This is a genomic window from Phaeacidiphilus oryzae TH49, from assembly GCF_000744815.1.
In the GTDB taxonomy this organism is placed as follows: Bacteria; Actinomycetota; Actinomycetes; order Streptomycetales; family Streptomycetaceae; genus Phaeacidiphilus; species Phaeacidiphilus oryzae.
In genome coordinates, this window is the sequence record NZ_JQMQ01000005.1 from 843639 (window position 1) to 899874 (window position 56236).

Annotated in this window: 51 protein-coding genes, 1 pseudogene and 1 riboswitch (1 of these 53 running past the window's edge); of the genes and pseudogenes, 22 read left to right on the plus strand and 30 right to left on the minus strand. The window is 74.2% G+C overall.

Annotated features, from left to right (window positions below; translation table 11 throughout):
* Positions 1-995: the 5' portion of a cytochrome P450 gene (locus tag BS73_RS08130; protein ID WP_084703900.1), read on the minus strand. Its footprint begins 619 nt before the window's first position; the window shows 995 of its 1614 coding nt (coding positions 1-995); its start codon is at positions 993-995; its stop codon lies beyond the left edge, outside the window.
* Between the two features lie 133 nt (positions 996-1128).
* Here BS73_RS08130 and BS73_RS08135 point away from each other — a divergent pair, with 133 nt between their 5' ends.
* Positions 1129-1773 carry a TetR/AcrR family transcriptional regulator gene (locus BS73_RS08135; protein WP_051939690.1) on the plus strand — a complete coding sequence of 215 codons (645 nt, stop codon included), beginning with the start codon at positions 1129-1131 and terminating at the stop codon, positions 1771-1773.
* Positions 1774-1786: 13 nt separating this feature from the next.
* On the opposite strand, the gene BS73_RS08140 is transcribed toward BS73_RS08135, so the two are convergent.
* On the minus strand, positions 1787-2287 hold the full coding sequence (locus BS73_RS08140) for a GNAT family N-acetyltransferase (protein WP_037570667.1): 501 nt from the start codon (positions 2285-2287) through the stop codon (positions 1787-1789).
* Between the two features lie 34 nt (positions 2288-2321).
* Positions 2322-2732 (minus strand): ankyrin repeat domain-containing protein, encoded by a 411-nt coding sequence (locus tag BS73_RS08145; RefSeq protein ID WP_051939691.1) that lies wholly within the window; start codon positions 2730-2732, stop codon positions 2322-2324.
* A 174-nt stretch (positions 2733-2906) separates the two neighbouring features.
* Here BS73_RS08145 and BS73_RS08150 point away from each other — a divergent pair, with 174 nt between their 5' ends.
* The 8 genes from BS73_RS08150 (at position 2907) to BS73_RS08185 (ending at position 10116) form a co-directional block, all read left to right on the plus strand.
* A complete protein-coding gene (locus BS73_RS08150; protein WP_037570671.1) occupies positions 2907-3101 on the plus strand; it encodes a hypothetical protein in 195 nt (64 codons plus the stop codon).
* Between the two features lie 67 nt (positions 3102-3168).
* Positions 3169-4989, plus strand: coding sequence for an FtsK/SpoIIIE domain-containing protein (locus BS73_RS08155; protein ID WP_200886663.1), 1821 nt, complete (start codon positions 3169-3171; stop codon positions 4987-4989).
* 110 nt (positions 4990-5099) lie between these two features.
* Entirely contained in the window at positions 5100-5465 is a 366-nt protein-coding gene (locus BS73_RS08160; RefSeq protein ID WP_037570673.1) for a group I truncated hemoglobin, read from the plus strand.
* A 369-nt stretch (positions 5466-5834) separates the two neighbouring features.
* Complete coding sequence (locus tag BS73_RS34485) at positions 5835-6281, plus strand: STAS domain-containing protein (RefSeq protein ID WP_051939692.1); 447 nt, start codon at positions 5835-5837, stop codon at positions 6279-6281.
* A gap of 145 nt (positions 6282-6426) precedes the next feature.
* Complete coding sequence (locus BS73_RS08170) at positions 6427-6810, plus strand: group I truncated hemoglobin (RefSeq protein ID WP_051939693.1); 384 nt, start codon at positions 6427-6429, stop codon at positions 6808-6810.
* Positions 6811-7142: 332 nt separating this feature from the next.
* Positions 7143-8615, plus strand: coding sequence for an amino acid permease (locus tag BS73_RS08175; RefSeq protein WP_084703902.1), 1473 nt, complete (start codon positions 7143-7145; stop codon positions 8613-8615).
* A 38-nt stretch (positions 8616-8653) separates the two neighbouring features.
* A complete protein-coding gene (locus BS73_RS08180) occupies positions 8654-9517 on the plus strand; it encodes a glycerophosphodiester phosphodiesterase family protein (protein WP_407675133.1) in 864 nt (287 codons plus the stop codon).
* 224 nt (positions 9518-9741) lie between these two features.
* Positions 9742-10116: an RNA polymerase-binding protein RbpA gene (locus tag BS73_RS08185; protein ID WP_037570679.1), complete on the plus strand. Its 375-nt coding sequence runs from the start codon at positions 9742-9744 to the stop codon at positions 10114-10116.
* 98 nt (positions 10117-10214) lie between these two features.
* Here BS73_RS08185 and BS73_RS08190 read toward each other — a convergent pair whose 3' ends face one another.
* From BS73_RS08190 to BS73_RS08210, 5 genes are all read right to left on the minus strand, one after another.
* A complete protein-coding gene (locus tag BS73_RS08190; RefSeq protein ID WP_063836940.1) occupies positions 10215-10811 on the minus strand; it encodes an FxsA family protein in 597 nt (198 codons plus the stop codon).
* A 128-nt stretch (positions 10812-10939) separates the two neighbouring features.
* Positions 10940-11704, minus strand: coding sequence for a polyprenol monophosphomannose synthase (locus tag BS73_RS08195; RefSeq protein ID WP_037570681.1), 765 nt, complete (start codon positions 11702-11704; stop codon positions 10940-10942).
* 78 nt (positions 11705-11782) lie between these two features.
* Positions 11783-13426: an apolipoprotein N-acyltransferase gene (lnt, locus tag BS73_RS08200; protein ID WP_051939697.1), complete on the minus strand. Its 1644-nt coding sequence runs from the start codon at positions 13424-13426 to the stop codon at positions 11783-11785.
* 584 nt (positions 13427-14010) lie between these two features.
* The gene (locus BS73_RS08205; protein ID WP_037570684.1) at positions 14011-15663 is read right to left on the minus strand and encodes an amidohydrolase; all 1653 of its coding nucleotides are present in this window, start codon (positions 15661-15663) and stop codon (positions 14011-14013) included.
* Between the two features lie 30 nt (positions 15664-15693).
* A complete protein-coding gene (locus BS73_RS08210; protein ID WP_037570687.1) occupies positions 15694-16134 on the minus strand; it encodes an Lrp/AsnC family transcriptional regulator in 441 nt (146 codons plus the stop codon).
* A gap of 362 nt (positions 16135-16496) precedes the next feature.
* Between BS73_RS08210 and BS73_RS38145 the strand changes: the two genes are divergently transcribed.
* Complete coding sequence (locus BS73_RS38145) at positions 16497-16874, plus strand: hypothetical protein (RefSeq protein ID WP_051939698.1); 378 nt, start codon at positions 16497-16499, stop codon at positions 16872-16874.
* Positions 16875-16955: 81 nt separating this feature from the next.
* On the opposite strand, the gene BS73_RS08220 is transcribed toward BS73_RS38145, so the two are convergent.
* Together BS73_RS08220 and BS73_RS08225 are read right to left on the minus strand one after the other, a co-directional pair.
* A complete protein-coding gene (locus BS73_RS08220; RefSeq protein ID WP_051939699.1) occupies positions 16956-19625 on the minus strand; it encodes a fibronectin type III domain-containing protein in 2670 nt (889 codons plus the stop codon).
* Positions 19626-19717: 92 nt separating this feature from the next.
* Positions 19718-20908 carry an acyl-CoA dehydrogenase family protein gene (locus BS73_RS08225; RefSeq protein ID WP_037570691.1) on the minus strand — a complete coding sequence of 397 codons (1191 nt, stop codon included), beginning with the start codon at positions 20906-20908 and terminating at the stop codon, positions 19718-19720.
* A gap of 118 nt (positions 20909-21026) precedes the next feature.
* Between BS73_RS08225 and BS73_RS40910 the strand changes: the two are divergent.
* Together BS73_RS40910 and BS73_RS34495 are read left to right on the plus strand one after the other, a co-directional pair.
* A pseudogene (locus BS73_RS40910) lies at positions 21027-21455 on the plus strand (uridine kinase family protein); the annotation flags it as partial.
* 1042 nt (positions 21456-22497) lie between these two features.
* On the plus strand, positions 22498-24705 hold the full coding sequence (locus tag BS73_RS34495; protein ID WP_084703903.1) for an AAA family ATPase: 2208 nt from the start codon (positions 22498-22500) through the stop codon (positions 24703-24705).
* Positions 24706-24836: 131 nt separating this feature from the next.
* Here BS73_RS34495 and BS73_RS08245 read toward each other — a convergent pair whose 3' ends face one another.
* Together BS73_RS08245 and BS73_RS08250 are read right to left on the minus strand one after the other, a co-directional pair.
* Positions 24837-26096, minus strand: a complete 1260-nt coding sequence (locus BS73_RS08245) for an ABC transporter permease (protein WP_200886664.1) — start codon at positions 26094-26096, stop codon at positions 24837-24839.
* Positions 26047-27072, minus strand: coding sequence for an ABC transporter ATP-binding protein (locus BS73_RS08250; RefSeq protein ID WP_084703904.1), 1026 nt, complete (start codon positions 27070-27072; stop codon positions 26047-26049). The genes BS73_RS08245 and BS73_RS08250 overlap by 50 nt, the downstream gene beginning before the upstream one ends.
* A 77-nt stretch (positions 27073-27149) precedes the next feature.
* Between BS73_RS08250 and BS73_RS08255 the strand changes: the two genes are divergently transcribed.
* The 3 genes from BS73_RS08255 to BS73_RS08265 are packed head-to-tail and all read left to right on the plus strand — an operon-like array spanning position 27150 to position 28902.
* Positions 27150-28058 (plus strand): SPFH domain-containing protein, encoded by a 909-nt coding sequence (locus BS73_RS08255; protein ID WP_037570695.1) that lies wholly within the window; start codon positions 27150-27152, stop codon positions 28056-28058.
* Complete coding sequence (locus BS73_RS08260; protein ID WP_200886665.1) at positions 28004-28279, plus strand: hypothetical protein; 276 nt, start codon at positions 28004-28006, stop codon at positions 28277-28279. The genes BS73_RS08255 and BS73_RS08260 overlap by 55 nt, the downstream gene beginning before the upstream one ends.
* Positions 28276-28902 (plus strand): GOLPH3/VPS74 family protein, encoded by a 627-nt coding sequence (locus BS73_RS08265; RefSeq protein WP_037570700.1) that lies wholly within the window; start codon positions 28276-28278, stop codon positions 28900-28902. The genes BS73_RS08260 and BS73_RS08265 overlap by 4 nt, the downstream gene beginning before the upstream one ends.
* Before the next feature lie 81 nt (positions 28903-28983).
* On the opposite strand, the gene BS73_RS08270 is transcribed toward BS73_RS08265, so the two are convergent.
* From BS73_RS08270 to BS73_RS08325, 12 genes are all read right to left on the minus strand, one after another.
* Complete coding sequence (locus BS73_RS08270) at positions 28984-30057, minus strand: hemolysin family protein (protein ID WP_037570703.1); 1074 nt, start codon at positions 30055-30057, stop codon at positions 28984-28986.
* Complete coding sequence (locus tag BS73_RS08275) at positions 30054-31403, minus strand: hemolysin family protein (protein ID WP_037570705.1); 1350 nt, start codon at positions 31401-31403, stop codon at positions 30054-30056. Before BS73_RS08275 ends, BS73_RS08270 begins: the two co-directional genes overlap by 4 nt.
* A 188-nt stretch (positions 31404-31591) precedes the next feature.
* The gene (locus BS73_RS08280; RefSeq protein WP_235215350.1) at positions 31592-32074 is read right to left on the minus strand and encodes a PH domain-containing protein; all 483 of its coding nucleotides are present in this window, start codon (positions 32072-32074) and stop codon (positions 31592-31594) included.
* A gap of 47 nt (positions 32075-32121) precedes the next feature.
* Positions 32122-32967, minus strand: a complete 846-nt coding sequence (hisG, locus tag BS73_RS08285) for an ATP phosphoribosyltransferase (protein ID WP_037570707.1) — start codon at positions 32965-32967, stop codon at positions 32122-32124.
* 62 nt (positions 32968-33029) lie between these two features.
* Entirely contained in the window at positions 33030-33299 is a 270-nt protein-coding gene (locus BS73_RS08290) for a phosphoribosyl-ATP diphosphatase (RefSeq protein WP_037570710.1), read from the minus strand.
* 95 nt (positions 33300-33394) lie between these two features.
* Positions 33395-33877, minus strand: coding sequence for a 6,7-dimethyl-8-ribityllumazine synthase (gene ribH / locus BS73_RS08295; protein ID WP_037570713.1), 483 nt, complete (start codon positions 33875-33877; stop codon positions 33395-33397).
* A 91-nt stretch (positions 33878-33968) separates the two neighbouring features.
* Positions 33969-35279: a bifunctional 3,4-dihydroxy-2-butanone-4-phosphate synthase/GTP cyclohydrolase II gene (locus BS73_RS08300; RefSeq protein ID WP_037570716.1), complete on the minus strand. Its 1311-nt coding sequence runs from the start codon at positions 35277-35279 to the stop codon at positions 33969-33971.
* A complete protein-coding gene (locus BS73_RS08305) occupies positions 35276-35863 on the minus strand; it encodes a nicotinamide mononucleotide transporter family protein (RefSeq protein WP_084704600.1) in 588 nt (195 codons plus the stop codon). Before BS73_RS08305 ends, BS73_RS08300 begins: the two co-directional genes overlap by 4 nt.
* An 80-nt stretch (positions 35864-35943) precedes the next feature.
* Entirely contained in the window at positions 35944-36570 is a 627-nt protein-coding gene (locus tag BS73_RS08310; protein ID WP_037570721.1) for a riboflavin synthase, read from the minus strand.
* On the minus strand, positions 36571-37758 hold the full coding sequence (ribD, locus tag BS73_RS08315; protein ID WP_084704601.1) for a bifunctional diaminohydroxyphosphoribosylaminopyrimidine deaminase/5-amino-6-(5-phosphoribosylamino)uracil reductase RibD: 1188 nt from the start codon (positions 37756-37758) through the stop codon (positions 36571-36573).
* Positions 37759-37967: 209 nt separating this feature from the next.
* Positions 37968-38103: riboswitch (FMN riboswitch) on the minus strand.
* Positions 38104-38231: 128 nt separating this feature from the next.
* Positions 38232-38918: a response regulator gene (locus tag BS73_RS08320; RefSeq protein WP_037570723.1), complete on the minus strand. Its 687-nt coding sequence runs from the start codon at positions 38916-38918 to the stop codon at positions 38232-38234.
* 186 nt (positions 38919-39104) lie between these two features.
* A complete protein-coding gene (locus tag BS73_RS08325; RefSeq protein ID WP_051939702.1) occupies positions 39105-40595 on the minus strand; it encodes a sensor histidine kinase in 1491 nt (496 codons plus the stop codon).
* Positions 40596-40798: 203 nt separating this feature from the next.
* On the opposite strand from BS73_RS08325, the gene BS73_RS08330 reads away from it, so the two are divergent.
* From BS73_RS08330 to BS73_RS08350, 5 genes are all read left to right on the plus strand, one after another.
* Positions 40799-42205 (plus strand): uracil-xanthine permease family protein, encoded by a 1407-nt coding sequence (locus BS73_RS08330; protein ID WP_037570726.1) that lies wholly within the window; start codon positions 40799-40801, stop codon positions 42203-42205.
* Positions 42206-42341: 136 nt separating this feature from the next.
* Positions 42342-44729: a xanthine dehydrogenase family protein molybdopterin-binding subunit gene (locus BS73_RS08335; RefSeq protein WP_051939703.1), complete on the plus strand. Its 2388-nt coding sequence runs from the start codon at positions 42342-42344 to the stop codon at positions 44727-44729.
* Positions 44726-45613 carry an FAD binding domain-containing protein gene (locus BS73_RS08340; RefSeq protein WP_037570728.1) on the plus strand — a complete coding sequence of 296 codons (888 nt, stop codon included), beginning with the start codon at positions 44726-44728 and terminating at the stop codon, positions 45611-45613. Before BS73_RS08335 ends, BS73_RS08340 begins: the two co-directional genes overlap by 4 nt.
* Entirely contained in the window at positions 45606-46097 is a 492-nt protein-coding gene (locus BS73_RS08345) for a (2Fe-2S)-binding protein (RefSeq protein WP_235215351.1), read from the plus strand. Before BS73_RS08340 ends, BS73_RS08345 begins: the two co-directional genes overlap by 8 nt.
* A 50-nt stretch (positions 46098-46147) precedes the next feature.
* Positions 46148-46813 (plus strand): DUF5995 family protein, encoded by a 666-nt coding sequence (locus BS73_RS08350; RefSeq protein WP_037570730.1) that lies wholly within the window; start codon positions 46148-46150, stop codon positions 46811-46813.
* A 152-nt stretch (positions 46814-46965) separates the two neighbouring features.
* On the opposite strand, the gene BS73_RS08355 is transcribed toward BS73_RS08350, so the two are convergent.
* From BS73_RS08355 to def, 5 genes are all read right to left on the minus strand, one after another.
* Complete coding sequence (locus BS73_RS08355; protein ID WP_037570732.1) at positions 46966-48405, minus strand: GuaB1 family IMP dehydrogenase-related protein; 1440 nt, start codon at positions 48403-48405, stop codon at positions 46966-46968.
* A 218-nt stretch (positions 48406-48623) separates the two neighbouring features.
* Positions 48624-49313, minus strand: coding sequence for a ribulose-phosphate 3-epimerase (gene rpe, locus BS73_RS08360; protein ID WP_037570734.1), 690 nt, complete (start codon positions 49311-49313; stop codon positions 48624-48626).
* A 28-nt stretch (positions 49314-49341) separates the two neighbouring features.
* The gene (locus tag BS73_RS08365; RefSeq protein WP_037570737.1) at positions 49342-50850 is read right to left on the minus strand and encodes an RsmB/NOP family class I SAM-dependent RNA methyltransferase; all 1509 of its coding nucleotides are present in this window, start codon (positions 50848-50850) and stop codon (positions 49342-49344) included.
* The gene (fmt, locus tag BS73_RS08370; RefSeq protein WP_051939704.1) at positions 50847-51821 is read right to left on the minus strand and encodes a methionyl-tRNA formyltransferase; all 975 of its coding nucleotides are present in this window, start codon (positions 51819-51821) and stop codon (positions 50847-50849) included. Before fmt ends, BS73_RS08365 begins: the two co-directional genes overlap by 4 nt.
* Positions 51822-51875: 54 nt before the next feature.
* Entirely contained in the window at positions 51876-52421 is a 546-nt protein-coding gene (def, locus tag BS73_RS08375) for a peptide deformylase (protein WP_037570740.1), read from the minus strand.
* Between the two features lie 179 nt (positions 52422-52600).
* Here def and BS73_RS39325 point away from each other — a divergent pair, with 179 nt between their 5' ends.
* Positions 52601-53209, plus strand: a complete 609-nt coding sequence (locus BS73_RS39325) for a hypothetical protein (RefSeq protein WP_235215635.1) — start codon at positions 52601-52603, stop codon at positions 53207-53209.
* A 73-nt stretch (positions 53210-53282) separates the two neighbouring features.
* Here the strand turns inward: BS73_RS39325 and BS73_RS08385 are convergent, their stop codons facing one another.
* Positions 53283-55403 carry a primosomal protein N' gene (locus tag BS73_RS08385; RefSeq protein ID WP_037570741.1) on the minus strand — a complete coding sequence of 707 codons (2121 nt, stop codon included), beginning with the start codon at positions 55401-55403 and terminating at the stop codon, positions 53283-53285.
* A gap of 106 nt (positions 55404-55509) precedes the next feature.
* On the opposite strand from BS73_RS08385, the gene BS73_RS08390 reads away from it, so the two are divergent.
* Entirely contained in the window at positions 55510-56166 is a 657-nt protein-coding gene (locus BS73_RS08390; RefSeq protein WP_037570747.1) for a class II aldolase/adducin family protein, read from the plus strand.
* Positions 56167-56236: the final 70 nt, after the last annotated feature.

The following is a 56236-nucleotide window of genomic DNA, read 5'->3' on the forward strand; positions in this document are numbered from 1 at the left end:
CGGATGTTCCGCGCCGAGAGCCGCTCCCCGGTCTCGGGGTGGGCGACGGCGAGCATCCGGTCCAGCAGATCGCCCGAGCCGTCGGAGCCGCCGGCGGCCCGCCGCGCCTCGACGACCTCGTCCACGGTCTGGTTGAGCAGCTCCAGATCGCGTTCGTTGCGCTGCATCGCCCCGCGCATGGCGGTGCGCAGCACCAGCGGCGGCACCAGGTTCCGCCGCTGCGCGAAGGAGAGGCCGCCGACCATCGCGGTGACGAAGGGGTGTGGCTCGCTCCGCTCGAAGGAGCCGAAGTCGTGGCCGAAGCCGGTGCGGGCGATGGTCTCCAGGGTCAGCTTGGTCATGTCGCCGGAGACGTCCACCTCCTCGCCGTCCCGCTCGGCGGCGTCCCAGCGGTCGATCAGCCGGCCGGCCACGTCCAGCATCACTGGGTGGTAGCCGGCCATCGCGTTCCGGCTGAAGGCGGGGGCCAGGATGTCGTGCGCCAGCTGCCAGTTGGGCTCGTGGTTGTAGGCGGTGAAGAGGCCGTCGCCGGCGACCGGACGGAGGTTGGCCACGCCCAGGCCGACGTGCTTGGCGAACCGGGTCTCATCGCAGATGTCGGCGGTGAGGCCGGCGCCCCAGACGAAGACGATCTCCTTGCCGAATGCCTTGCGGCGGAATATCGGGCCGAGCCCGCGCCCCATCGCCATGGTGTCCTGGAGCGGACGGCTCACCCGCAGCCGGCGCCCGCTGAAGAGATCGCCGAGGAGGGGCAGCCGGTGCGGCGGATGCGGTATCCGGTCCAGCCGCGGCCAGCCGTCCTCGGCGTCCCGGAAACCCTTCGGCAGCGGCGCCTCGGCACCGCCGCCCGTTCCGCCGCCGCTCGCCCCGCCGGCAGACGCATCGCCGGCAGACCCAGCGACCGCCGCGCCCACGACGCCGTCGCCGTCGCCGCCGACGCCGGCCCCCGCGCCCGGCCCCGTCACCCCGGCCGATGAAACCGCCGACTGCGCCATCGCCCTGCCCCGCCTCTCCGCCGCGGCGCCGCCGCACTGCCGCGCCCCCGCGCCGCCGTCCTGTTGCACACGGATTCAATAACGCGAACAGTCTGCTGCCGTAATTGAACCCGCGTCAAGTAGTGTCTTCTCCATGGCAGCAGCACGCCCAGCGCGCGGCGACCGAGCCGCCCGGTCCGCCCCGGCCGGCCAGTCCGCCAGGACCGGCCGGACCAGACTGAGCACCGAGGAACGGCGCGAGCAGCTGCTCTCGGTGGGCGCGCGGCTCTTCGCCCAGAGCCCGTACGACGACGTGTGGATCGAGCAGGTCGCGGAGATCGCGGGCGTCTCGCGCGGACTGCTGTACCACTACTTCCCGAACAAGCGGGACTTCTTCGCCGCCGTGGTGCGCCGGGAGAGCGCGCGGATGCTCCGGCAGACCGCGGCCGTCCCGGGCGTGCCGGTGGACGACCAGCTGCGCTCCGGGATCGACACCTATCTCCGCTACGCCGAGGCGAACGCCCACGGCTTCCGCGCCTTCCACCGCGCGCAGGCGGCCGGCGACCCGGGGGTGCGCGCCGCCTACGAGGCCGGGGTGGCCGCGCAGGAGGAGCAGATCCTCCTCGCCCTGGCGGAGGACGGAAAGCCGCCCTCGGCGACCGACCGGCTGGCCGTCCGGGGCTGGCTCGCCTTCATGACGACGGTCTGCCAGCAGTGGCTGGAATCCCCCGACGAGACCCCCAGGGACGCCGTCCGCGAACTCTGCGCCCGCGCGCTGCTGGGCGCCTTGGCACGCTGAGCCGGGCCCGGTCTCAGACGCACCCCACCCGCGCGTCCAGGAGCTTTCCGAAGCACACGCTGCCCGGCGCCTCCGCGTAGTAGCCGAAGCCCGGTATCCGCTCGTACCCCTCGGACTCGTACAGCGCGATGGCCTCCGGCTGCTCCGTGCCGGTCTCCAGGATCATCCGGCGCAGGCCGGCCTTCGCCGCCTCCTCCTCCAGGAACCGCAGCATCCGCCGGGCCAGCCCGCGGCCCCGCGCCGCCGGCCGGGTGTACATCCGCTTGAGCTCGACATCACCCGGCAGCAGCCCGTCCCCGTCGTGGAGGCGGTCGGCGTGCGCCCGCCAGCCGCCCGAGACCATCGGCTCGCCGTCCAGGTACCCCAGGGCGTACAGCCCCGCCGGGGCGCGGAAGTGCGCCGGGTCGACATGCGACAGGTCGGGGTCCCCGTAGCGGCGGACGTACTCCTGCTGGACCTCGGCGGTCAGCAACTCGGCGTCGGGGTGGTCGTAGCCCAGAATGCGAATCTCCACCCGAACAGGCTAACGAACCGCACCGACAGTCACGTCACCCCCCGAAGCGCTCCACCAGCTCGTCCTTCCCGAACATCCGCGCCGTGTCCAGCGCCGTCGGCGTGCCCGCCCGGGGGTCCGCCCCGCCCGCCAGGAGCGCTTCCACCACCTCGTCGGCGCCCTTGAAGACGGCGCCGGCGAGCGGCGTCTGCCCCCGGTCGTTGGCCTTGTCCGGCGCGGCCCCGCGCCCCAGCAGCGCGCGCACCGCGTCCGCGTGCCCGTGGTAGGCGGCGAGCATCAACAGGCTGTCCCCGCTGCCGTTGCAGAGATCGACCGGCACCCCGGCGTCGACGTAGGCGCCGAGCGCGCCGGCGTCCCCGCTCCGCGCGAGATCGAAGATCCTCCCGGCCAGCTCCACCACCTGCGGGTCGAGCTCTTCCCGCTGCCCCGGCCCCTGCTCCGACATCGCCGAATCCCTCCCCCTGCGGTCCGCGCCCCTCGGGCGCACCGCCCATCCTGCCGTATCTCGCAACCCGGGAGCGCTTGCAAGGAGTTCGACGCACTTTCACCCGATTGCAGCTTTCCACCCAGATTTACGCTTTGTCACCATAGGAGAACGCACTGTGACAGGAGTAGCGCCATGATCCTCTCCATCTCCGGCGTCGTACTGCTCGGGGTGATCGCCTTCCTCTTCTTCCGCAAGGACGGAATGAAGATCTCGCACGCCCTCGTCTGCGCACTGTTCGGGTTCTACCTCGCGGGGACCGCGATCGCGCCGAGCATCCGGGCCGGCGGGGCCAGCCTGGCCAGCCTGGTCAGCGGGATCCACTTCTAGCGGCGCCGCGCCCGCAGGCCGTGCGCCCGCAGAACCGAGAAGGCCAACCGGAACCGGTGGAGACCCGATGACTTTGCAGGACCAGCTAGCCCGCAGCCGCGAGCTCGCCCGTACGGCGGGCGACCACGCGGCGGACATGTTCTCGCCCCTGCTCACCATCGGCCGAGGGCTGCGCAGCCACGCCCGCTGGGCCAGGGAGCGCTGGGGCGCGCTGCCGAAGGAGCGCAGGCTGCCGACCCTGCTGATCGGCGCGGCGATCATCGGCGGGGTGGTGATGCTTCCGTACGGTCCGCTGATCGCGGTGGTGACGCTGATGGGCTCGGCCGCCTGGGCGGGGCGCGACCGCACTCCCCCGGAGGCCCCCGGACCGGACACCTCGGACCTCAAGCTGGGCGCGATCTACACCGCCCTCACCCCTTACCTGAGCCACGAGAACGACCCCGAGCCCCTCTACCGGCACGGGAACGGGCACGAGGACTACAAGGAGGCCTTCACCTCCTGGGAGTTCGACGAGGACGGCCGGCTGGCCAAGCTGGACCTCAAGTACCCGGCGTACTTCACCGACACCGAGCCGCACGCCCGGGCCCGGATCGAGCACGTCATCCACGGCAAGGCCGGCCGCTCGCGGGAGTACCGCTTCCTGTGGGAGCTGGAGACCAACCAGCTCCAGGCGGAGGCGCTGGTCCCGCTGCCCACCGACATCGCCGCGCAGCGCTTCGTCACCTCCCCGGGCGAGATCGTCCTGGGCTTCACCGACCCCGCCTCCGCCTCCCGGACCATCCCGGTCCGGCAGGGCGGCAGCACCGAGCACCAGCCGCCGGTGCTGTGGCGGACCGGGCCGCGCTCCACGGAGCCGCACCTGCTGGCGCTCGGCGCCCCCGGGCACGGCACCTCCACCCTCCTCCGCTCGATCGCCCTCCAGGCGCTGAACGGCGGCGACCTGGTGGTGATCGACGGCGCGGGCACCGGAGAGCACGCCTGCCTGGTCGGCCGGCCGGGCGTCCACACGGTGGAGACCAGCCTCCACGGCGCGCTGGCCGCGCTGGAGTGGGTGAACAACGAGACCCAGCGCCGGCTGGACGTCCTCAACCAGGCGAAGCACACCGGCGGGGTGCCCCCGGCGGACGCCCTGCGCCCGCTGTGGCTGCTCCTCGACCACCCCTCGGAGCTGAGCGAGCTGGCCCACGCCGAGGAGCGCACCGACCCGCAGGACCTGCTGGACACCGCGCTGCGGCACGGCCGAGCGGCCCGGATCACCGTGGTGGTCGCCGACCATCTGGAGGCCCTGGAGCGGATCAAGCCCACCGTCCGCGCCTCCTGCCGGGCCCGGGTGGCCCTGGGCGCCCTGGACCCGGACGCCGCGCCGCAGGTGCTGGGCGCCGCGCTGGACATCACCCCCGCCCTGTACACCCCGCCCGGCCGCGGCTACGCCCGGATCGGCAACCTGGCGGCGGTCCGGCTCCAGGTGCCGGAGACGCCGGACCCGCTGGACGAGGAGACCTCGGCCGAGCTGCGCGAGGCGGTGGTCGGCCTGCTCCCGTTCCGCGACTCGCGCACCGAGGCCTCCGCCGAGGAGCTCTCCTCGGGGGCGGCGGCGGCCGCCGCACCGGTCGCGGGTTCGGCGCCCGCGGCCGGCGCGGGCACGGTGCCGGGCTCCTCCGGCCCGGAATCCGGCTCGGGCCCGGCGGTCCCTGGCGCGGCGGTCCCGGGCACGGCGGTCCCCGGCACGGCCCCGCGTCCGGTGCCGGAGACCGAGAGCGCGACGGCCGAGAAGCCGCCGCCGCGGCTGCCGGACGAACTCGCCAAGGAGTTCGACCGGCTCAGCCTGAAGCAGCTGCCGATCAACGAACCGGAGCCCAGGACGGCCCCCACCAGGCGAATGAGCTGAGTCCTGAGCGACTCCCCGCGGCCCTCCTCCCGGCGAACGCCGGCAGGAGGGCCGCATCATCTGTAAAGAACATGTTGACGGCCTGCACAGAACCCGCTGAACTCGAACACATGAGCATCTACGAAGAGATCGGCGGCGCGCCGGCCCTGTCCGCCGCCGTGGAGGAGTTCTACCGAAGAGTCCTGGGGGATCCCGAGCTGACCGGGTACTTCGAGGGCGTCGAGACCGCCCGGCTGAAGGGGCATCAGCGCGCCTTCCTGACCGCCGCACTGGGAGGGCCCGAGCTGTATGCGGGGCGCCCCCTGGACGAGGCGCACCGGCCCCTGGAGATCCCCCCTGCCCACTTCGACCGCGTGGTCGTCCACCTGGCCGACACCCTCGACGCGCTGTCCGTCCCGCCGGCCACCATCGACCAGATCGCGGGCCGACTCGCCCCGCTGAGATCCGCCATCGCCCCGGACCCCGACCCGGCCTGACCGAGCCTCAGGAGGGCGGGGTCTTTCCTTCGGCGTTCAGTCGCTCCGGCACCCCGGGAGACCCTGCCCTCCGCCCGGTCCCGAAATCCCTCGCATAGTTCGTAGGCATATTCCGCAACCGAAGGGACATCGAAGCTTCAAGGCGGGTAAGCGGACGATTATATTCGTCGACCGGCGTCACGACTGGGATTTGATGGTCATTCACCCGGACAGGTAGTCATCCTCGTCACCGGAACGTTTCTTCGCTTCACACGGCTACCGTGCGCTCTAGCGTGTACGTTCGCACACCGCCGCCCCTGACCCCGGTCGGCCGAGCTGATCCCGGACGCACGCCTGCACTCGTGCGGGTGGCTGACACAGGGGGCTGCGGTGACGCCCAAGGTCGAGAACGACCCCGCTCCGCTCTGCCGCGTACGCCAGTACCGGACACACGGGTTCACCGTGTTGGAACTGCACGGCGAGATCGACCTCACGGGACTGTCCATCCTGCTCCACCACATAGAGGAGGCGACGGCCGGCCGGGAGCCCTGCGTGGTCGTCGACCTCACCCACATCACCTTCCTCGACGCCTCCGGCCTGCGGGTGCTCAGCCGCCTCTACCGCCGGACCCTCCAGCACCGCGGCACCGCCGCCGTGGTCTGCCCCTCCGGCTTCGTCCGCCGCGTCCTGGAGCTCGCCAAGGTGCCGGGCTTCCTCACCACCGTACGGACCCTGGACGAGGCGCTCGTGCCGAACCCCCCGAACTCCCCGAACTCCCCGAACCCCCCGGACCGCACCGCGCCGCGCAGCCCCCAGCCGGACACCCAGGACTTCTAGCCGCCCCGCCGCGCGACGGCGCCGCCCCCTCGCCCGCTTCGTTTCCCACCCCTCACGGGCGCTCCCGAGCCGTATGAGAAGGGCTTCACTGCGAGTTGACGCCCCGTTGACCGCGTGTGCCCACGACCGGCGTGGACTGGATGCCATGAGCATCTACGAAGAGATCGGCGGAGCACCGGCGCTGGCGGCGGCCGTGGACGAGTTCTACCAGAGGGTACTGGGCGACCCGGAGCTCTCCGGGTACTTCGAGGGCGTAGAACTGGCCCGCCTCAAGGGCCACCAACGCGCTTTCCTGGCGGCCGCGTTGGGCGGCTCCGAACTCTACGCGGGCCGTCCCCTCGGCGAGGCCCACCGCCCGCTGGGCGTCCAGCCCGCCCATTTCGACCGCGTGGTGACCCACCTGGCCGACACCCTCACCTCCCTCTCCGTCCCCCAGCCCACCATCGATCTCATCGCCGGCAAACTGGCCCCGCTGAAAGCCGAGATCGCCCCGGACCGCACCCCCACCCAGCCCCAGACCACCGGCTGACCCCTCCCCCGGCCACGGCCGCCCCCGCCACCGATCGGAAGCGCCCCGGTCGGCCGCAGCGGAGGGCGGCCGCGCCGCTTCTGACGCGGTGTCACGTTTCCACGGCGCACAGGCGGTCTGGGCCCGCAGGGCCTTGACAGCGCATGGTCGCTCGGGCTCAATGCTGTGCCAATGGTCTGAATCCATTCCTTTGGCGGCCCGGTGGTCGTCCTCGTGTACCGCACCCGTGGAGGTGCCCGTTGTCCACAGAGGTTCCCCGACAGCGCGACCACAGAGACGCCGACGAGCAGCGGCTTCATGAGCTGGGGTACGTCCAGGAGTTGGCCCGGACGATGTCCGGGTTCTCCAACTTCGCCGTGTCGTTCACCATCATCTCGATCCTGTCCGGCTGCCTGACGCTCTACGGCTACGGCATGAACACCGGCGGCCCGGTGCTGATCACCTGGGGCTGGCCGGTGGTCGGCGGGATGACGCTGCTGGTCGGGCTGGCGATGGCGGAGGTCTGCTCGGCCTATCCGACCGCCGGCGGGCTGTACTACTGGGCGGCGAAGCTGGGCGGGCGGCATGCCCCGTTCGCCGCCTGGACCACCGGGTGGTTCAACATCATCGGGCAGATCGGCGTCACGGCCGGGATCGACTTCGGGGCGGCGTCCTTCATCAACGCGCTGCTGGATCTGCAGGGCTGGTTCTCCGCCACGCCCGGGCACACCGTGCTGATCTTCGGGCTGGTACTGCTGCTGCACTGCGTCCTCAACACCTTCGGGGTGCGGCTGGTGGCGCTGCTCAACAACGTCAGCGTGTGGTGGCACGTCCTCGGCGTGCTGGCGATCGTGCTGCCCCTGGCCATCGTCCCGGCGCACCACCAGTCGGCCGGCTTCGTGTTCGGGCACTTCACCAACACCACCGGGTGGGGGTCCAGCGTCTACGTCGCCCTCCTCGGCCTGCTGCTGGCGCAGTACACCTTCACCGGGTACGACGCCTCCGCCCACATGACCGAGGAGACCAGGGACGCGGCCCGCAGCGGTCCGCGCGGGATCGTGCTGTCCATCGTCATCTCGCTGATCGCGGGCTGGGTGCTGCTGATCGGCATCACCTTCGCGATCCAGAACTACGGCGCGGAGGCCGGCAGTTCGACGGGTGTCCCGCCGGCCCAGATCTTCATCGACGCGGTCGGGACGACCGGCGGCAAGCTGCTGCTGCTGGTCGCGATCGGCGCGCAACTGTTCTGCGGGATGAGCTCGGTGACCGCCAACTCCCGCATGATCTACGCCTTCTCGCGGGACGGTGCGCTGCCCGGCTCGGCCTTCTGGCACCGGATCAACGGCCGGACCCGTACCCCCACCAACGCGGTCTGGCTGGCCGCCGTCGGCGCCTTCGTCCTCGGGCTGCCGTATCTGTGGAACACCACCGCCTACGCCGCCGTGACCTCGATCGCCGTGATCGGCCTCTACATCGCCTACGTCATCCCGGTCTTCCTGCGGGTCCGGCAGGGCGACCGGTTCCAGCGCGGGCCCTGGCACCTCGGCCGCTGGTCGCGGGTGGTGGGCGTCGCCGCGGTGGCCTGGACCTGCGTCATCACCGTGCTGTTCATGCTGCCCACCGGCAATCCGGTGACGGCGACCACCTTCAACTACACGCCGATCGCGGTCGGTGTGGTGATCGGCTTCGCCGGCGTCTGGTGGCTGGTGTCGGCCCGCCGCTGGTTCACCGGCCCGAGGGTGCAGGAAGAGGTGCGCCAGGAGGACGCCGCCGTCGGCGCCGGCGCCCTCACCCCCGAGGCCGGACCGGATTCGGCGGCTCTCTGACCGGTGAACGCTGACCGCCGACCGCCTTCGGTCGCATACTGATCGATGTGCTTCCCGCCAGGCATCCGTTCCTGACCGCCGCGCCGGGCCCGCTGGCCTTCGCCCACCGGGGCGGCAGCCTGGGAGGCCCGGAGAACTCCCTCCCCGCCTTCGCGCGGGCGCTCGGCCTCGGCTACCGCTATCTGGAGACGGACGTCCGCGCCACCTCCGACGGGGTCCTGATCGCCTTCCGGGACTCCCGCCTGGAGCGGGCCACCGACTCCGGCGGGACCGTCGACGAGCTGCCCTGGCGCGCGGTGCGCACCGCCCGGCTGGCCGGCCGGGAGCGGATACCGCGCTTCGAGGAGCTCCTCGACGCCTTCCCCGAGGCGCGGTTCGCGGTGGACCTGGGGACGGATGCCGCGGTCCGCCCGTTCGCCGCCGCGGTCCGCCGCGCCGGGGCCTGGGAGCGGGTCTGCGCCACCTCCTGGTCGGACGCCCGGCTGGCGGCGGCGCGCGAGGCGGCGGGACCCCGGTTGGCACTCGGACTGGGGCGGCGTGCCATGCTGGGACTCCGCCTCCGCGCCCTCCCCGGGGTTCCGGGCGCGGTTCCGGTCGACCGGCTGCTCGGTCGGGCGCTGCGCCGGGGCGCGGTCTGCGTGCAGATTCCCGCGGGGATGGCGGACCCGCGGTTCGTCCGGCTCGCCCACCGGCTCGGCCTCCAGGCCCACGCGCGCTCCGCGGGCGACCGGCGGGAGATCGGCGAGCTGCTGGACCGGGGGGTGGACGGGCTGATCGCGGACCGGATCGACGTCCTGCGGGCGGCCCTCCGCGCCCGGGGCCTGTGGGCGGAGCCCGCCGGCGGCGCGCGGGTCGGGCCGGAGAGGAAGGCAGAAGAAGGGGAAGGCCGCATCTCGGATTGAGCCGAAGGGCTCCGCCGGTGTCCGGCGGGGAGTGACTCAGGTCACCGAATGCCAGCCAGATGTGACAAAAAGGGCGCCTCTGGGTACAAACTTGGGCGGCACTGCGGAGGGCACGCGTCAGGCACCTGGTCTCGGGCGGGAATCTTCGACCGGTGCCGCACGTTGAGCCGAATGACGAAGACAGACATCCAGTCCTGTGGGCTAAAGCCCGGGAGGCACTTTTCATGAGTGAGCGAGCTCTCCGCGGCACGCGACTCGGGGCGACCAGCTACGAGACCGACCGCGGTATCGATCTGGCCCCTCGCCAAACCGTCGAGTACGCATGCCAGAACGGCCACCGCTTCGAGGTGCCGTTCTCCGTGGAAGCCGAGATTCCTGCCGTCTGGGAGTGCCGGTTCTGCGGTTCGGAGGCCCTGCTGCTGGACGGCGAGTCGCCGGAGGAGAAGAAGACCAAGCCGGCGCGTACCCATTGGGACATGCTGATGGAGCGCCGGACCAGGGAGGAGCTGGAGGAGGTGCTGGAGGAGCGGCTCGCGGTGCTGCGCTCCGGCGCCATGAACCTGGCAGTCCACCCCCGGGACAGCCGCAAGTCCGCCTGACGAAGGCGTCCGCGACAGCACGCGACGGCGAGGGCCGCGATCCGGATGGGATCGCGGCCCTCGCCGTCGCGTCGTCGCGGGGTCCCGCGCCCCCCGGCTCAGCGCTCCAGCGGCGGACGCCGGTCCGCGCCGGGGTCCCCGGGCGGCGGCGGGTTGTGGTAGTCGTACGGGCCCTGCTCGGGGTCGACGACCTCGCCCTGGACCACCTTGCCGTCCGGGCGGTGGATCCGGACCTGCTGCACCGTCGGGTTCCGGTTGAGCAGCCGCTGCGGGATCCGGGCCAGCAGGGCACCGGTCGGCGGGAAGAGGCAGAGCAGTCCGAGGACGTCGGTGAGGAAGCCCGGGATCATCAGGAAGACGCCGGCCGCCGCGGTGTTCCCGAGCCGCTGCCCGGAGGGGGCGGCCTCGGCCTCTCCGGAGCCCGCCGACCCGGAGGCCGAGGCGGAGGCGGAGGCCGGCTGCGCCCGGCGCATCGCGTTGCGCAGCGCCGCCGCCCCCGCCCTGCGCAGCAGGGCGCTGCCCACCAGCACCCCGGCGAAGAGCAGGGCGATCACCAGCAGCCCGCTGGTCGCCCGGGCGACCAGCACCATGCAGTAGATCTCGGCGGCCGCCCAGAGGAGCACCAGCAGGGGCAGCCAGCGCCCGATGCGTGCGCGCGAACGGGAGCGTCGTCCAGGGGCAGAGGTAGCGGCCACGCTCTCAGCCTTCCGCAGTTTTCCGGGGTTCTCGCTTCCCCCTGGTCAAACGGGTGGCCGAGGCGCGGTGTTCCGCGCTCCCGCGGTGTTCCGCCCTCCCCCGGCGTTCCGCGCTCCCCCGCCGTCCCTCAGCTGCGGCCGAGACGGGAGCGGACGCCCCACACGGTGACCCGGCCGAGGGCCTCCAGCACGATGGAGCGGCTCATCTTGCTCGCCCCCAGCTCCCGCTCGACGAAGGTGATCGGCACCTCGACCACCCGGTAGCCCTTCCGGACGGCCCGCCAGGCCAGGTCCACCTGGAAGCAGTAGCCCTGGGAGGCCACCTCGTCCATGCCGAGCCCCTCGAGGGTGGCCCGGCGGAAGGCCCGGTAGCCGCCGGTGATGTCGCGGAGTTGGACGCCCAGCGCGAGGCGGGAGTACATGCTGCCGCCGCGGGAGAGGACCTCCCGGCTCTTCGGCCAGTTGACGACCCGTCCGCCGGTCACCCAGCGCGAGCCGAGCACCAGGTCGGCGCCCGTCTCCAGCCCGGTGAGCAGCCGGGGCAGCTCCTCCGGCTGGTGCGAGCCGTCCGCGTCCATCTCGACCAGGACGTCGTAGCCGCGGTCCAGGCCCCAGCGGAAGCCGGCCAGGTAGGCGGCGCCCAGGCCCTCCTTGCCCGCCCGGTGCATCACCTGGAGGTTGGGGTCCTCGGCGGCGAGCTCGTCGGCCAGCCGCCCCGTTCCGTCCGGGCTGTTGTCGTCGGCGATCAGCACGTGCGCCTCGGGCACGGCAGCGCGGACCCGGGCGGTGATCCGGGGCAGGTTCTCGATCTCGTTGTACGTCGGGATGATCACCAGGATCTTGCCCAGGTCGGCGAACGAGCGCTCGCCGACCGGCTCTTCGGACGTGGTCACGTACCGGCCTCTCTCCACTGCCCGCCCCCGGGCCGCTCAACACGACTTATGACGCCGATTCGCACAGACGTCACACAGTCAACTCCTTGCACGACGGCGTGTGCGCAGCATAGCGGCCCCCCACGCCAGCACGCCAAGGCCGGTCAGGAACCACTCCGGTCCCGCGCCCAGCCGGTCCGCGAGGGTGCGCTGGTCACGCAGCGGGACCCGCTCCTCGACGGTGGCCGCGGTGGCCAGCTTCGTCTTGGCGACCACTTTGCCGTCCGGGGCGATGAAGCCGCTGATCCCGCTGGTCGCGGAGATCACCACGGCCCGCCCCGTCTCCATCGCCCGCAGCCTGGAGATGGTGAACTGCTGCTCGGGCTGGTCGGTGCGCTCATAGGTGGCGTTGTTGGTCGGCACCACCAACACCCGGCCGCCCTTGTCCACCGCCGAGCCGATCACGTCGTCGTAGGCGACCTCGAAGCAGATCGCCTCGCCGATCACCGCCGGGCCGACCTTGAGCACCCCGGGGGTGTGCCCGGGGGCGAAGTCCACCGGGATCCGGCGGAGCGCGGTGACGAACCTGGTCAGCACCGAGCGGAACGGCACGTACTCGCCGAGCGGGACCAGGTGCTGCTTGGCGTAGTGGGCGCCGGGCCCGGTGGTCGGGTCCCAGACGATGCTCTCGTTGTAGTACCGCCCGCCGGGCGCGTCGGTGAGCGTACCGATCAGGACCGGGACGCCGATCGCCCTGACCGCGGTGTCCATCGCCGAGTAGACCTCCGGGTAGCTGTACGGGTCCAGGTCGGAGGCGTTCTCCGGCCAGACCACCAGGTCCGGCTTCGCCACCCGGCCGGCCGCCACCTCGGCGGCGAGCTTCTCGGTCTCCCGGACGTGGTTGTCCAGCACCTGCATCGGGCGGCCGAGGAAGTCCATCCCGGCGTGCGGGACGTTGCCCTGGACGATCGCGATCCTGGCGTAGGCGGGCCCGGCGGAGCTGCTCTGGCCGGCCGTGGGCAGCGGCACGAACCGCCCGACGGCCCCGACCGCGACCGCGGCCACCACCAGCACCGCCGCCCAGCCCACCCGGGCCCGGCGGGTGGTGAGGACCGCGGCGGCCAGCAGGGCGCCGCTGAGCGCCACCGCGAAGCCGACCAGCGGCTGCCCGCCGATCGCGGCAAGCGGGGCGAACGGGGAGTCCGCGCTGGTCAGGCTGAGCCGGCCCCAGGGGAAACCACCCAGCGGCCAGCGCCCGCGCAGCGCCTCCTGGCCGACCCACAGGCAGGCCGTCCACAGCGGCCACCAGGGCAGCCGGCCGACCACCGCGAGGGCCGCGCCGAGCAGCGCGAAGTACAGCGCCTCGACCGGCGAGAGCACCAGCCAGGCGTCGGCGCCGATGGAGCCGTTGAGCCAGTAGAGCAGCCAGAGGAAGAACGGCAGCGCGAACGCGAAGCCGGTCCAGGCGCCCTGACGCCAGGTCACGCCCCGGGTGAGGAGGGAGAGCGCGGTCACCGCCAGCACCGAGAGCGGCCACACCCCGTACGGGGGGAAGGCCAGGGTCAGGGCGAGTCCGGCGGCCGCCGCAAGGCCCGTGCGGGCGGCGTTGGCCCGGGCCGCGCCGGCGATCCGGCGCAGGCGGCCCACCCGCGGCGGGTCGGCCTCCGGCCTCGTCGCCGTGGACGCTGAGGGCTCAGCGGACTCAGCGGACTGGTCCGCGCTGGGCTCGACCGGCACCACCACCCGGGCTCCTGGCTTTTCTCGTCTCCGACAGAACGCCACGAAGCTACCGCACTCCGTTCGCCGGAGCGGGCGCGGTCCAGGCGGCGGCCGACGACGGGTCGGCGCGCACGGCGGCGCCGAGGACCCGAAAGTCAACGAGCGCACCCGGACACCCTTCGGTCCGACCTGGGGCCCGCCGGCTGCGGGTCGACCGAGAGCCGTTGTCTACTGAGCGTCCGGGCTGCGCCCGTGTCACACCCGATCCGACCGGACCCGGTTGGCCTTGCCGGCGCCCGCGCTCCCCGCGCCGCCGACACTGGACCTGGCTGCCTTTCGGCGGCGCCCCGCGGGGGTGTCGCCGGTGGCCCAGCTGCGGACTCGGGTTTTGCGTGGAGGTTTCCGGTCGGTTTGGTCCCACAGGACTCGTCTGGTGGACGTCGCCGAAACTACTCGCCGTCGCCCGCCGCCTGTCAACCACCCCCTGAACTGTGCAAACGTCAGGAACGTGCAGGTCAGACGGGTGCTACCGGGGCGGCCGCGACAGGCCGTACGCACGTCGTTCGGCGGTACGCGCGGCCAGCCTCACCCGCCCGGCCCGCACTCGATCAGTCCTGCCCGCCGGGGCCGTCGGCGGCCTGGTGGATCAGCACGCCGGCCACCGCGGTGGCCAGACAGCGGGGCAGTTCCCGGCCCGGCGTCAGGTCCGGCAGGCCGGGGGTGCCGGAGCGCGGGTCGGTGGACCAGTTGGCCACCCGCTCGTCCGGGGCCTGCACCACCAGCTCGGTGGACTCCCACACGGCGTAGTCCGCCGGCGCGCCGGGGACCAGCACGCCCGCGTCGTCCCGGCCGATCGCCCGCCAGCCGCCGCGGGTGTGGGCGGTGAAGGCGCCGCGCACCGAGATCCGGTGCTCCGGGGTGCGGTGGAAGGCGGCGGCCCGGACGGCGCCCCACGGGTCGAGGGGGGTGACCGGCGCGTCGGAGCCCAGCGCCAGCGGGACGCCGGAGCGGGCGAGGGCGGCGAACGGGTTGAGGGCGGCCGCGCGCTCCCGCCCGAGCCGGGCCGCGTACATCCCGTCGGGCCCGCCCCAGGCGGCGTCGAAGCCGGGCTGCACCGAGGCGGTGAGGCCGAGCTCGGCGAACTCGGCGATCAGCCGCTCGTCCAGCAGCTCGGCGTGCTCGACGCGGTGCCGCAGCGCCCGCACCCGGGCCGCGCCGACCCGCTCCGACGCCGCCCGGACGCCCTGGACCAGCGCGTCGAGGGCGGCGTCGCCGATGGCGTGGAAGCCCGCCTGGAGGCCGGCCTCGGTGCAGGCGGCGACGTGCTCGGCGACCTCCTCAGCGGTGAGGTAGCGGGCGCCCTCGGCCTCCGGGGCGTCCGCGTAGGGGGCGCGGAGGCAGGCGGTGTGCGAGCCGAGGGCACCGTCCACGAAGAGGTCGCCGCCGACGCCGAAGGCGCCGAGCCGGCGGGCGGTCTCGATGCCGGCCGGTCCTGCCTCCCCCCAGTAGCCGACCACTCGGGGGGTGCAGCCGGCCGCGGCGGCGTCGATCAGCTGGCGGAGGTCCTCCGGGGAGGAGATGTCCGGGCCGGCGCACTCGTGGAGGGTGCCGATGCCCAGCGAGGCGGCCCGGCGGAGGGTGGCCCGCTGGGCGTCGGCGCGCTGCTCCGGCGTCAGATGGGCCAGCGCGGCCCGGCGGACCGCGTGGTGGGCGTCCCGGCTCAGCGGGCGCTCGGGGTGGTATCCGGCGGCGCCGGCGAGCTCGGGGGCGGCCAGGGCGCGGAGGGCGGTGGAGGCGATCGCCGAGTGGACGTCGGTCCGTGAGAGGTACGCGGCGGCGCCGCCGACCGCGGCGTCCAGCTCCTCGGTGCTGGGCGCCCGGCCCTCGGGCCAGCCGCTCTCGTCCCAGCCGTGGCCGAAGACCACCCCGGAGGAGCCGGCGGAGGCGGCCTCCGCGCGCTGCTGCTTGGCGTACTGCTCGATCCGGTGGAGGGCCTCGGCGAGGGAGGGGCAGCCGGTGAGGTCGAGGCCGGTGAGCGCGAGGCCGGTGGCGGTGGCGTGCACATGGGCGTCCACGAAGGCCGGGGTGACCAGTGCGCCTGCCAGGTCGACGACCTCCTCGGCGGCCTGCGCGTAGCTGTCCGCGGCGGTCTCGCCGCCGACCCAGGCGACCGTCCCGTTCTCCACCAGCATGGCGGTGGCGAAGGGGTCGGCGGGGCTGTACACGCTGCCGCCGCGGAGGAGCACGGTTGGGTGGTTCATGTACTCCAGTGTGGCGGGCCGCCGGCCGGGTCAGAGACGCGGGGGCCGGGCCTCGTAGGGAGTGGAGAGGACCACGGTGGTCCGGGTGGAGACGCCGGCCGCGGAGCGGATCCGGGCGAGGAGGTTCTCCAGGTCGCCGGGGCCGGCCACGCGGACCTTGAGGATGTAGTTCTCGTCGCCGGCGACGCTGTGGCAGGCCTCGATCTCGTCCAGCGGGGCGAGCCGCTCGGGGACGTCGTCGGGGGCGCTGGGGTCGAACGGTTTGACCGAGATGAACGCGGTCAACGGCAGGGCCACCGCCTCGGGGTCGACGACGGCGGCGTAGCCGCGGATGACGCCGCGCTGCTCCAGGCGGCGCACCCGCTGGTGCACCGCCGAGGTGGACAGGCCGGTCGCCTTGCCCAGGTCGGTGTAGCTCATCCGTCCGTCCGCGACGAGCAGCCGGACGATCTGCCGATCGAGTTCCTCCACCCGCGTGACCCTACTGGGCCGCGCGGCCGCCGCGCTCGGCGCGCCGGGCTTCGGGCGCGTCCGCCCCTGCTCGCACCACACCTCGACGCGACCCCGCGGCGGCCTCGACGGGACCCCGGCGCGATCTCGGCGCGACCCCGATGTGATCCCGGTGTGACCAAGGCCACAGGCGATGGATGGCTATCGGGAGCCGCGCAGGATTATCGGATGCCGTGGGCGGGAAGCTCTCGCTACGGTCGGCCTGCGATCACTGCACGATCGGTCAGCGATCCGCGATATCCGGCTCGTCAATTGGGGCTTGACGAACCGTCACCGGCCGGCACACCGTCGCCCTGGCCCTGATCATTTGTTGGGGGAAGCAGATGCCCGCAGTTGACGAGCGCATTGGCGCGGCCGTGGCCGAGGATTCCACGACCGCCGAGTGGGAGGGCACCGACGACTGGTTCCCGGGAAGTGACCCGGGCGACGCCGAGAACTGGGAGATCCACCGGGTGCGCTGCCCCGAGTGCGACCGCCCGATCGCCCTGCTGGGCGACGAGGAGCGGCTGCCGCAGCACGCCCTGCTGCCGACCGCCTGGAGCCCGTTCTCCTCGGACGTCTGCGACGGCTCCGGCCGCGGAGTCGCGGACGCCGTCCGCCTCGACGGCGAACCGCGCGACGGCGCCAGCGAGTTGGCCGCGCTGCTGCGCCTGCCGGCGGAGCTGGACTGGCGCCGGCAGCCGTTCTCGCACGCGGGCTGAGGACGCGTTCCCGACTCCCCCGGGTGTCGCGCCTGCGGTGCGGCACCCAGGGAAGCGGGGTTGACGCCGGTTGCCGTGCCGTCAGGAAGCCGTCGTCGCCTGGACGCTCGTCGGCGCGCCGGTGCCCGTTCCGGTGATGGCGGCGATCGTGAAGGTGTAGGCGGTCGCCGGCCGCAGTCCGCCCACCACGCGGAGCATCGCGTGGTTCGCCGGCTGGGTGGTCAGGACGTCGCGGCCGGTCAGCGTCAGCACGCGGCCGTCCGAGACGGTCACCCGGTACCCGATGACGGGGGTGTCCCCCGTGCTCGCCGGACCGGACCAGTGGAGGCTGACCGCCGAGGCGGAGGCCTTCGCCGAGACGCCGGTCACGGCGCCCGGTAGCGCGCCCGTCCCAGGCCCGGGGGTCACCGGCGCGGACGGCAGCGACTCCGGGGAGTCGCCGGCCGCGTTCCGCGCCGCCACCGTCACGGTGTACGCCGTACCGTCCGCCGCCCCGCCCAGCTCGGCGTAGGCCGTGCGGGCGAAGTCGGCCGCGGGGACCTCCGCGTGGAGCGCGCCGCCGCCGCCCACCGGGGTCGCCGTCACCTCGTAGGCCGTCACCGGAGAGCCGTTGTCCTGGTAGGTCGGGTTCCAGGTGGCGTAGACCGCGTGCTCCGCGGCGAAGGTGCCGACCCGCATGGGTGCGGCGGGAGTCGACGGGACGTCGGTCGTCCGCACCCCCAGCACCCACCGGTCGGCCGGCTCGATCCCGGCCGCCGCGGTGACGTCGGCGGGGACCTCGTCGGGCGAGGCGATCAGATGGTTCCCCTGGGTGACCACGCCCTTGCTGGTGCCGTCCGCGTCGCCCTGCTCCCACCAGTTGCCGGAGATCAGCGTCGGGTCCTTGTCACCGAGGGCGTCCCGGTAGTCGGTGTGGGTGGAGCCCACGTCGGCATAGCTGACCCCGTACATCACGTTGCCGCTGATCGTCTCGTAGGTGCAGCCGTTGTCGGTGTAGACGGCCTTGCCGAAGCCGTACTGGTCGTGGACGAGGTTGCCGGTGACCTTCTCGCCGGTGGCCATCGAACTGCCGGTCAGGCCCTGGGTGTAGATCCCGCCGCCGTCGTCCAGGGTCTGCATGTGGTCGTGGATCAGGTTCTGCGCGACCTGGTTGTCGTGGGAGTAGTTGGCCGTCGCCGGCTGCCCGATCTTGTCCGGCCAGCCGCCCCAGCCCATCGAGATCGCCGAGTACGCGGTGTGGTCGATCTGGTTGTGCGCGATCACGTCGTGGACGCTGTAGCCGTTGATGATGCCGACGCCGCCGTGGTACTCGACCGGCAGCGCGTACAGGTGGTCGTCGGTGACCTGGTTGTCCTGGGTGCGGTGGGCGGGGTCCGCCGGGTCGGTCGCGTCGACGCCGCCGAGCTCGATCCCGTTGCCGGAGATGTCGGTGAAGACGGAGTCGTGGACCACCGATTCCTGTGCCCCGTCGCCGAGTTCGAGGCCGGCGGCGCCGAGGTGGGTGAAGACGTCGCCGCTGAACTCGACCCGCTGGGCATGCTGGAAGGAGACGTTGCCGGGCTCCTTGGTCCAGGCGCCGTACGGGCAGCTGCCGCCGGGGGCGTAGCCGCACAGGCCCTCGGTGGCGTAGCCGGTGTCGCCGGTGATCGTGTAGCCGCCCTGGATCTCCGAGAAGCCCTCGGGGCTGGAGGGCTGGAGCCAGGTGGCGTACTCGAAGCGGAGCCCCCGGAAGGCGAGGTCGTGCGCTCCGCTGCCGGTGACCAGCTGCTGGAGGCGGGCGGCCTCGATATCCGAACCGTTCGGGTTCCGGCCGGGCCCCGACCTGGGCGCGTAGTAGTAGATCCGGTGGGCGGCGCGGTCGAAGTACCACTCCCCCGGCTTGTTCAGCAGTTCGTAGGCGTTCTCGACGGCGGACGGGGTGGCGCCGTTGGAGAGGGTGCCCGGGCCGACCATGTCGACCGTCCGGCCGGGGTTGTCCGGGAAGACCACGCGCCTGGTCGAGTTGTTCCAGCAGGGCTGGGCCATGGTGATGGTGGTGCCGCTGACCGAGGCGATCGGGCAGCGCGGCTCGGTCCAGCCGCCGAGCCCCTCCACCTGGTCGTTGAAGACCTTGGCGCCGCCGGTGTAGACGAACTCGATGTCGGCGGGGTCGTGCCAGTGCGCGAGGAGGTCGGAGGAGGCCGTGTAGCCGGTGGCGGTCTGGGTGAGGGAGACCGGGACGGTGCCGCTGGTGCGGTCGGCGCGGACGCCGTCCACATAGAGCTGGCGGGTGTTCCGCAGCCCGGCCGGCGCCTTGGCGGACCATACGCCCGGCCGGCCGGCCACCGGCGACCAGCCGGTGACCCGGCTGCCGCCGCTCAGCACGGTGGCCCCGGAGCCCTGCCAGACCACCTTGTGGCCGTTGGAGCCGGAGTCGGCGCCGGTCAGCTGGAGGGCGGAGGACAGGCGGTAGGTGCCGGGGGCCAGATGGACCGTCAGGTCGGCGGCGAGGTCCCGGTCGCGGGCCCGGACCAGCTGCTGGGCGCGGGCCAGGGTCTCCACCGGGCGGGCGGCCGTGCCGGGGGCCCGGTCGCTGCCGTCGGGGGCGACCCAGACGTCGCTGCCGCCGGGCGTGGCGGCGGTGGCGGTGGTGGCAGCGGTGGCAGTGGCGGCGGTGGCCGCGGTGGCCGCGGTGCCGCCGAGGAGAGCGGCCGCGGCGGCCAGCGCGGAGGCCGCCGCGAGCGATATTCGTGAGCGCGTACGCTTCAACATGCTGGAAACGTAGGATCAATATGACGGGTCGTCAAGAAGACTTACCACAAGAGCCATTGAGAGTCGCTGACGACGACAGCATGCCCCTCGATTCATCGGATATCTTCCGGGCGGAGGAGATGCCGGCCGATCACCATCCGCTGCACCTGGTTGGTGCCCTCCACGATCTGCAGCGCCTTGGCCTCCCGCATCCAGCGCTCCACCGGGTGGTCGGCGGTGTAGCCGTATCCGCCGAGCACCTGGACGGCGTCCGTGGTCAGCCGCATCGCCGCGTCCGTGCAGAACAGCTTGGCCATGGCCGCCTCCTTGCCGAAGGGCCGCCCGGAGTCCCGGCGCCGGGCGGCGGCCAGGTAGAGGGAGCGCCCCGCCTCCACCGCGGTGGCCATGTCCGCGAGGAGGAAGGAGACGCCCTGGTGGCGGGCGATCGGATGGCCGAACTGCTCGCGCTCCCGGGCGTATCCGGCGGCGTACTCGACCGCGGCCCGGGCCAGGCCGACCGCGCAGGCGGCGATGCCGAGCCGGCCCGAGTCGAGGGCCGCCAGGGCGATCGGGAAGCCCTGGCCCTCCGCCCCGATCCGGCGCTCGGCCGGCACCCGGACGCCGTCGAAGTGCAGCTGGGCGGTGGGCGAGCCGCTGAGGCCCATCTTGCGCTCGGGGGCCGCGGCGGTGAGCCCGGGGGCGTCGCCCGGGATCAGCAGCGCGGTGATGCCGTGCGAGCCGGTGTCCGCGGTACGGACCAGGGCGGTGTAGAAGTCCGCCCGGCCGCCGTGGGTGATCCAGGCCTTGGTGCCCTCGACGGTGTACTCGCCGCCCTCCCCCGCCCGCGGGTCGAGGACCGCGCGGGTCCGCAGGGCGGCGGCGTCCGAGCCGGACTGCGGCTCGGAGAGGCAGTAGGCGCCCAGCAGCTCTCCCCCGAGCATCTCCGGCAGCCAGCGGCGCCTCTGCTCCGCGGAGCCGAAGACGGCCGGCGCGTGGCAGGAGAGGGTGTGGACGCTGATCCCCATCGCCACGGTCAGCCAGGCCGACGCCAGCTCCTCCAGCACCTGGAGGTAGACCTCGTAGGGCTGCTCGCCGCCGCCGTACTCGGCCGGGTACGGAAGGCCGAGCAGCCCGGAGCGGCCGAGGGTGCGGAAGACCTCCCGGGGGAACCTCCCCTCGGCCTCGCACGCGGCCGCGCGCGGCCGCAGTTCCCGGTCGGCGAGTTCGCGGGTGAGGGCGAGCAGCTCTGCGGCCTCCTCGGTGGGCAGCTGCCGGTCCACCGTCGCGCGCGCGGTCGTGCTCATGGCGTGGGTCGCCTCCTGCCTCTCGTACCACCGCCGGCATCCCGCCCGGGATGCAGCGCACGGCTCCGACCAGGCAGGATGGGCCGACACCCAACCTGCCCGCCGCCGAGGTCGCCGCATGGACAGCAGCAGCCCCACCGCCGGCCCCGCCGCCCGGTGCCGAATCGCCGAGCTGGCCGGGCGGTTGCGCGGGCTGGCCCCCTCCTGCGGGCAGACCCGGCTGGTCGGCGTGGACGGCTTCGCCGGCTCCGGCAAGACCACCTTCGCCGCCCGGCTGGCCGCGGAGCTCGGCGGCGCGCCGGTGGTTCACCTGGACGACTTCGCCACCCACGAGGACTTCTTCGGCTGGACCGACCGCCTCACCGAACTGCTGCTCGACCCGCTGGCGGCCGGCCGGACCGCCCGCTTCCCGGCCTACGACTGGGTCGCCCGCCGGTTCGCCGGGGAAGTGGAGGTGCCGGCGGCGCCCGTGGTCCTGGTGGAGGGGGTGGGGGCGGGCCGGCGGCGGCTGCGGCCGTATCTGGCGGAGCTGGTCTGGATGCGGGTGGACGGCGCCCCCGGCGCGGGGCGCCCGGAGGGCGCGGCCGCACCGGATGCCCCGGGGGCCCCGGATGACCCCGCTGCCTCGGGCGACGCCCGCGCCCCGGGTGACGCCCGTGGCGCCGATGACCCTGCGGTCCCTGACGAGCCTGACGTCTCTGACGCCCCCGACGTCTCTGACGACCCTGGCGAGACCGACGTACCCGGCGGTTGGGCCGAGGCGGGCTCCGCGGAGGCCGCCCATGCCCGCGGAGAGGCCCGGGACGGACCGGAGTTGGCCGAATTCTGGCATTGCTGGATCGCCGAGGAGGCTGCTCACTTCGCCGCCGACCCCAGTCGCGAGTACGCCGGGATCGTGGTCGACGGGACCACCGGGGAGATCCACACCCGTCCCCCGCGCCCCATGGGGGCGCCCGCGCGGTCCCCTCGCGACCCCTCCCGCTGACCGCACGATCCGCCACGGAGCGTGATGGCCGCCGCCGGCGTCGCACCGCGACAGGCCCTGCGGCACCTCTCCCAACTGCACGTATCCGAATGGGTCCGCAGCCTGCGCACGGGCTTCGCCAAGCGGCTTGACCGCCGCCCTGGGCAGGAACTACGTTCATCACGCGGCGTGGATCGGAGATCCCGCCGCCCACAGCACGCAGGCTCCGGTCGTTCCCCCGTGACCGGAGCCTGCGTCCTTTTTCGCTGCCGGATCGGGGCCGCTCGAATACGCTCCGTCACATTCCGTGCCCCGCAGGGTACTTGATCCCGTCAGGTCCGGCCGACGGCGGTCCTGGTACCCCCGGAACACTTCCGGATCAGCGCGCCACAGGTACGATGCCGAGGGGAACGCAGCTGTACCAGCTGAACCGCAGCCGGTAGCGGCGAGCGGTGCGAGCGACCGCGAGGGACGGGGCAGATGCACGGGTACCCGGGCCACCCGGGCCGCGACTGCCTGAATCACGGGCTGCGGCCGGAGCACAGGGCGGGGGGCGGTGCGAGTGGCTGGTGAGGACGGCGGACGGCGGTCCAGGCACCTGGCCGACAGGGCCTGGTTGCGCGCCATGGACGCCTACGCGGCCGGCGCCTACGGCCGCGCCGAGGAGGAGTTCCGGGCCGCGGTGGGCCACGACCCCGGGATGGCCGACGCCTGGCTGGGTCTCCACGCCCTCCGCTCCGAGGCCGCGACCGCGCTGCTGGCGATGTACCGGCACCGCGAGCGGTTCGGCGAGCAGCGCCGCCGGCACCGCCGGCCGCTCAGCTCCTGGTACTGGCTGGGCTGGTGGGTGCAGCCGGTGCTGGAGAACGAACGGGACCTCGCGCTCGCGCACGCCTCGCACTGGCTGGACGGCCGCCATCTCGCCGATCTGGACCGGGCGTTGACCCAGTGCCCGGCCCCGGAACGGGACCCGGCCGTCCGGTTTCTGCACGCCTGCCGCTCGTATCTGGTCAAGGACTGGGAGCAGCTGATCCGGGACACCGACGGGCTGCTCGACGACGCTCTGCTGGGCATCGAGGCGGGACTCTTCAACGGCATGGCGCGGGTGCGCCTCGACATGTGGGGGCAGGCCGAGCTGCCGCTCGCCGCCTCGCTCGCGCGCTGCCGCTCGGAGCAGCCGCAGCGCAAGGAGCTCCGCTACTGGCTCGGCCGCGCCTACGAGGGCGGCGGACGCAGCGCGGCCGCGCTCTCCCTCTACCGCGCGGTGCACCGGGTCGATCCGGCGTTCATGGACACCGCGGCCCGGCTGGCCGCGATCACCGCCGAGGACGGCGCCGACCCCGAGCTGCTCGACCAGGCGGCGGGCGCGGACGGCGCCGCCGGCGCGACGGGCGCGGCCAGTCGGCTGCCGCGGCCCAAGCACGCCGCCGGGCCCGGGAGTTCGGGCGGGGGCGGAGGATCCGGAGGCTTCGACTCGCTGCTGGACTCCCCGTACGAGCCGCAGGTGGACGCGCTGGAGGCGGGCGAGTCCGGAAGCGCCGGCCCGGCCGACGCCGACCTCTGCGAGCCGGGCGGGGCCGAACCGGACGAAGGCCCCGACTACGCCGCTTCCGGCTCCGGCACCGGCTCCGGGCCCGGCTCCGACTTCGGCGGGGACGATCCGGCGGGCGCCGTCGACCTCAGCGACTTCGGCGGCCCCGGCGACCTGGCGGACGCGGTGGACGCCGTGCTGGACGGCGGCCCCGCCGACCGCGGTGACCGCGCCGACCGCACCGGCACCGGCACCGGCTACCCGCTGGCGCCCTGGCCCTGGCAGGGCCCGGACGGCTCCGGCGGCGCCGGCGGGTCAGGCGACACCGACCTGCCGGCCCCCCTGCTGCCGGTCGGCCCGACGACCGCCGGATCGGACTTCGCCGAGGAGGACGTCGGCGACGGCCGCACCGCCGGTCGCCGCCCCGACCGGGCATACCTGGACGCGGTGCTGGCCGAGCTCGAGGGCATGGTCGGGATGGAGCCGGTGAAACGTCAGGTCCGGGCGCTGTCCGCGCAGTTGCGGATGGCCAGGCTGCGCGCGGACCAGGGTCTGCCGGTGCAACCGCCGAAACGGCACTTCGTCTTCTCCGGCCCGTCCGGAACCGGCAAGACCACGGTGGCCCGGATCCTCGGACGGGTCTTCCACGCCCTCGGCCTCCTCTCCGGGGACCATCTGGTCGAGGCCCAACGGGCCGACCTGGTCGGGGAGTTCCTCGGGCAGACCGCCGTCAAGGCGAACGAGCTGATCGACTCCGCGCTGGACGGCGTCCTCTTCATCGACGAGGCGTACTCCCTCGCCAACTCCGGCTACAGCAAGGGCGACGCGTACGGCGACGAGGCGCTGCAGGTGCTGCTGAAGCGGGCGGAGGACAACCGCGACCGGCTGGTCATCATCCTGGCCGGCTACCCGGAGGGGATGAGCCGCCTCCTCCTCTCCAACCCCGGCCTGAACTCCCGCTTCACCACCCGGGTGGACTTCCCCTCGTACCGGCCGAGCGAGCTCTCCGCGATAGGCGCCTCGCTGGCCGGCCGGGACGGCGACCGCTGGGACCCGGACGCGCAGGAGGAGCTGGAGTCCATCTGCCGCCATGTGGTCGGCGAGGGCTGGATAGACGACCTCGGCAACGGCCGCTTCATCCGCACCCTCTACGAGAAGTCCTGCGCCTACCGGGACCTCCGGCTGAGCGCGCTCCCGTCCCTCCCCGACCGCGAGGACCTGGCCACCCTCCGCCTCCCGGACGTCGTCCAGGCCTACGGAGAACTGATCGCCAACCGCGGCGACACCACCCCCGGGAGCTAGCGCCGACGGCCCCCGGCTCAGCGCCGCGGGCGCGAGACGGGGGCGGGGCGACCGCAGGGGAGCCGCGGCGACCAACCCGCCAAGGCCCCGCGCCCGCCCGGCGGCGGCCGCCGAGCGCGGCAGCGCACGGCCTACGCGCCGTGCGCCAGCGCCTCGCGCCAGGAGACGCGCGCCCCGCTGCGGAGCACCGAGTTGCGGTAGACCCGCGCGGCCAACCGCACCATCGCGGCCGCCAGCCCCAGCGTCAGCGCCAGCGAGAGCGCGATCTGCCACCCCGGCACCGGCCCAAGCGCCAAGCGCATCGGCATCAGCACCGGTGAGAAGAACGGCACGATCGACAGCGCCGCCACGCCCCCGTTGTCGGGATTGCTCGGCAACACCGAGATCCCGATCACCCAGGCCGCGATGATCGGCATGATCACCGGGAACTGGACTCCGCCCAGATCCTCCTGCCGGGAGACCAGCGCCCCCGCCGCGGCGAACAGCAGCGAGTACAGCGCGAACCCCGCCAGGAACCAGACCAGGCACCAGCCCAGCGTCCCCAGCGAGCTGCCCAGCGGCAGCGTCAGCGTGCCGGTGGACTCGGCGGCCGCCAGCCCCGCTCCCCCGACCACCACCAGCTGCAGCAGCCCCAGCGCACCGATCCCCAGCACCTTGCCGACCATCAGCCGGGCCGGCCGCATGGTGGCCAGCAGCAGTTCGACCACCCGGCTGTTCTTCTCCTCGACCACCCCCTGGGCGATCATCGGCCCGGCCATCATGAACGAGCCGTAGAGGAGCAGACCGGCGACGATCCCGAGGACCAGTCGCTGGGTGTTGGCGCCCCCGCGCGGGCGCAACACGTCCACCTGGACGTTCGCCGCCCCCGCGGCCGCGGCCACCTTCGCCGGATCGCCGCCCAGCGCGGTGATCTGCCGGTCCAGCACCAGCTCCCGGGCCACGCCGCCGAGCGCCCCGCGCAGGGTGCCGTCCATCTGGCGGTCGACGGTCACCGCGAGCCCGCCCGGCGAGGACTCCACGAACGCGGACAGGCCGCCCGAGCGCACCTGCGCCAGCGCCTGCGTGCGGTCCGAGAACTGACGGGTCGTCACCTTCTCTCCAGCGGCCGTCCCGGCAGCCCGGATCGGCGCGGAGAGCCCGGCGTCCGCCCGCAGCAGCCCGACCGTGCGGGTCGGTGTGCCGCCCTTCACCAGGTGCAGCACGACGGAGAGGCCGACCACCGCGATCACCAGGATCACCAGGGTGATCCGGAACCCGCGGGAGCGCAGCCGCACCCGCAGCTCGCGCCCGGCCACCAGACCGATCGCCCGCAGTACCGGCGCGCTACCCGCGCTACCCGCGCTACCCGCGCCGACCGCCCCGCCCGCGCTTCCCGTGTGTCCCGCGCTCACCGTCCGACCTCCTGTCGTTCCGCACCCGCCGCACCCGCCGCACCCGCCGCAGCCCCGTCGCCCCGGCGACCCCGCCGCCCTCGGCGACCACATGCCGGAAGAGTTCCGCGAGGCCCGGCCGGTGCCGGGCGAACTCCCGTACCGGGCCGGTCCCCAGGGCGGCCTTCAGCACCGCCTGGTCGTCCGCGCCCGGCGCCAGTTCGAGCAGCGTCCGCCCGGCCTCCTCCTCCAGCACCGTCACCCCGGGCAGCCCGGCGGCCCAGCCGGCCGGCGCCTCCGGGGCGTCGACCAGCAACCGCTCCCCTGCCTCCGAGCGCAGCTCACCCACCGGCCCGCAGGCGACCATCCGCCCGGCCCGGACGATCCCGACCCGGTCGCAGAGCCGCTCCACCAGCTCCAGCTGATGACTGGAGAAGATCACCGGCGCACCGGCCCGCGCCCGCTCCCGCAGCACCTCGGCCAGCACGTCCACCGCCACCGGGTCGAGCCCGGAGAAGGGCTCGTCCAGCACCAGCACCTCGGGGTCGTGCACCAGCGCCGCGGCCAGCTGCACCCGCTGCTGGTTGCCCAGGCTGAGCTTCTGCACCTCGTCGCCGCGTCTTGCGGCGACCCCGAGCCGCTCCGTCCACTCCTCGGCGGCCCGGGCGGCGGCGGCCCGGCCGAAACCGTGGATCCGGGCCAGGTACTCCAGCTGCTCGCCCACCCGCATCCGGGGATAGAGCCCGCGCTCCTCCGGCATATAGCCGATCCTGGCCCGCGCGGCCTCGTCCAGCGGCCGCCCGTCCCAGCGGACCTCGCCCGCGTCCGGGGCGAGGACGCCGAGCATGATCCGCATCGTGGTGGTCTTCCCTGCCCCGTTGCTGCCGACGAAGCCGAACAGCTCCCCCGCCCGGACGTCGAAGGCCATCCCGTCCAGCGCCTGGACCGCGCCGAAACGCTTGGAGAGCCGGTCGACCTCCAGCACACGTTCACTCATCGCATCGCACCTCCAGGGAAAAGTGATATCACTATGCTAGGTTGGAGACAACACAATCCGGAGCAAGGAGCCCAGCGATGACCCCCACCGACCCCACGGGCGCACTGCCCCAGCTCCCCAAGCCCCGCGTGACCGAGCGCCGGATGTCCGGGGCGCCCGGTCTGCTGATGCTGCTGGTCTGCCTGGTACTGCTGGGCGCCGGCGCCGCCCTGGTGGCGACCGCCACCGGCCCGGGAACGGCCGCCGCCGGCCTCGTGGTGGCGATCATCGGCTTCTTCTCCCTGCGCGGGCTCACCATCGTCGCGCCCGGCCAGGCCCGCGTCGTCCAGCTGCTCGGCCGCTACCGCGGCACCCTCCGCAAGCCCGGGCTGACCTGGGTCAACCCCTTCACCACCCGCCGCACGGTGTCCACCCGGATCCGCAACCTGGAGACCGAGACCTCCAAGGTCAACGACTCCGACGGCAACCCGATCGAGATCGCCGCCGTCGTGGTCTGGCAGGTCGAGGACACCGCGCAGGCGGTCTTCGAGGTCGACGACTACCGCAAGTTCGTCGCGATCCAGTGCGAGACCGCCGTCCGGCACATCGCCAACTCCTTCCCGTACGACGCCCGGGAGACCGGTGCGCGTTCCCTGCGGGACAGCGGCGAGGAGATCACCGCGCTGCTCGCGCAGGAGATCGGCGCCCGGGTCACCGCGGCCGGCGTCACCATCGTCGAGTCCCGGATCACCCGGCTCTCCTACGCGCCGGAGATCGCCCAGGTCATGCTGCAGCGGCAGCAGGCCGGCGCGGTGGTGGCCGCCCGCCGGCGGATCGTCGAAGGCGCCGTCGGGATGGTCGAGCTGGCCCTGGCCAGGCTCTCCGAGCAGGACATCGTCGAACTCGACGAGGAGCGCAAGGCCGCGATGGTCAGCAACCTGCTGGTCGTCCTGTGCGGGGACCGGGGGACCCAGCCGGTGGTCAACACCGGGTCGCTGTACCAGTGACGGCCGAGCGCAAAAAGGTACTGCTGCGGCTCGACCCCGCCGTCCACGACGCGCTCGCCCGCTGGGCGGCGGACGAGCTGCGCAGCACCAACGCCCAGATCGAGTTCGTCCTGCGCCGCGCCCTCGCGGACGCCGGCCGGATGCCCAAGGAGGCCGGCCGGATCCCGCGCCGGGGCCGGCCCCGCAAGACCGACTCACCATCGGAGGACGAGGAACCATGAGCCGTTCCGAGCGGACACTCTCCGGGCTCAGCCTGCCCGACCGCCTCTACCTGCTGGCCCGGCGCCGGGGCAGCGACTTCGCCCTGGTGCTGCGCGCCGCCGCGCTCACCGATCTCCTCCAGCGCGGCCTGGTCGAGGACCGGGACGGCTGCCCGGCGCCGACCGGCGCGGCGGCGCCGGCCTCCCTGGACCCGTACCTGGCGCGGGTGCTGGAGTCCCTCGCGGACTCCCGCGGCCGGAGCTGGCGGCGCTGGGTGGGCCGGGCGCGCGGGCGCGAGTCGCGCACGGTGCGCGACGCCCTCGCCGAACGGGGCGTGATCGAGCTGGAGGAGCGGCGGTTCCTCGGGCTGATCCCGTACCTCTCCCCGACGCCGGCGGACGAGTCGGTCGTGGAGGCGCTGCGAGCGCAGGCCGCGGCGACGCTGGAGGGGTCCTCCGAGGAGGCGGGCGCGCTGCTGGCGCTGGCCGCGGCGGGCGACGTCCGGTCGATCCTGCCGGGACGCGAACGCCGCGCCCACAAGGCGAGGCTCGCCGAGTTGACCGCCGCGGCGGGGCCGGCCGTCCCGGCCCTCCGCGCCGCCCTGCGCTCCCGCCGCGCGGCGCGGGCGTCCTCCGGGGGCTGACGGCGCGGCCGTTGAGCTGGGCCGTTGAGCTGCCGCGTTGAGCCGGGCGTTGAGCCGGCCCGCGACCCGGGCGCCGGCCGGCTACCCGTCCGCGCGATGGGACGGGTCGTGGACCTCGCCCACCAGCTCCTCCAGGACGTCCTCCAGCATGGCGACGCCCAGCGCGCTGCCGTCCCCGTCCGCCACGACCGCCAGATGCGCCGCCGCCCGGCGCATCGCGCCGAGGGCGTCGTCCAGCGGCAGCCCCGCCGGCAGCGTCAGCAGCGAGCGCCAGCCGGACTGCCGGATCGGCGCGTCCAGCCCGCCGTCGGCCTCCATCTCCAGCACGTCCTTGACGTGGACGTATCCCCGGACCACGCCGTCCCCGCCGACCACCGGGTACCGCGAGAAGCCGGTCTTGGCGACCAGCAGCTCGATGTCCCTCGGCGTCGCCGACTCGTCCACCGCGACCAGCCGGTCCATCGGCAGCACCACCTCGCGGACCGGTCGCCGCCCCAGCTCCAGCGCGTCCTCCAGCCGCTCCTGCTGGCCCGGCCGGAGCAGCCCGGCCTCCCGGGAGTCCTGCAGCAGCAGGGTCAGCTCCTCGGCGCTGAAGACCGACTCCACCTCGTCCTTGGGCTCCACCCGGAAGAGCCGCAGCACCAGGTTGGCCGAGCCGTTGCAGACCGCGATGACCGGCCGCAGCACCCGGGCCAGCGCGGCCAGTGCCGGGCCCAGCCGCAGCGCGGCCTTCTCCGGGGCGGCCAGCGCCATGTTCTTGGGCACCATCTCGCCGATCACCATGTGGAAGGCGACCACCAGCAGCAGCGCCACCAGATACGAGAACGGGTGCACCAGGCCGCCCGGCAGCCCTACCGCCCGCCACACCGGCTCCAGCAGATGCGACACGGCCGGCTCGGCGACCGCGCCGAGCAGCAGCGAGCAGACGGTGATGCCGAGTTGGGCCGCGGCCATCATCCGGGAAAGGTTCTCCAGCGCGTAGAGCACGGTACGCGCCCGCCGGGCGGTCGCCGCGTCCACGCTTCCGTCGTCCTCGCCCTCCGCCAGCGGCTCGATCTGCGAGCGCCGCACCGAGACCAGGGCGAACTCCGCGCCCACGAAGAAGCCGTTGCCGAGCAGCAGCAGCACCGCGAAGAAGACCTGCAGACCGTTCATCGCGCGCCCTCCCCCGGCTTCGCCGGCCTCCCCGGCTCCTCCGGCGCGCCGGTGCGCACCAGCCGGACCCGCTCGGTCCGGTGCCGCTCGACGTCCAGCACGGTCAGCCGCCACCCGGGCAGCTCCGCACTCTCGCCGGGCGCGGGCAGCCGGCCGAGGAGGTCGGCGACCAGACCGGCGACCGTCTCGTACGGGCCCTCGGGGGCGTGGAGGCCGATGGACGCGAGCTGGTCCACCCGGCAGCCGCCCTCGGCGTCCCAGGCCGGGTGCCCGTCCACCGGGGCCACGGTGCGCAGCTCCGGCAGGTCCTCCGGGTCGTGCTCGTCCTGCACCGAGCCGACCATCTCCTCGACGATGTCCTCCAGGGTGACCACCCCGGCGGTGCCGCCGTACTCGTCGACGACCACGGCCATCGGCTGGCGCCGCCGCAGCCGCTCCAGCAGCCGCTCGGCCGGCAGGCTCTCCGGCACCAGCAGCGGCGGGGCCGCTATCGGCGTCACCGGCCGCTCCCCGCGCTCCTCGCGCGGCACCGCCAGCGCCTGCTTGAGGGTGACCACGCCGGTGATCTCGTCGATGCCCTCCCGGTAGACCGGGAAGCGGGAGAGGCCGGTGGCCCGGGCCAGGTTGAGGACGTCGGCCGCGGTGGCCCGGTCCTGCACGGCGACCACGTCGACCCGCGGGGTCATCACGCTCTGCGCGGTGAGCCCCTCCAGGCCGAGGGTGCGGACGAAGAGGTCCGCGGTGTCCTCCTCCAGGGCGCCGGCCTGGGCGGAGTGCCGGGCCAGCGAGATCAGCTCCTCGGCGCTGCGCGCGGAGCCCAGCTCGTCGGCCGGCCGCATCCCCATCGCCCGCACGATCCGGTTGGCGCTGCCGTTGAGGAGGGCGATCAGCGGCCGGCAGACGGTGGAGAAGAGCCGCTGCGGTCCTGCGACCGCGCGGGCCACCTGCAGCGGGCGGGAGACCGCCCAGTTCTTGGGCACCAGCTCGCCGATCACCATCTGGAAGAGGCTGGCCAGCACCATGCCCAGGATGTACGCGACGGTGTGCTGGGCCTCGGCGGGCAGCCCGAGGGCCTTCAGCGGGGCGTCCAGCAGCCGGGAGAGCGCCGGTTCGGCGAGCATGCCGACCACCAGCGAGGTGACGGTGATGCCCAGCTGGGCGCCGGAGAGCTGGAACGAGAGCGAGCGGACGGCGGCGAGCACCGAGCGGGACCGCCGGTCCCCGGCGTTCGCGGCCCGCTCCACCTCCCCCCGCTCGACGGTGACGAGGGCGAATTCGGCGGCCACGAAGAGGCCGTTGGCGAGCACCAGCGCGAGGGCCGCGAGAAGCAGCAGGGCGGTGGTCATCGGGCCACCCCTTGCGGGATGGCGGTACTACTGGACGGGTCGTCCATGGAGGGGTTCGACTCTCCTGGTCGGTAGAGGGCGGAAGCGGCGCCCGACGCCGGGCGCTTCGAACAAGGATGCCTGATGGGGGCTGTGGCCCGGGTCACGACACCCGCCTGGGGAGACCCCCGGGGGGCCGCCCCGGCTGCTCAGCGGCGGTCGGCGGCGGTGCCGTATACCTCCGCGCAGGCGCGCAGCGCACGGGCGGCGCGCGCGGCCTGCTCGCGCCCGCCGGCCGGTTGGATGCCGACGGCGGAGACCGTTCCGCCGTCGGCGAGGTCGAGCACCGCCCAGGGGTCGCCCAGGCGGAGGTTGACGCCCAGCACCTCGGGCCACTCCAGCCGCCGGGTGCGGACGAAGTTGACCACGGTGATCCCGTTCCGGTCGGCCTTCACCTTGGGCCGGGCCAGCACCGCCATCAGCCCGCCCAGAAGCAGCCCGACGGCGGCTATCCCGAAGCGGTCGTTGAGCTTCCAGTCCTCCGGCATCGCCGAGGCGAGCCAGGAGAAGAAGCTCAGGTCGAGGACGGCGAGGGCGTAGAGGACGGCCCGGGACCGGCCCGGCTGCCAGGTCACAGGCAGTCGCGGGGCACCCGGCACGGTGCCGTGCTGCTCCCCCACGTCGGTGGTCACGTCCTCTATCGTTCCTCCGGCGGCGCCGCCGAACCCTCCGCCGGATCTCAGAGCCGGCAGGCGTGGATGTCGGTGACCAGGATCGCCCGGGCGCCGATCGCCCAGAGGTCGTCCATGATCTTCTGCGCCTCGTGCCGGAGCACCATGGCGCGGACCGCCACCCAGCCCTCGCTATGCAGCGGGGAGACCGTCGGCGAGTCCAGGCCGGGGGTGAGCGAGGAGGCCTCGACGACCTTCTCGGCCCGGACGTTGTAGTCCATCATCACGTACCGCCGGGCCACCAGGACGCCCTGCAGCCGGCGCAGGAACTGCTCGCTCTGCGGGGTGTCCTCGGCGCCGAGCGGGCGCACCACCACGGCCTCGGAGACCAGGATCGGCTCGCCGAAGACCTCCATCCCGGCGTTCCGCAGGCTGGTGCCGGTCTCCACCACGTCCGCGATCACGTCGGCGACGCCGAGCTGCACGGCGGTCTCGACGGCCCCGTCCAGCTTGGTGATCTCGGCCTCCACGCCGTGCTCGGCGAGGTGCTTGCGGACCAGGCCGGTGTACGAGGTGGCGATCCGGCGGCCGGAGAGGTCCTTCACCGTCTCGGCGACCGCGGGCGGGCCGGCGAACCGGAAGGTGGAGCGGGCGAAGCCGAGCGAGAGGATCTCCTCGGCCTCCGCCCCGGAGTCCAGCAGCAGGTCGCGGCCGGTGATGCCGATGTCAAGGCGGCCGGAGCCGACGTAGATGGCGATGTCCCGGGGCCGCAGGAAGAAGAACTCCACCTGGTTCTCCGGGTCGACCAGCACCAGCTCCTTGGAGTCCTTGCGCTGCCGGTAGCCGGCCTCATGGAGCATCTCCGCCGCCGGTACCGAGAGCGAGCCCTTGTTCGGGACGGCGATGCGCAGCATGAGAGGAAGTGCCTTTCGGGAAAGAGGAACTGAGGGACGGTCAGCGATCGGTGGAGCAGGGGTCACAGATGCTTGTAGACGTCCTCCAGGCGGAGACCGCGCGCGATCATCATCACCTGGAGGTGGTACAGCAACTGGGAGATCTCCTCGGCGGTGCGGTCGTCCGACTCGTGCTCGGCGGCCATCCACACCTCGGCGGCCTCTTCGACCACCTTCTTGCCGATCGCGTGCACGCCCAGGCCGACCAGCTCCGCGGTACGGGAGCCGGTCTCGCCGGCGGCGGCCTTCTGCTGGAGCTCGGCGAAGAGCTCCTCGAATGTCTTGAGCGCCATGATGCCCCTACCCTACGGCCTCCGGGTGGCCGGCCGGTGAACCGCCCGCCACCCGGGCCTCTCTCCCAGGCGCGGCGCGCGGGGCAGGATCGTGCTCACCGCTGCTCGGCCAGCCCGCGCAGCAGGACGGCGGTGGCCACGGCGGCCTCGACGGCCTCCTTGCCCTTGTCCTCGTGGGAGTCCGGGAGGCCCGCCCGGTCCAGCGCCTGCTTCTCGTCGTCGCAGGTGAGCAGGCCGAACCCGATTGGGACCCCGGAGTCGAGCGCGACCCGGCTCAGGCCGTCGGTGGCGGCCTGGCACACGTAGTCGAAGTGCGGGGTGCCGCCGCGGATGACGACGCCGAGGGCGATCACCGCGTCGTACCGGCGCGCGGCCAGCGCCTGCGCCGCGACCGGGAGTTCGAAGCTGCCCGGGACCCGGACCACGGTGGGGTCCTCGATGCCGAGGGCGGAGAGGGCGCGCCGGGCGCCGTCCAGCAGACCGTCCATCACCGGCCGATGCCACTGGGCGGCGACCACCGCCACCCGCAGGTTCTGGCAGTTCTCCACGCTGAGCTCGGGGGCTCCCTGACCGGCCACGGAATTGGTCCTCTCGGTTCTGACTGGGTACCGCTCTGTACAGTTTCCTGACGGTTCGGGGGGATTCTCCCGCGCCCGTCCCACGCGTCGGCTACGCCGCGCCGCCGGCCCCCAGCGCGTCCAGCCAGGGCAGGTCGTGGCCCATCCGGTCGCGCTTGGTCAGCAGGTAGCGGAGGTTGTGCTCGCCGGCCTGCACCGGCACCGGCTCGCGGCCGGCGACCGCCAGGCCGTACCGCTCCAGGGCGGAGACCTTGTCCGGGTTGTTGGTGAGCAGCCGGACCGAGTCGATCCCCAGGTCGGCCAGGACGGCCGCACCGGTGCCGTAGTCCCGGGCGTCGGCGGGCAGCCCCAGGTCGAGGTTGGCGTCGACGGTGTCCCGGCCCTCCTCCTGCAGCTGGTACGCCTGGAGCTTCTGCAGCAGCCCGATCCCGCGGCCCTCGTGGCCGCGGAGGTAGACCAGCACCCCGCCCTCCTCGGCGATCCGCTCCAGGGCGGCGTGCAGCTGCGGGCCGCAGTCGCAGCGCTGGGAGCCGAGGACGTCGCCGGTCAGGCACTCGGAGTGCAGCCGCACCAGCGGCGATTCCGCCGACTCCGCGCCGGACCGGCCGAGCAGCCGCCCCTCGGCGTCCAGCCCGCCGGCCACCAGCGCCAGGTGCTCCCCGCCGTCGGCGGTGTCCCGGTAGCCGATGGCGGTGAAGGTGCCGTACTCGGTGGGCAGATGGACGGTGGCGACCCGCTCCACGGTGTTCTCGGTGCGCCGGCGGTGGGCGATCAGGTCGGCGATGGAGACGATCGCCAGGTCCTGCTCGCGGGCGATCTCCAGCAGCCGGGGCAGCCGGGCCATGGTGCCGTCCGGGTTGGCGATCTCGCAGATCGCGGCGGCCGGGCTGAGCCCGGCCATCCGGGCCAGGTCGACCCCGGCCTCGGTGTGGCCGGGCCGGACCAGGACGCCGCCCTCGCGGGCGCGCAGCGGGAAGACGTGGCCGGGCCGGACGAGGTCGCGCGGCCGGGTGTCGCCGGAGGCCAGCAACCGGATGGTGTGCGCCCGGTCGGCGGCCGAGATCCCGGTGGTGACGCCCTCGGCGGCGTCCACCGAGACGGTGAAGGCGGTCCGCATCGACTCGGTGTTCTCCGCCACCATCTGCGGCAGCTCCATCCGGTCGGCGTCCTCGCCGCGCACCGGTACGCAGATCAGCCCGCGGCACTCGGTCATCATCAGCGCGACCAGCTCCGGGGTGGCCAGCTCGGCGGCGAAGACCAGATCGCCCTCGTTCTCCCGGTCGGCGTCGTCGACCACGATCACCGGACGGCCGGCCGCGATCTCCTTGACCGCCCGCTCGATGGTGTCCAGACGGTAGGGCTCGTCCCCCTCGGCGGCTGCTGAGGCCTGGGTGTCGGTCATGCCGGCGCTCCTTCCAGTGCGGGCTCCGCGGTCGGAGCGGGGATGCGGCTGCGCTTCCACCAGGCCCGCAGGCCGAGCAGCACCAGCGCGAAGTAGACGATGTAGACCAGCCCGGAGAACGGCAGCCCGCTGGTGAAGGCCAGCGGCACGCCGACCAGGTCCACGGCCAGCCAGGCGAACCAGAACTCCACCCAGCCGCGGGCCTGGGCGACCATCGCGGCCAGGGTTCCCACGAAGATGTAGGCGTCCGGCCACGGGGCCCAGGAGAGCTTCGGGAAGGCCAGGAAGAGCCCGGCGACCGCACAGGTCCCGGCGGCCGTGCCGACGGCCAGCAGGAGCCGCTCCTTCCAGGTGGCGAAGCGGACCCGGATGTCGCCGCTGCCGCGCCGGCCGCGCTGCCACTGGAACCAGCCCCAGACCGAGACCACGATGACGATCAGCTGCTTGCCGACCCCGCCGCTGAGCTGCGCCGAGGCGTACGCGGCGACCAGCACCACGCCGGAGAGCACCTGGACCGGCCAGGTCCACATCGAGCGCTTCCAGCCGAACGCCAGCGCGGCAAGACCGAGGAGGTTGCCCACCATGTCGGACCACTTGACCGGCTCGCCCCAGGCGGTGAAGGCCGGGGAGTTGAGGTCGGCGACGAACCCGCCGAGGCCGGCGCTCACGACCGCACCGCCAGCAGCCGCTCGACGTGCTTGGCCAGCACGTCCACCTCCAGGTTGACGCTCTCGCCGGGCTGCCGGGCGCCGAGGGTGGTGGCCGCAAGCGTGGTCGGGATCAGGCTGACCGTGAAGGTGAAGCCGTCGTCCGCACGCGGTCCCGCCTCGACCACGGTGAGCGAGACCCCGTCCACCGCGATCGAGCCCTTCTCCACGACATAGCGGGCGATGCTCTCGGGCAGTGTGAAGCGCAGCACGTCCCACTGCTCGGCGTGCTCGCGGGAGAGCAGCGTGCCGGTGGCGTCGACGTGGCCCTGGACGATGTGCCCGCCGAGCCGCTCGCCCAGCGCCATCGCCCGCTCCAGGTTGACCCGGGACCCCGGGCCGAGCGCTCCCAGGCTGGACCGCTTCAGCGTCTCCGCCATCACGTCCGCGGTGAACTCCCCGGGCTGGGCCGCCAGTTGGGTCTCGTCCTCGATCACGGTGAGGCAGACGCCGTTCACCGCGACGGAGTCGCCGTGCCGCAGCCCCTCCGCGACCTTCGGTCCGCGCAGCCGCAGCCGTGCCGAGTCGCCCAACTCCTCGATCCGGACGACCTCGCCCAGTTCTTCGACGATTCCGGTGAACACTCAGCTCTCCTCAGGCAGGAAGACGGTGGAAACGGTGCTGCCGGTGCGAACGCCGGCGCCGGGCTCCGGCCTCCGTCTCGGCTTCGGCTTCGGCCGCGGCTTCGGTGGGTACGCGGTGATCCGCAGATCGGGCCCGAACCGCTCGACGTCCCGGATGTCCAGCCGCAACGCGTCGGCGATCGTGCTGATTCCGGCGGTTCCCAGGGCGGCGGGCCCGGCGCCGAGGAGGACCGGGGCCAGATAGCCGACGATCTTGTCCACCAGGTGCCGCTCAAGGAACGCCCCGGCCAGGCCGGGCCCGCCCTCCAGCAGCACGGAGCGCACCCCGCGGCGGTAGAGCTCGTCGAGGACGGCGGTGAGTTCGAGCCCCGGCCGGCCCTCGGCGGAGCGCGGCACGGCGACGATCTCGGCCCGGCCGGCCTGGACCGCCGGGGCGAGGGCGGAGGCGTCGGCGTCCTCCGCGGTGAGGATCAGGGTGGTCGCGGCGCCGTCCAGCAGCCGGGCCGCGGGCGGGGTGACCGCGTGGGTGTCCACCGCCACCCGCACCGGCTGGCGGTCCATCTCCCCCGCGCCACCGGGCACCTGACGGACGGTCAGCTGCGGGTCGTCGGCCAGGACGGTGCCGGAGCCGACCAGGACCGCGTCCACCTGGTCGCGCAGCCGGTGGACGTCGGCGCGGGACTCCGGGGAGGTGATCCACCGGCTGGTGCCGTCCGCGGCGGCCGAGCGGCCGTCCAGGGTGGCGGCGTACTTCCAGATCACGAAGGGGCGCTCGGTGCGGACCGCGGTCAGCCAGGCCTCGTTGGCCTCGGCCGCCTCTGCGGCCAGCAGGCCGGCGTGCACCTCGACCCCGGCCGCGCGGAGGGTGGCGGCGCCGCCGGCGGCGGCCTGGTTCGGATCGCCGACCGCGTAGACCACGCGGGCCACTCCGGCCTCGATCAGGGCCTGCGCGCAGGGGCCCGTCCGCCCGGTGTGGTTGCAGGGTTCGAGGGTGACCACGGCGGTGCCGCCGCGGGCCTTCTCGCCGGCCTCGGCGAGGGCGTTGATCTCGGCGTGCGGGCCGCCGGCCCGCTGGTGCCAGCCCTCACCGACGGGGTTGTCGTCCGCGTCCAGAATGACGCTGCCGACGATGGGATTGGGGCTGGTGCGGCCGAGTCCGCGCGCGGCGAGCTCGATGGCGCGGCGCATCGCCGGGGCGTACCGGCCGACCGGGGTGGGGTTCTGCTCCACCGTCTCCACCGAATCCTCCTCGCGCTCGATGCGCTGGATCCGGGGCTCACGGGAGCTGAGGCCGACGGCGACGGAATGCACGGGCCCGCACGAGACGACGATCCACCGCGTCCCGGGAAGACCGGGAAACAGCGCGCCGCGCGGAACCGCACGCCCGACGACGCCTGCCGCGCACTGCCTCCCATCCGGACTTTAACCGTCGGTCCAGGAATTCCACCTGGTCAACCGGTCGCCTCCGAGAAGGCCACCGGGTCGCGGACTGTAACCGCCGGTTCGGACTTTCACCGACCCCGGAGTGCGCAAACGTCGTTGTGCTGCTTCCAGTCTGCCATGATCCCCGCGCTCCTTGGGAGGGGGGTCCCTGTGGGCTGTCTCACGCATCGGCCCGGCGCGCCTGGGGAATACCAGGTCAGGCCCGGATCCGGCCGAGCTCAGGCCCCTCCGCCGGGGGTGACCAGACCGGTTTCGTAGGCCAGTACGACCAGTTGGGCCCGGTCGCGGGCGCCGAGCTTCAGCAGCGCCCGGCTGACGTGCGTCTTCACGGTGAGCGGGCTGACCTCCAGCTGCTCGGCGATCTCGTCGTTGCTGGCCCCGGTTGCCACCATGGAGACGATCTCCCGCTCCCGCTCGGTGAGGACGGAGAGCCGCTCGGGCGCGGGCACCGGCGCCCGGTCCGGCTGGGAGAGGAAGCGGGCGATCAGCCCCTTGGTGGCGGACGGCGAGAGCAGCGCCTCGCCGCGGGCCACCACCCGGATCGCGTCCAGCAGTTCGCCCGGCTCCGCGCCCTTGCCGAGGAAGCCGCTGGCGCCGGCCCGCAGCGCCTCGAAGACGTACTCGTTGACCTCGAAGGTGGTCAGCACCAGGACGCGGACACCGGCCAGGTCGTCGTCGGCGGTGATCAGCCGGGTGGCCTCCAGGCCGTCCAGGTCGGGCATCCGGATGTCCATCAGGACCACGTCGGCCCGCTCGCTGCGGGCCAGCTCGACCGCCTCCCGGCCGGTCGCGGCCTCGCCGACCACCTCCAGGTCGGGGGCGGAGTCGACCAGCACCCGCAGCCCCGCGCGGACCAGCACCTGGTCGTCGGCGAGCAGTACTCGCACCGTGTCCTCGCCCGCCATCAGTCCCGGCCCTCCCCGCTCCGCGCTCTCGCCCTGCCGCTCTCGCGCTGCCGCCTGCGCCTGCCGCCTGCCGCCTGCCGCCTGCCGCTGTCGAGGCTCCATGATCGCAGCCTCGGCACCGCCCTCGGCCCCCGAACCCGGGGATCCGCCGAGCCGCGTCGGCTCCCGGGCCCGGCCGCAGCCGCGCTAACCGGGCCGCCCGCCCCCGGCACCGGGACCACCGGCGCCACCGGCACGGCCCGATCCGGCCTCCGCGGCCCCGGCCCGCTCCGGGAGCGGGAGGCCCGGAGACGGGATGCGGCCCTGGGCCGCGCTCACCGGGTCCGGCGCGCTCGCCGGGCCCGCCGCGCTCACCGCGTCGGCCGCGCTCGCCGGGTGCCTCGCCGTCCCGCCGCGCGGCGGCCACGGCCTGCGCCCGGCCGGACGGGCCATCGGCCGCTTGCACAGCGGCAGCTCGGCCTGGACCCGGAAGCCACCGGCGATCCGCGGCTCGGCCCGGAACTCGCCGCCCAGGGCGGTCGCCCGCTCGCGCATGCCGATGATCCCGTGACCGGTGCCGATGTACTCCTCCCGGTCACCGCGACCGCCCCGGCCCTGGCGGCCGGCCCCGCCCCCCGACTCCTCGTCCGGGTCGTTGTCCACCTCGACCCGGAGCACGTCGGGCAGGAAGTCCAGCCGCACGGTGGCCACCGCGGCGCCCGCGTGCTTGCGGACGTTGGTCAGCGACTCCTGGACGATCCGGTACGCCGCCAGGTCCACCGGCGCCGGCAGTTCCCGCAGCTCGCCGGTGACCTCCCGGCGGATGGTGAGGCCGAGCCGCTCGAAGGAGGCCAGCAGCTCGTCCAGCCGGGCCAGGCCCGGCGCCGGCTCGTCCGGCGAGCCGCCGAAGGGCGGGCCGACCGGCTCCGGGTCGTCCGCCTGCCGCAGCACCGACACGGTCGCGCCCAGCTCGGCCAGCGCGCTGCGGCCGGCCTCCCGTACGTGCGCCAGCGCCTGCCGGGCGGCCTCCGGCTGGGTGGTCAGCACATGGGAGGCCACCCCGGCCTGGACGTTGATCAGCGCGATGTGGTGGCCGACGATGTCGTGCAGCTCGCGGGCGATCCGCAGCCGCTCCTCCACCACGCGGCGCCGGGCCTCCTCCTCGCGGGTGTACTCGGCCCGGCGGGCCCGCTCCTCTATGGCGGCGACGAAGGCCCGCCGGGTGCGCACCGCCTCGCCGACCGCCACCGCCAGCCCGACCCAGGCGAAGGCCACGCCGTTGACGTCGCTGTTCCACGGCTCCGGGGAGGTGGCCAGGCTGGCCGTGCCCACCGCCAGCACCGCGGGCAGCCCCCAGCCCAGCGAGACGCTGCGCTCGAAGCTCACCGAGAGGGTGTACGCGGCCAGCATCGGCGCGAAGAGCATCGGCCCGCGCGGATGCCCGTCCACGATGTACCCGACGGTGGCCAGCGAGCTGATCACCAGCACCGGGATCGGATAGCGCCGGCGCACCAGCAGCGGGACGAAGGCGACCAGGCCGTAGCCGATCACCGAGACCTCCGGCCAGGCGACCGGGTGGAGGTGGTAGCGGGTCACCGAGGAGGCGATCGGCGTGAGGAAGAAGCCGAAGGCGAGCACGACGTCCAGCACGAACGGGTGCTCCCGGCCGAACGCCCGGCACCGCGCTATCAGGTCCATGGCCCAACGGTAAGCGGTGGGAGCCGCGATCGAGGTCCCGGTCGGCCCGGCGGCCGCCCCGCCGGGTACTCCGGGCGTAGGAGCGCACCGGGGAGCCGCCGGACCTGGCGGCGGCTGGTGCCGCGGGACGCCTTAACCTTCTCTGGACCCGCTGGCCTGTCGACACTCTCGGATCGGCGCTACCGCATAGGAGTACCAACACCATGGGCCTTGGCCTGGGCTGGAAGCTGCACGGGGACGGCCGGGCCCCCGCACCGGGCGCGGTGGTGCGCCCGGACGAACGGCTGAGCTGGGGACGCACGGTCGGCCTCGGCGCCCAGCACGTGGTCGCGATGTTCGGGGCCTCGTTCGTCGCACCGGTGCTGATGGGGCTCAACCCCAATCTGGCGATCTTCATGTCCGGGGTCGCCACCGCCCTCTTCCTGGTGGTCACCCGCGGGCGGGTGCCCAGCTATCTGGGCAGCAGCCTCTCCTTCGTGGGGGTGGCGGCGGCGATCCGCGCCTCGGGCGGCTCCACGGCGGACGTCACCGGGGCGCTGCTGGTCACGGCCGCCCTGCTGCTGGTGGTCGGGCTGGTGGTGAAGGCGCTGGGCGCGCGGGTCATCCACGCCGTGCTGCCGCCTGCGGTGACCGGGGCGGTGGTGATGCTGATCGGCTTCAACCTGGCGCCGGTCACGGCCGGGACGTACTGGCCGCAGGACCAGTGGACGGCGCTCGCGGTGATGCTCTTCACCGGCTTCGCGCTGGTGGTGCTGCGCGGCTTCTGGTCGCGGATCGCGATCTTCCTGGGCCTGGTCTTCGGCTACCTCCTCTCCTGGGTGCTGGACCGGGTCTTCGGGAAGATCCACTCGGTCAGCGCCTCCGGGCAGGTCACCGACCACTGGCGGCTCGACCTCTCGGCGGTCTCGCACGCCTCCTGGTTCGGCTTCCCGCACCTCCACGGCCCGGCGTTCTCCGGCTCCGCCGTGCTGGTCGCGCTGCCGGTGGTGATCGCGCTGATCGCGGAGAACACCGGGCACGTCAAGGCCGTCTCGCAGATGACCGACACCGACCTGGACGACTCGCTCGGCACGGTGATCGCCGCGGACGGCGCGGCGGCCATCATCTCCACCGCCGTCGGCGGCCCGGCGACCACCACGTACGCGGAGAACATCGGCGTGATGGCGGCGACCCGGGTCTACTCCACCGCCGCCTACTGGTGCGCGGCCGGTTTCGCCCTCCTCTTCGGGCTGTGCCCGAAGTTCGGCGCGGTCGTGGCAGCGGTGCCCGGCGGGGTGCTGGGCGGGATCACCGTGGTCCTCTACGGGATGATCGGCATGCTGGGCGCGCAGATCTGGGTGCGCGGCAAGGTCGACCTGTCCAACCCGATCCATCTGGCGCCGATCGCCGCCGGGATCATCATCGGCGTCGGCGGGGTCTCCTTGGACATCACCAAGAACTTCCAGCTGGGCGGGATCGCGCTGGGCACCCTGGTGGTCATCACCGGCTACCACTTCCTGCGCTGGCTGGCGCCGAGGCATCTGAAGGCGGAGACCCGCCCGCTGCTCGACGAGGGCACCAGCGGGTACGACGCGGACGCCCGGACGGCGGACCGGCCGGAGGCCTCCTGACGGAGGGGACCGCTGACGGCGGGAACCCCGGGGGACCTCCCGGGAGTTGACGGTGTGTCAGGTGTGATGCCCAGCAGTCGGGCGGCTCCGCGCGCGCTCGCCGTGCCCGGCCCCCGGCCGAACGGAGGTCCCGCCCATGAGCGCACCGCACGCGTCCGAGACCCCGCAGTCGCCCCGGCCGCCCGGGATCGGCGCCACCCGCTACGCCGGCAGCCGGGTCCCCCGGGTCGAGGACCCGCGGCTGCTGACCGGCCACGGCACCTATGTGGACGACGTGGTGCGGCCGGGGATGCTGCACGGCCACTTCGTCCGCAGCCCGCTGGCCCGCGCCCGGGTCCTCGGCGTCGACGTCTCCGAGGCGCTGGCGCTGCCCGGCGTGCGGGCCGTCTTCACCGCCGAGGACCTCAACCCCGGCGTCCATGAGCAGTGGTACACGATGCAGGGCCCGGACGCGCCGGACACCCCGCGGCCGCCGCTGGCCGAGGGCGAGGTCCGGTTCGTCGGCGATCCGGTCGCGCTGGTGGTCGCCGAGGACCGCTATCTCGCGGAGGACGCGGCCGAGTTGGTGGTCGTCGACTACGACCCGCTGACCCCGGTGGTGGACTACGCCACCGCGCTGGACTCCGACCAGCTGGTGCACGAGGGCTACCCGCGCAACCTCGTCGGCGAGCGCGGCGGCCGCCCCGTCGAGGACCTCGCCGACGTCTTCGCCGGTGCCGCCCATGTGGTCCGGGAGACCATCCACCAGCAGGGCCACGCCTCGGTGCCGATGGAGACCCGCGGCCTGATCGCCGAATGGTCCGCCGCCGACGGCGAGATGACGATGTGGGCGTCCAGCCAGTCCCCGCACGAGATGCGGATGTTCTGCGCCCGGGTGCTCGGCGTCCCCGAGCACCGGGTGCGGGCGGTGGTGCGGGACACCGGCGGCGGCTTCGGCCAGAAGATCGTGCCGATGCGCGAGGAGATGTGCGTGATGCTGGCCGCGCGCAGACTGCCGGCCGCGCTGAAGTGGATCGAGGACCGGCAGGAGAACCTGCTGGCCGCAGGGCAGGGCCGGCGGGAGCACGGCGAGGCCGCGATGGCCTTCGACGAGGAGGGCCGGATCCTCGCCGCCACCCTGGACCACGTCCAGGACGCCGGGGCGTATCCGGTGCCCAACCCGGTGAACACCGCAGGTCTGGTCGGGATGCTCTTCCCCGGCCCGTACCGGATCCCCGAGGCCACCTTCACCCTCAGGTCGGTCTTCTCCAACACCTCGGGCCGGATCGCCTATCGCGGCCCCTGGGCCTTCGAGCCGCTCGTCCGCGAGGTGCTGCTGGACATCGCCGCCCGGCGGATCGGCATCGACCCGGTCGAGCTGCGCCGCCGCAACCTGCTGCGCCGGGACGAGCTGCCGTACACCAACGCCAACGGCCTGCCGTACAGCGACATGACGCCGCTGGAGACCTTCGAGCACGCGATCGAGCTGCTGGACTACCCGGCGTTCCGGCGCGAGCAGCGGCAGGCCCGGGCCGAGGGGCGGTACATCGGCGTCGGCACCTCCAGCTACGTCGAACCGACCGCTGCGGCGATGGGGTCGATGGGCACCGAGGGCGCGACCATCAGGATCGAGCCCTCCGGCGCGGTCAACGTCTACGTGGCCGGCGGCTCCTGCGGCAACAGCCTGGAGACCACGGTCGTCCAGCTCACCGCGGACGCGCTGGGCGTCGACATCGAGGACGTCCACACCATCCAGGGCGACACGGCGGTGACGCCGTACGGGGCCGGCACCGGGGGCAGCCGCTCCGGTTCGATGCTCGCCGGAGCGATCCGGGAGACCGGGGGCGCCCTGCGCGAGCGGATCACCGCCATCGCCGCCCACAAGCTGGAGGCGGCGCCGGTGGACATCGAGCTGGCGGACAGCCGGGCCTTCGTCCGGGGCGACCCGTCCAGCGGGCTGACGATCGGTCAGATCGCCGCGCTGGCCTACTTCCAGAGCGAGCAGCTGCCTCCGGGTGTGCCGCCGGGGCTGGAGGCCGGCGGCCGGTACCGCGGTGCGGCCCCGATGGTCTGGGCGAACGCCACCCACGTCTGCACCTGCGAGGTGGACGTGGTCACCGGCGAGGTGCGGCTGCTGCGCTATATCGTCAGCGAGGACTGCGGTCCGATGATCAACCCCAACGTGGTGGAGGGCCAGATCGCGGGCGGCACCGTGCAGGGGATCGGCGGGGCGCTCTTCGAGGAGTTCGCCCACGACGCCGACGGCAACCCGCTGGCCACCACGTTCATGGACTACCTGCTGCCGACCAGCACCGAGGTCCCGGTCATCGAGCACGGCCACGTCGAGTCGCCGAGCCCGGGACCGGGCGGCTACAAGGGCGTCGGCGAGGGCGGGGCGCTGGGGGCGCCGCCCGCGGTGGTGAACGCGGTCGCCGACGCGCTGTCACCGTTCGGCGTCACCCTCAACCGGATGCCGCTGACCCCGGCCGCGCTCATCGAGCTGATCCAGGCCGCCGAGAGCTCCGGGAAGGGGGTGCCGGCATGAAGCCGTCGGCGTTCGACTACCACGCCCCGACCAGCGTCGAGGAGGCCGTCTCGCTCCTCGCCGAGCTCGGCGACGAGGCCAAGGCCATCGCCGGCGGGCAGAGCCTGGTGCCGATGCTCGCCCTGCGGCTGACCGCCTTCCCCCACCTGGTCGACCTGCGAAAGGTGGCCGGGATCCGGGGGTTCGAGCAGCGGGAGGGCGGCATGTGGGTGGGCGCGGCCACCACCCAGTCCGCCGTCGAGCGGTCCGCCGAGATCGCCGAGCGGGTGCCGCTGCTGGCCCGGGCCACCCCGCTGATCGGCCACTTCCAGATCCGCAACCGCGGCACCGTCGGCGGCTCGCTGGCGCACGCGGACGCGGCGGCCGAGTACCCGGCGGTCGCGCTGGCGCTGGACGCCGAGCTGGAGACGGCCTCACCGCGCGGGACGCGCACCCTCCCCGCGGCCGGCTTCTTCACCGGCATGTGGACCACCGGGCTCGCCGAGGACGAGCTGCTCACCGGGGTCCGCTTCCCGGTGGCGGGCCCCCGCTGCGGCTACGCGGTCGAGGAGTTCGCCCGCCGCCGGGGGGACTTCGCCATCGCGGGCGCGGCCGTCGCGATCGAGCTGGACCCGCAGGGGCGGGTGGCGCGCTGCGGAATCGGCCTGTTCGGCCTCGGCCCGGCGGCCCAGCGGGCCACGGCGGCGGAGCGGGCGGTCGCGGGGACGGCGGTCGCGGGCGGCGGATCCGACGCGGCGGCGGCCGAGGTCGGCCGGATCGGGGTGGCGGAGCTCGACTCCGTCCCCTCCGACCTCCACGGAACGGCGGAGTACCGGAAGCGCGTGGGGGCGGCCATGGTGGCCCGCGCCTGGCAGAAGGCCGTACGGGAGGCGAGCGGTGACTGAGGTCGAGATCGGGATCGAGCTGACGCTCAACGGAGTGAAGCGGCCGTCGCGGGTGCCGCCCCGGCGCACCCTCGCCGACCACCTGCGGACCGACCACCACCTGACCGGCACCCACCTGGGCTGCGAGCACGGCGTCTGCGGCGCCTGCACGGTGCTGCTGGACGGCGAGGCCGTCCGGTCCTGCCTGGTCTTCGCGGTGCAGGCGGACGGCTCCGAGGTGACCACGGTGGAAGGGCTGACCGGCGAGGACGGCGCGCTCTCCCCCGTCCAGGCCGCCTTCCGCGACCACCACGGGCTGCAGTGCGGCTTCTGCACGCCGGGGTTCGTGGTCTCGGCCACCGCCCTGCTGGAGCGGAACCCCCACCCCACCGACGAGGAGATCCGGGAGGCGCTCTCCGGCAACCTCTGCCGCTGCACCGGATACCAGGGGATCCTCAAGGCCGTCCGAGCCGCGGCGGACGGGGAGCGACCCGCCGTCGAGTGACCACCGGCGAGTGATGGCACGGTGGGTGACGACATGTCAGGATTCGTCCCATGGCCACCGTGACCGCGCCCCTGGCGCCCGCCATCGGCGCACTGCGCACCCTCGCGGCCACCCCGCCGCCCGGCGACGGGGTGGCCGTCTTCGCGCGGATGTACCTGGTCGTCACCCAGGCCGTGGACCGGCATCTGCGGCTCACCCGGTACTTCCAGGACCCGGAGGCCACCGGAGTGCTGGCCGTGCTCTTCGCCGACCGCTTCCTCGACGCCCTGGACGCCCGCCCGGCGCCGGCCTGCTGGCGCCCGCTGCTGGCGCTGCGCCGGCACCCGGGGATCCGGCCGATCCAGTTCGCGCTGGCCGGGATGAACGCCCACATCGAGCACGACCTGCCGCTGGCGCTGCTGGACACCTGCGCGCGCACCGGGCGGGCGCTGCACGACATGTCGGCCGACTTCCACCGGGTCAACGACGTCCTCGCCGAGGTCGAGGAGAAGGCCCGCGAGGAGCTGGCGCCCGCCGGGCACGGCGACGACCCGGACGAGCCGCTGCTACACCTGCTGGGCTGCTGGTCCATCGACCGCGCGCGGGACGCGGCGTGGGCGTCGGCGCACGCCCTGTGGGAGCTCCGCTCCCGCCCGGAGGCCTACGCCGCCACCGCGGACGCCCTCTCCGACTCCGTCGGCCTGATCAGCCGCTGCCTGCTGACGCCGCTGCGCTGAGGGGACGCCCTGATGTGCGGCCCGAAGGGCCGGGCACATCAGGGGCGCGGGGAACCGCGCGCCCGGCCGCCTACGGCGGGAGAGCCGCCGGCGGCGGGCCGGACGGCGCCCCGTAGGCGGCTCGGTAGCGGCTCGGAGGCGGCTCGGCTCGGCTACCAGCTCGCGTGCAGCGGCTTGCCCTCGGCGTAGCCGGCCGCGCTCTGGATCCCGACGATCGACTTCTCGTGGAACTCCTCAAGGCTCGCCGCCCCGGCGTAGGTGCAGCTGCTGCGGACACCCGAGACGATCGAGTCGATCAGGTCCTCGACGCCCGGCCGCTCCGGGTCCAGGAACATCCGCGAGGTCGAGATCCCCTCCTCGAACAGCGCCTTCCGGGCCCGGTCGTACGCCGACTCCTCGGAGGTGCGGTTGCGGACCGCCCGCGCGGAGGCCATCCCGAAGCTCTCCTTGTAGAGCCGGCCGTCGGCCGCGGACTGCAGGTCGCCCGGGGACTCGTAGGTCCCCGCGAACCAGGAGCCGATCATCACGTTGGACGCGCCCGCGGCCAGCGCCATCGCGACGTCCCGGGGGTGCCGGACGCCGCCGTCCGCCCACACGTGGCGGCCGAGCCGCCGCGCCTCGGCGGAGCACTCCAGCACCGCGGAGAACTGGGGCCGGCCGACGCCGGTCATCATCCGGGTGGTGCACATCGCGCCCGGGCCGACGCCGACCTTGATGATGTCCGCCCCGGCCTCCACCAGGTCGCGCACACCGGCCGCGGAGACCACGTTGCCGGCCACCACCGGCACCCCGGGGTCCAGCGCCCGGACCGCCTTCAGCGCGCTGATCATCGACTCCTGGTGGCCGTGCGCGGTGTCCACCACCAGCACGTCCGCGCCCGCCTCGACCAGCGCCTTGGCCCGGCCGGCCACGTCGCCGTTGATGCCCACGGTGGCGGCGATCCGCAGCCGCCCGGCGTCGTCCACGGCCGGGGTGTAGAGGGTGGCGCGCAGGGCGGCCTTCCGGGTCAGGATGCCGACCAGCCGGCCGTCCCCGTCCACCACCGGCGCCAGCCGGCGATGCGCCTCGGTCAGCCGGTCGAAGGCGTCCCGCGGGTCGATGCTCTCCTCCAGCAGCAGCAGGTCGCGGGACATCACCTCGGAGAGGTTGGTGAACCGGTCCACGCCCTGGCAGTCGGAGTCGGTGACCACCCCGACCGGCCGGCCGACCTCGTCGATCACGACCACGGCGCCGTGGGCGCGCTTGGGCAGCAGGGAGAGCGCCTCCGCGACGGTGGCGGTGGGGGCCAGCGTGATGGCGGTGTCGTGGACCAGGTGGCGGGCCTTCACCCAGGCGATGACCTCGGCCACGACCTCGATCGGGATGTCCTGCGGGATGGCCACGATGCCGCCGCGGCGGGCGACCGTCTCGGCCATCCGGCGCCCGGCGATCGCGGTCATGTTGGCGACCACGAGCGGAATTGTGGTCCCGGTGCCGTCGGTGGTGGACAGGTCCACCGCCTGGCGGGAACCCACGGCCGACCGGCTGGGGACCATGAACACGTCGTCGTAGGTCAGGTCGTAAGCCGGCTGAAGGTCGTTCAGGAAGCGCATGGACGGGCTCTCTGCTGGATGACGGTGCGTCGGATGCCGGACGCTTCCGGTCTGCCGGGCGCCCGCACCCAACCGACGATTCTCGCCGAAACACCTGGTGAAAACCAGTTCGCCCGGCATTGTTGCAGCTACCGCCAACCCGGGCGGCGGATCGCGGCGGCCGGCTTGGACGATCGTCCAGCCAGGGCCGCGGCCGCCGTCCGCCGCCGGGCGGAGAGCTAGTGGGCGCAGCCCCAGGACGAGGCGTCCACCACGCCCTGCGCCTGCTCGCGCAGCGCCCGCACCGCCGCGGCCGGGTCGTCCGCGCCGTACACCGCCGACCCCGCGACGAAGACGTCCGCCCCCGCCTCCGCGCAGCGCTCGATCGTCGAGGCCGAGACCCCGCCGTCCACCTGCAGCCACAGCTCCAGCCCGTGCTTGGCGATCAGCTCCCGGGTCCGCCGGATCTTGGGCAGCATGATGTCCAGGAAGGACTGCCCCCCGAACCCCGGCTCCACCGTCATCACCAGCAGCATGTCCAGCTCGGGCAGCAGGTCCTCGTACGGCTCGATCGGCGTGGCCGGCTTCAGCGCCATCGACGCCCGCGCGCCCTGCGCCCGCAGCTCCCGCGCCAGCCGCACCGGCGCCGCCGCCGCCTCCGCATGGAAGGTCACCGAGCCGGCGCCCGCCTCGGCGTACTGCGGCGCCCAGCGGTCCGGCTCCTCGATCATCAGATGGCAGTCGATCGGCGTCTCCGTCGCCTTCAGCAGGGACTCCACCACCGGCAGCCCGAGCGTCAGGTTCGGCACGAAGTGGTTGTCCATGACGTCGACGTGCAGCCAGTCGGCCCCCCGCACCGCCGCCGCCTCGTCGGCCAGCCGGGCGAAGTCCGCGGAGAGGATGCTCGGGTTGATCTGTGCGGTGCTCATGGATCCAGTCTTCCAGTCGTCCGTGTCGTCAGCGGGTGCGCAGCAGCAGCGCCAGGTACATCGCGTCGGTCCCGTGGAGGTGCGGCCAGAGCTGCACGTCGGGTCCGTCGCCCAGCCCCGGCATCCCCTCCGGCAGCAGCGGCCGGGCGTCCACCCACTCCACGGCCCGCTCCCCGCCGCCGTCCCGTTCCAGCTCCTTCAGCACGTCCTGGACCACGGCCCTGGTCTCGGCCAGATGCGGCGAGCAGGTCGCGTACGCGACGAGGCCGCCCACCCGCACCGACCGCAGCGCACCGCGCAGCAGCCCGCGCTGCACCGGACCGAACCCCGGGAGGTCCTCGGCCCGCCGCCGCCACCGCGCCTCCGGCCGGCGCCGCAGCGCGCCGAGCCCTGTGCACGGCACATCGACCAGCACCCGGTCGAAGAAGTCCGGCTGCCAGGCCGGCCGCGTCCCGTCCGCCACGATCACCTGGTACGGCCCCGGGTTGCCGTCCAGCGCCCGCGCGACCAGCCGGGCCCGGTGCGGCTGCCGCTCCGAGGCGACCAGCGCCGCCCCCTGCCGCGCGGCCAGCGCCCCCAGCAGGGCGGCCTTGCCGCCCGGCCCCGCGCAGGCGTCCAGCCAGCGCTCGGTCCCGGCCGGCACGCCCTCCAGCGGCGGTTCGAGCGGCAGCCCCAGCGGGGCCGCCGCCAGCGCGGCCGCCACCAGCTGGCTGCCCTCGTCCTGCACCCCGGCCCGGTTCTCCCGGACCGCCTCAAGCTCGCCCGGGTCGCCGCCCTCCGCCAGCCGCAGCGCGTACGGCGACCAGCGGCCGTCCGCCGTGGCGTCCTCCGGCAGCGCCTCCCGCAGCTCCTCGGTGGTGGACCGCCCCGGCCTCGCCACCAGCGTCACCTCAGGACGGGCGTTGTCCGCGGCCAGCAGCGCCTCGATGCCCCGCCGGCCGGACTCCTCCGGCTGCCAGACCCCCAGCGAGTCCCAGAGCGCGCCCACGACCCAGCGCGGATGCGAGTACCGGACGGCCAGATGGTCTTCCGCGTCCTCCTCGTACGGCGGCGCGACCCGCTCCAGCCACTCGTCCAGGTCGTGCGCGGTGACCTTGCGCAGCACGGCGTTGACGAACTTGGCCCGGCCGTCCCCGAGCACCACCCGGGCCAGCTCCACGGTCGCCGAGACCGCCGCGTGCGGGGGGATCCGGGTCGCCAGGATCTGGTGGGCGCCCAGCGTCAGCACGTCGAGCACCGGCGGGTCGACCTCGCGCAGCGGCCGGTCGACGCAGGCCGCGAGCACCGCGTCGTAGCTGCCCTGCATCCGCAGCGAGCCGTAGACCAGCTCGGTGGCGAAGGCCGCGTCCCGTCGGTCGAAGTCCGGATGGTCCCGCTCGGCGTCGCGCAGCAGCGCGGGCAGCACCAGGTTGGCGTACGCGTCCCGCTCGTCGACGGCGCGCAGCGCCTCGAAGGCGACCATCCGCGCCGGATCCTTCTTCGGCCGCCGGTACGGCCGCGCCGGACGCTTCCTCACCGGCCTTGCGGGGCTGCTCACTTGACACCCTCACCGCTCGCCGGGAGGGCCGCCGGGTCCGCCGGCTCGAAGCGCTCCCCGGCCTCGATCCGGTGCCCGCGCGCCCAGTCTCCGGCGGACATCCGCTTCTTGCCCTGCGCCTGCACCTCGCCGAGCACCACCTCGTGGCTGCCGGTGCCGACCCGCACGGTGTTCTTCTGCACCGCGATCTCGCCGGGCGCCAGCTCCGCGCGCTCCGGCGTGGGCCGGACCGGGCCCAGCTTGACCCGCTCGCCGCGCAGCACCGTCCAGGCACCGGGCGCCGGGGTGCAGCCGCGCACCACGCGGTCCACCCGCAGCGCCGGAGCCGTCCAGTCCACCCGGGCGTCCTCGACGTTGATCTTCGGGGCCAGCGAGACGCCCTCCGCGGGCTGCGCGACCGGCACCAGCGAGCCGTCCTCGATCCCGTCCATCGTCGCCGCCAGCAGCCCCGCCCCCGACTGCGCGAGCCGGCCCAGCAGGTCCCCGCTGGTGTCCGTCGCCCGGATCTCCTCGGTCACCACCCCGTACACCGGGCCGGAGTCGAGGCCCTCCTCGATCTGGAAGGTGGAGGCGCCGGTGACCGCGTCCCCGGCCATCAGCGAGTGCTGCACCGGCGCCGCCCCGCGCCAGGCCGGCAGCAGCGAGAAGTGGAGGTTCACCCAGCCGTGCCGGGGGACGTCCAGCGCGACCCGCGGCAGCAGCGCGCCGTAGGCCACCACCGGGCAGCAGTCGGGGGCGATCCGCGCCAGCCGCTCCAGGAACTCCGGGTCGCGCGGGCGCCTGGGCTTGAGCACCTCGATGCCGGCCTCCTCGGCCCGCTGCGCGACCGGGCTCGCGACCAGCCGCCGGCCGCGCCCGGCGGGGGCGTCGGGCCTGGTGACGACGGCCGCCACCTCGTGCCGGTCGGAGGCGATCAGCGCCTCCAGGGCGGGGACGGCCACCTCGGGGGTGCCGGCGAAAACGAGCCTCATAACGAGTGCGGCTGCCTCTCGGTTCTCTCTGCTGGGTCTCGGTACCGGCGCCGGTCAGAGCGCGCGGCCGAAGGTGCTGTGCGGCGACACCTTCACCGTCGGCGCCTGCTCCCCGGCCCACTCCGCCTCGCGGATCGCGCGCAGCGCGGCCTTGCGCTGCTCGCGGTCGAGCCGGTCGATGAAGATGATGCCGTCCAGATGGTCGGTCTCGTGCTGGATGCAGCGCGCGAGCCGCTGGGTTCCCTCGATCGTGACCGGGTCGCCGTACTGGTTGAACCCCTTGGCGACCACGCCGTAGGCGCGCTTGCAGTCGTACTGCAGCCCGGGGAGGGAGAGGCAGCCCTCGGGGCCGTCCTGCTCCTCCTCGGTGAGGTCGAGCACCGGGTTGATCAGATGACCGGTCTCGCCCTCCACGTGGTAGGTGAACACCCGCAGCGACACCCCGAGTTGGGGGGCCGCCAGGCCCGCGCCCGGGGCGTCCACCATGGTCTCGGTCAGGTCCTTGACCAGGGTGCGCAGCTCCTTGTCGAAGGTGACCACCGGCTGGGCCGTCATCCGCAGCACCGGATCGCCGAAGAGCCGAATCGGCTTGACCGCCACCGGGGGCCTCCTGAACATCACGCGGGTAGGGGAACGACCCAAGTCTAGAGGTCGGCGCGCAACCACCGACCCCCGCGCCGTACGCGCCCGCTCGCACGCCCCCGGCGTTACCCCCGGGCAGTGTCACCCGTTGGTCACAGAGAATTGACGGACGAGCGGGTTGAGAGGCACGAACGATGATGGCCGACCACGCCACCCATGACGCCCGGGCCCGGGCGAGTCTCCACATGCTGGTGCGGGACATCGAGCGGGTACGCCGCCAGGTGGACGCGCTCCGCACCCTCACCGCCCAGCTCGGGAACGTGTACCGGCCCCGGCGCCCCACCACCTCCGCCGGATTCGTGGTGTACGGGCGGGCGCCGGCGCCGACCGTCCGCCTCGCCCAGGAGCTGCGGGACAGCGTGGAGGGCCTGGTCGCGGCGGCCGTGGAGTTCGACCGCTCGCTGGGCTTCTCCTGGGACGCGGTCGGCTCCGCCCTCGGCGTCACCAAGCAGGCGGTCCACCGCCGCTACGGCGTCCGCCGCCCCGCGCCGGCGCCCGCGCCCGCGCCCCCGCGGAGCCGATCCCCGACCAGCCCCTCCCCCGGGCGATCCCGGCCGCCCGGGACCACCAGTAGGGGGCACGCCCCGAACGAAGCGACGAAGTCGCAAGTCAAGGGGCGCGGGGAACTGCGCGCCCAGCCGACTACGGCGCCGCACGCGGCAACGGCACCCGGGTTGCAACCCGAACTGTCCGCTGCCGACTGCGGCACCGTTCGCGGCTGGGCGCGCAGTTCCCCGCGCCCCTGAAGTCGCTGCGCGACTTCGCGGGGCCGCTCAGCGGAGTCCGGGGCGGCAGCCCCGGGGGCAGAAGAGAGCGAGGTCAGCCGATGTCCGGCGGATCGACCCGGATCCGCACCGCGCCCCGCTTCTCGCCCGCCCCGCGGGCCAGCACCCCCGCCCGCGCGGCCTTCAACGCCGCGGCCAGCGCAGCCCCCCGCCCCGGCGAGACCCGGATCAGCACCCGCTCCTCGGCCTCCCCGGCGCCGTCGGCCCCCTCCCGCGCCTCCTCCACCGGCACCGGGCCCAGCACGTCCGCCCCCTCCGGCAGCCGCACCAGCCCCAGCAGCTCCGCCACCGCCTCCCGCCGGCCCGTCAGCGAGGCCATCCGGGAGACCGGCGGGAAGCCCAGCTCCCGCCGCTCGGCCAGCTCCATCCCGGCGAACCCCGCCGGATCCCACCGCACCAGCGCCTGCACAGGACGCAGCCCCGGCTCCGCGACGACCAGCACGGACCCGTCCCCCCGCACCAGCGCCGCCGCCCCCAGCCACCGCCGCAGCGCCTCCTCCCCGGCCCGCAGATCGGGCCGGTTGAGCAGCGCCCACCCGTCGAGCAGCAGCGCCGCCGCGTAACCCCCCGCGGGCGCGCCGTCCGCCCCGACCACCGCCGGCTCCGCCCCCGGCGTGGAGACCACAAGCGCCGGCCGGTCCGGCACACTGGCCAGCACCCCTTCCCGCCCCGACCCGTCCCCGGCCCGCCCGGAGGTCCGCACCGGCACCCGCGGGAACGCCCGCCCGAGCTCGTCCGCCGTCCGCTTGGCGCCGATGACCTGCGCCCGCAGCCGGAAGGAGCCGCACTCCGGGCAGTGCCAGTCCGCCTCGGGCCGCCCGCACCAGGCGCAGTGGAGCAGCCCCCCGGCGTCCTCGGCCCGCAGCGGCCCCGCGCACTGCCGGCAGCGCGCCGCCTCCCGGCACCGCGCGCAGACCAGCCGCGGTACATACCCCCGCCGCGGCACCTGCACCAGCACCGGTCCTCGCTCCAGCGCGTCCCGGGCGATCCGCCACGCCAAGGTCGGCAGCCGTGCGGACCGGGCCGCCGGGTCCGCGGCCTGGTCGTGCTCGCCGACCGTGCGCACCACCGGCGCGACCGCCCGCAGCGCCGCCCGGTCGGCGGCCAGCGGCCGCGCCCACCCGGTGTGCAGCAGCTGCGCCGCCTCGACCGTCACCGCGTGGCCGCCGACCAGCACCCCGGCACCGCGCTCGCTGGCGCGCAGCAGCAGCACGTCCCGGGCGTGCGGCTGCGGCGCGCGCTGCTCGGAGTGGCTGCCGTCCCCGTCGTCCCAGATGGCGACCAGCCCCAGGTCGCGCACCGGCGCGAAGGCCGCGGCCCGCGTCCCCACCACGGCCCGCACCGAGCCGCGGTTGACGGCCAGCCACCGCCGGTAGCGCTCCTCGGGCCCCAGCTCCGCGGTCAGCGCCACATGGTGGCCCTCCCCCAGCAGCCGGTCCAGCGCCTCGGAGGCGCGCGCCGTGGAGCGCCCGTCCGGCAGCACCACCAGCGCGCCCCGGCCGGAGGCCAGCGTCGCGGCGACGGCCCGGGCCAGCTCGTCCGGCCAGCCCGGGCCGGGCAGCGCGGTCCACACCGCCCGCGGCGATCCGCCGGAGGCCAGTGCCTCCAGATACCCGGCCCCCGCCTCGTACCGCGCCCACCCGCCGGGCGCCGGGCGCTCCGGCGGGGGCAGCGGCTCGGGCGAGGGCTCTGCCTCGGCCCGGCCGTGCCGCGGCGGTACGGCCAGCGCCAGTACGTCCGCCAGCGTCCCGGCGTACCGGTCCGCCACCGCCCGGCTGAGCTCCAGCAGCTCCGGGCCCAACACCGGCTCCGGGGAGAGGACTTGGCGCAGGGGGGCGAGCGGCCCGGGGTAGTCGCTGCTCTCCCGCCGCTCGACGATGAAGCCGTCGATCAGCCGCCCGCCGGTCCGCCGCCCCTGCTCGACGCGGCCCCCGAACCGCACCCGGACCCGGGCCCCGGGGACGGCCTCCTCGTCCAGCCGGGCCGGCACCGAGTAGTCGAAGTACTGGTCGAGATGGGACAGCGCCTTGTCCACCGCCACCCGGGCGACCGGCAGCCGCCCCGCGCTCGGCGCGGCCCGCCGCCGGGCCGAGCGCCTGCTCTCCCGAATCAGCGCAAGCTGCTCACCAGGGGCTTCCCCGTCGTCCGTGCTCATCACTCCTAGTCTTAGCAGACCCCGCCGACAACCCCCCCCGGCGGCGAGTCCGCCGAGGTGGGCACGGAGGACGTCGGGGCAGGCGGCGGGCTGGCAGGATGGCGGCATGCTGCTGGCTCGGGAACGTGAGGAACTGGCCGCCGCCGGGCGGCGGATCGCCGCCGGCGGGCTGGTGGTGAACGCCGCCGGCAATCTCTCCGCGAGAGCGGGCGGACTGGTGGCCGTCACCCCCACCGGGGCCGCCTTGGGCGAGCTGCGTCCGGAGGACTGCCCGGTGCTCGACCTCGGCACCGGCGAGCCGCGCGAGGGCGGCTACGCCCCGACTTCGGAGACCCCGCTCCACCTCGCGGTCTACCGCGCCTACCCGGACATCCGGGCGGTCGCCCACGCCCACAGCCTGGCCGCCACCGCCCTCGGCTGCGTGCGGGACGACGTCCCGATGCTCCACTACGCGATGCTGACGCTCGGCGGCGGACTCCGGGTGGCCCCCTATGCCACCTACGGCACCGAGGAGTTGGCCAAGGCCGCGGTCGCCGCACTGGACGGCAGGACGGCCGCCCTCCTCCGCAACCACGGCTCGATCGCCCTCGGCGACGACCTGGAGCAGGCCGTGCAGCGGCTCGAACTCACCGAGTGGCTGTGCGAGTTGTACGCCAGGGCGCGGGCGCTGGGCGAGCCGCGCGAGATCCCGCCCGAGCGCCGCGCCGAGGCGGCCGGAAAGCTCTCCGGCTACGGCCGCCGGAAAGCCACCGAGGACCGCTGAGGGCCGCCGAGGGCCGCCGAGGCCCGATGAGACGGCGGCGGGCCCGGGAGCACCACGCTCCCGGGCCCGC

Excerpts from the sequence above, each read along its gene's own strand:
- BS73_RS08220 (WP_051939699.1), bottom strand. The coding sequence starts at position 19,625 with ATGTTGAAGCGTACGCGCTCACGAATATCGCTCGCGGCGGCCTCCGCG.
- BS73_RS08175 (WP_084703902.1), top strand. The coding sequence starts at position 7,143 with ATGTCCGGGTTCTCCAACTTCGCCGTGTCGTTCACCATCATCTCGATC.
- BS73_RS08225 (WP_037570691.1), bottom strand. The coding sequence starts at position 20,908 with ATGAGCACGACCGCGCGCGCGACGGTGGACCGGCAGCTGCCCACCGAG.
- BS73_RS08305 (WP_084704600.1), bottom strand. The coding sequence starts at position 35,863 with ATGGTGGGCAACCTCCTCGGTCTTGCCGCGCTGGCGTTCGGCTGGAAG.
- BS73_RS08255 (WP_037570695.1), top strand. The coding sequence starts at position 27,150 with ATGACCCCCACCGACCCCACGGGCGCACTGCCCCAGCTCCCCAAGCCC.
- ribD (WP_084704601.1), bottom strand. The coding sequence starts at position 37,758 with ATGCGCCGCGCCATCGAGCTCGCCGCGCGCGGACTCGGCCGCACCAGC.
- BS73_RS08185 (WP_037570679.1), top strand. The coding sequence starts at position 9,742 with ATGAGTGAGCGAGCTCTCCGCGGCACGCGACTCGGGGCGACCAGCTAC.
- BS73_RS08355 (WP_037570732.1), bottom strand. The coding sequence starts at position 48,405 with ATGCGCTTCCTGAACGACCTTCAGCCGGCTTACGACCTGACCTACGAC.
- BS73_RS08205 (WP_037570684.1), bottom strand. The coding sequence starts at position 15,663 with ATGAACCACCCAACCGTGCTCCTCCGCGGCGGCAGCGTGTACAGCCCC.
- BS73_RS08350 (WP_037570730.1), top strand. The coding sequence starts at position 46,148 with ATGGCCACCGTGACCGCGCCCCTGGCGCCCGCCATCGGCGCACTGCGC.
- BS73_RS08300 (WP_037570716.1), bottom strand. The coding sequence starts at position 35,279 with ATGACCGACACCCAGGCCTCAGCAGCCGCCGAGGGGGACGAGCCCTAC.
- BS73_RS08325 (WP_051939702.1), bottom strand. The coding sequence starts at position 40,595 with ATGGACCTGATAGCGCGGTGCCGGGCGTTCGGCCGGGAGCACCCGTTC.
- BS73_RS08330 (WP_037570726.1), top strand. The coding sequence starts at position 40,799 with ATGGGCCTTGGCCTGGGCTGGAAGCTGCACGGGGACGGCCGGGCCCCC.
- BS73_RS08335 (WP_051939703.1), top strand. The coding sequence starts at position 42,342 with ATGAGCGCACCGCACGCGTCCGAGACCCCGCAGTCGCCCCGGCCGCCC.
- BS73_RS08145 (WP_051939691.1), bottom strand. The coding sequence starts at position 2,732 with ATGTCGGAGCAGGGGCCGGGGCAGCGGGAAGAGCTCGACCCGCAGGTG.
- BS73_RS08170 (WP_051939693.1), top strand. The coding sequence starts at position 6,427 with ATGAGCATCTACGAAGAGATCGGCGGAGCACCGGCGCTGGCGGCGGCC.
- BS73_RS08265 (WP_037570700.1), top strand. The coding sequence starts at position 28,276 with ATGAGCCGTTCCGAGCGGACACTCTCCGGGCTCAGCCTGCCCGACCGC.
- BS73_RS38145 (WP_051939698.1), top strand. The coding sequence starts at position 16,497 with ATGCCCGCAGTTGACGAGCGCATTGGCGCGGCCGTGGCCGAGGATTCC.
- BS73_RS08320 (WP_037570723.1), bottom strand. The coding sequence starts at position 38,918 with ATGGCGGGCGAGGACACGGTGCGAGTACTGCTCGCCGACGACCAGGTG.
- BS73_RS08150 (WP_037570671.1), top strand. The coding sequence starts at position 2,907 with ATGATCCTCTCCATCTCCGGCGTCGTACTGCTCGGGGTGATCGCCTTC.
- BS73_RS08385 (WP_037570741.1), bottom strand. The coding sequence starts at position 55,403 with ATGAGCACGGACGACGGGGAAGCCCCTGGTGAGCAGCTTGCGCTGATT.
- BS73_RS08340 (WP_037570728.1), top strand. The coding sequence starts at position 44,726 with ATGAAGCCGTCGGCGTTCGACTACCACGCCCCGACCAGCGTCGAGGAG.
- hisG (WP_037570707.1), bottom strand. The coding sequence starts at position 32,967 with ATGCTGCGCATCGCCGTCCCGAACAAGGGCTCGCTCTCGGTACCGGCG.
- BS73_RS08135 (WP_051939690.1), top strand. The coding sequence starts at position 1,129 with ATGGCAGCAGCACGCCCAGCGCGCGGCGACCGAGCCGCCCGGTCCGCC.
- BS73_RS08160 (WP_037570673.1), top strand. The coding sequence starts at position 5,100 with ATGAGCATCTACGAAGAGATCGGCGGCGCGCCGGCCCTGTCCGCCGCC.
- BS73_RS08155 (WP_200886663.1), top strand. The coding sequence starts at position 3,169 with ATGACTTTGCAGGACCAGCTAGCCCGCAGCCGCGAGCTCGCCCGTACG.
- rpe (WP_037570734.1), bottom strand. The coding sequence starts at position 49,313 with ATGAGCACCGCACAGATCAACCCGAGCATCCTCTCCGCGGACTTCGCC.
- BS73_RS39325 (WP_235215635.1), top strand. The coding sequence starts at position 52,601 with ATGGCCGACCACGCCACCCATGACGCCCGGGCCCGGGCGAGTCTCCAC.
- BS73_RS08290 (WP_037570710.1), bottom strand. The coding sequence starts at position 33,299 with ATGGCGCTCAAGACATTCGAGGAGCTCTTCGCCGAGCTCCAGCAGAAG.
- BS73_RS08250 (WP_084703904.1), bottom strand. The coding sequence starts at position 27,072 with ATGAGTGAACGTGTGCTGGAGGTCGACCGGCTCTCCAAGCGTTTCGGC.
- BS73_RS34495 (WP_084703903.1), top strand. The coding sequence starts at position 22,498 with ATGGACGCCTACGCGGCCGGCGCCTACGGCCGCGCCGAGGAGGAGTTC.
- BS73_RS08390 (WP_037570747.1), top strand. The coding sequence starts at position 55,510 with ATGCTGCTGGCTCGGGAACGTGAGGAACTGGCCGCCGCCGGGCGGCGG.
- fmt (WP_051939704.1), bottom strand. The coding sequence starts at position 51,821 with ATGAGGCTCGTTTTCGCCGGCACCCCCGAGGTGGCCGTCCCCGCCCTG.
- BS73_RS08270 (WP_037570703.1), bottom strand. The coding sequence starts at position 30,057 with ATGAACGGTCTGCAGGTCTTCTTCGCGGTGCTGCTGCTGCTCGGCAAC.
- BS73_RS08275 (WP_037570705.1), bottom strand. The coding sequence starts at position 31,403 with ATGACCACCGCCCTGCTGCTTCTCGCGGCCCTCGCGCTGGTGCTCGCC.